Consider the following 55,624-nt stretch of genomic DNA (forward strand, 5'->3'; position numbering starts at 1 on the left):
CGGCGCGGCTACCGCGGGCGGGGCTTTGACGACACGGCCTAGAGAACCTGGCTGACCAGTTCGAGGTAGTCCGCGCCATCGAGGGTGCCCGCCAGCGGGTCGCCGGTGTGGCGGAGCTCGAACAGCCAGCCGGACTCGTACGGGTCGCGCACCACCAGTCCCGGGTCCTCGAAGAGCAGCTCGTTGCGCTCGCTGACCAGGCCGGCGGCCGGTGTGAACAGGTCGCCGAACCAGGTCCGGGTGGCCAGGAACCCGCACGGGGCCAGCAGGTGCAGCGCGCCGCCCAGTGGCGGCAGGCCCACCTCGACCAGGCCGGTCAGGCCCCCGGTCAGCACCTCGGTCAAGCCCACCCGCAGTGTGTCGCCCTGGAGTCGGACCCAGGTGTGGTCCCTGGTGAACCGGAGGGTCTGGTGGCCGACGAACATGAACCGTTTCTAGCCCTCCGCCGAGCCGCGGGTAAACCCGCCGAGGTCGTTTTTACTCGAACGAACACATCGATTCCGTACATTGTGGACAGACATTGGGCCAACCGGCCGCCGCCGTTCGCATGGCCGGCCGGTCATGCCTCCAGCGCCTGACGCCGGCGGCGCAGGAACTCACGTTCGGCGGAGTTGCCGGTCAGCTCGATCGCCCGCTGGTAGGCCGCGGCCGCCTCGCCGGTGCGGCCGAGGCGGCGGAGCAGGTCGGCGCGGATGGCGTGGCACAGGTGGTAGTTCGGCAGGTCCAGCCGGTCCACCTCGGCCAGCGCGGCGGCCGGGCCGTCGACCTCGGCGACGGCGACCGCGCGGTTGAGCGCGACCACCGGGGTCGGGGCGAAGGCGAGCAGCTGGTCGTAGAGGGTGCGGATGGCAGGCCAGTCGGTCGGCGGGGGATCGCCGTGCACCGCGTTGATCGCGGCCTGGATCTGGTACGGGCCGGGCTGGTTGCGGCGGACGCACGCCTCGACGATCGCCTGGCCCTCCCGGAGCATGCCGGCGTCCCAGCGGGAGCGGTCCTGCTCGGCCAGTGGCACCAGCTCGCCGTCCGGGCCGGTGCGGGCCGCCCGCCTGGACTCCACCAGCAGCATCAGCGCGAGCAGGCCCCAGGCCTCCGGCTCATCCGGCATCAGCGCCACCAGCACCCTGGCCAGCCGGATCGCCTCCGCGCCCAGCTCCGGCCGGTCCAGGCGCTCGCCCGCACTGGCGGTGTGCCCCTCGGTGAAGATCAGGTAGAGCACGGCCAGCACCGAGCGCAGCCGGTCCGGCAGGTCCGCCTCGGCGGGCACCCGGTACGGGATCCGGGCGTCCCTGATCTTGCCCTTGGCCCGCACCAGGCGTTGCGCCATGGTGGCCTCCGGCACCAGGAACGCCCGCGCGATCTCCACAGTGGACAGTCCGCCGAGCAGGCGCAGGGTGAGCGCGACCCTGGCCGAGGGGGACAGCGCGGGGTGGCAGCAGGTGAAGATCAGCCGCAGCCGCTCGTCCGGCACCGCCCCCGCCTCCTCCGTCTCCGCGGGCGCGCGCAGCAGCGCCGACTGCGCCTCGCGGGTGTCCCGGCCGGACTCGCGCCGGTGCCGGTCGATCGCCCGGTTGCGGGCGGTGGTGATGATCCAGCCGGCCGGGGCGGGCGGCAGGCCCTCGCGCGGCCAGCGCTCCAGCGCGGTGGCGAAGGCGTCCTGGACCGCCTCCTCGGCGAGGTCGATGTCACCGAGCAGGCGGACCAGCACCGCGACCGCGCGCCCGTACTCGGCGCGGAAGACTGACGCGACATCCATCAGGCGAGGTCCATCAGTCGTACATGGGCCGCACCTCGATGGGCAGCCCGATCGCCTCGGCCAGCCGCCGTCCCCAGTGCAGGGCGGCGTCCAGGTCCTCCACCTGGATCACGGTGAACCCGCCGATGTGCTCCTTGCCCTCGGTGAACGGGCCGTCGGTCATCAGCACCTCGTCCCCGTTCGCCCTGATCACGGTGGCCGTGCTGGGCGGGAACAGCCCGGCGGCGAAGACCCGCGCGCCCGAGGCGATCAGGTCCGCGTTCACCGCGTCCAGCCGCTTCACGATCGGGTCGAGGAACTCCGGCGGCGGGGTGGGGCCGTCCGGCTGGTAGATGCTGAGCAGGTACTGGGCCATGGTTCTCTCCTCCTCGGTTCGCTCTCTACACGAACACCGCGGCGCCGGATCGACACCACGGCGGGAGAAGTTCCCGGATTTTTTCTCAGCGGTCCCCGGCGGCGGTCTTGACCATGGCCACCATCAGCCGCACCGCGTCCAGGGTGACCAGGCCGCTGGTGCGCACCAGGGACTCCCAGGTCTGGAAGGACGCGGCGTGCCGGATCGCGCCGGAGACCACCTCGGCGCGCGCGGCATCGGGCTGGAACGGTGCGCTGAGCTGGTGCACCACGCCGTCCACATAGGACTCGTGCGCGGCGCCGGGCGGCCCGGCCAAGGTCGGGTAATACTCATAGAGTGCGGCCAGCGCGATGGACAGGCGGCGGTCCGGTCGGGAGATCCGTTGCCAGTCCGCCGGATCCGGCAGGGGCGTCTCGTCCATGGCCGCCGACCCTACCCCTGGGGTTTCGCCCGCTGCCAGGGGACTTCCAGGCCGTCGCGCACGGCGTTGAGCACGTGCTCGCGGAACTGCGCGGAGGCGGGCGGCAGCGTCCGCTCGGCCAGCCACATCAGGCCGATGTCCCTGGTCGCGGTGACGTCGGTGAGCCGCAGGTGCGGGGTGGCCGCCTCGCCGCCGGGCAGCGGCAGCACCGAGACGCCCAGTCCGGCCGCGACCAGGCCGCGCAGGGTCTCCACCTCCTCGCCCTCGAAGCCTGCCCTCGGGGTGAAACCGGCCTGGCGGCACAGCCGCTCGGTGGTGGCGCGCAGCGCGAAGCCGGGGCGGAGCAGGATGAAGGTCTCCTCGGCGAGCTCGGCCAGCCGGACCCTGGCCCGCCCGGCCAGCCGGTGTCCCGGCGGCACGGCCAGCAGCAGCGGCTCGGTGAGCAGCCGCTGCCAGCGCAGGTGCGGGTGACCGGGATCGTCACTGGTGACCGCCAGGTCGGCGGTGCCTGCCAGCAGCTCCTCGGCCAGCCCGGCCTCGCCGTGCTGGGTCAGCTCGAAGGCGATGTCCGGGAACCCGGCGCGGAAACGGCTCAGCAGCGGCGGCACCAGCCAGGTGCCCAGGGTGTGCAGGAAGGTCAGCGGCACCGTGCCGCGGGCCGGATCGGTCAGCTCGGCCACCGCGCGCAGGCCCTGGGCGTAGCGCTCCAGCGCCTCGGCCACGTGCGCCCGCAGCAGCCGCCCGGCCGGGGTGGGCCGCAGCGTCTTGCCGACCCGCTGGAACAGCGCGGCGCCCGCCTCCTGCTCCAGCCGGGCCAGCGCCCTGGACAGCGCGGGCTGGGTCAGGTGCGCCCGGCGCGCGGTCTCGGTGACGGTGGCCCCGTCGGCGACCTCCCGGAACCAGGCCAACGTCCGCAGATCCATGTGTCCAGAGTATCGATGGGCACGAGATCCGGCATTGGACGCATGGATCGATCAGGCGCAGGCTGGCAGTGCAGCCGGAGGGAGACACCATGACCAACGTGGCCGAGCAGCTCGTGCACATGCTGCGCGAGGCCGGGGTCCAGCGGATCTACGGCATCGTCGGGGACAGCCTCAACCCGATCGTGGACGCGGTGCGCCGCACCGAGGGCATCGAGTGGGTGCACGTGCGGCACGAGGAGACCGCCGCCTTCGCCGCCGCCGCGGAAGCCCAGCTGACCGGCCGGTTGGCGGTGTGCGCGGGCAGCAGCGGGCCGGGGAACCTGCACCTGATCAACGGCCTGTTCGACGCCCACCGCAGCGGCGCGCCGGTGCTGGCCATCGCCTCGCACATCCCGGCCGCGCAGATCGGCACCGGCTACTTCCAGGAGACCCACCCGGAGCAGCTGTTCACCGAGTGCAGCCACTACAGCGAGCTGGTCTCCCAGCCCGAGCAACTGCCCCGGCTGCTGCGCATCGCCATGCAGACCGCGCTGGGCCGTGGCGGGGTCTCCGTGCTGACCATCCCCGGCGACCTGGCCGACCGCAAGGCCGTCGCGCCCACCCCGCCGGTGACCAGGGTCCGGCCCTCGCCGGTGGTCCCGGCCGAGGAGACGGTGGACGAGCTGGCCGACCTGCTCACCAGCGCCGAGCGGGTGATGCTCTTCGTGGGCGCGGGCGCCCGGGGCGCGCATGCGGAGGTGATGGCGCTGGCCGGGAAGCTGAACGCGCCGGTCGGGCACTCCTTCGGCGGCAAGGAGTGGATCCAGTTCGACAACCCCTTCGACGTCGGCATGAGCGGCCTGCTCGGCTACGGCGCCTGCTTCGAGGCCATGCACTCCGCCGACCGGATCGTGTTGCTGGGCACCGACTTCCCCTACGACAACTTCCTGCCGCAGGCCCGCACCGTGCAGATCGACCACGACCTCACCCGCCTGGGCCGCCGCACCCCGCTGGAGCTGGCGGTGCACGGCAGCGTCAAGCAGACCCTGGCCGCCCTGCTGCCCAAGCTGACCCAGCGCCGCGACCGGTCCTATTTGGACAAGATGCTGCGCAAGCACGCCGACCGGCTGGAGAAGGTGGTCGAGGCCTACACCAGGGACATCGCCGAGCGCACCCCGATCCACCCGGAGTACGCCGCCGCGGTGCTGGACGAGGTGGCCGCCGGGGACACCGTGTTCACCATCGACACCGGCATGAACAACGTGTGGGCCGCCCGCTACCTGACCCCCAACGGCAGGCGGCGCATGATCGGCTCCTTCCGGCACGGCAGCATGGCCAACGCGCTGCCCCAGGCCATCGGCGCCCAGCTGGCCTACCCGGACCGCCAGGTGGTCGCCCTCTCCGGCGACGGCGGCCTGTCCATGCTGCTGGGCGACCTGCTCACCCTGTCCAGCGCGCGCATCCCGGTGAAGGTGGTGGTGTTCAACAACGCCAGCCTGGGCATGGTGAAACTGGAGATGCTGGTGGACGGCCTGCCCGATCACGGCACCGACCATCCGCAGGTCGACTTCGCCGCGCTGGCCAAGGCCGCCGGGCTGCACGCGGTGCGCGCGGAGAAGCCCGGTGAGATCCGGGCCGCCTTCCAGGAGGCCTTCGACCACCCCGGCCCGGCCCTGGTCGAGCTGGTCACCGACGCCAACGCGCTGTCCCTGCCGCCCAAGATCACCGGCGAGATGGTCCGCGGTTTCGCGCTGGCCGCGGGCAAGACGGTGCTCAACGGCGGTGTGGGCAAGATGGTCGAGCTGGCCCGCAGCAACCTGCGCAACATCCCGCGTCCCTAGGCCGGGTGCCGGGCGGTGTCTGGAGTGGACGGTGAACGTCCCGTGATCCCGGGTTTCCGCCTGGTGAACCGCTCGCGCCCGGCCCCCGCCAGGTCGTATAGTGCGCCCGGCCCCGAACGGGGTAGGCGCGCAAGGGGAGTCACGGCGTGGAGTGGGTTCGCACCGAGATCGACGGTGTGCCGGTGTTCTGGTCCGAACACGAGGGCGAGATCACCGCGGGCCTGGTCTTCCGGGTCGGCCACGCCGACGAGCGGCTGGCCCGGCGCGGCATCACGCACCTGGTGGAGCACCTCGCGCTGCACCAGGCCGGCCGCAGGCACGAGGAGTCCAACGGCACCGTCGACGCCACCCTGACCTCCTTCCTCACCCACGGCGGTCCGGCGCACGTGGTCGCCTTCTTCGCCGCGCTGTGCGCCGCGCTGCGCGAGCTGCCGGTGCACCGGATCGCCGCGGAGAACCAGCTGCTGCGCACCGAGGCCGACGGCCGCGGCCGGGACATCCAGGCCTCGCTGGCGATCTGGCGCTACGGCGCGGCCAGCTACGGGCTCAGTGGCTACGAGGAGTTCGGCGTCGGCGGGCACACCCCGGAGGAGGTGCTGGCCTGGGCGCGGCAGTGGTTCACCTCGGGCAACGCGGCGCTGTGGCTCATCGGCGGCCCACCGCCGCCGGGCCTGCGGCTGGAACTGCCGCCGGGCCCGCGGATCCCGCCGCCGGAGCCGACCAGCGCGCTGCGCCGCACCCCCGCCTACTTCACCGCCTCGATCAACGGGGTGGCCGCCAGCAGCGTGGTGGAACGTTCCACCGCGGCCACCGCCTACACCGACCTGTTGCAGCGCAGGCTCTTCGACACCCTGCGCACCGCCGAGGGGATCAGCTACAGCCAGACCGCGGCCTATGACCGGCGCGATGCCGACATGGCCGAGATCGTCGCCTTCGCCGACGGGCTGGCCTCCGTCCACTCGCGACTGGTGCGCGGGTTCACCGACGTGATCGACTGGCTGGCCGAGGTCCCGCCGCGGGACAGTGAGGTGGCCGAGCTGATCGAGCTGCGCCGGGCCCCGCTGCTGGACCCGCGGATCAGGGCCGGGCTGCCGGTGGGCGCCGCGCACGCCGAGCTCTTCGGCGCCGAGCCGCCCACCATCGCCTCGGTGGAAGCCGAGCTGGCCACCCTGTGCGCCGAGGACATCCAGGACGTGGGCATCTCGGTGCGGGACAACCTGTTGCTCATGGTCCCGGAGGGCCACCTGCCCGGTGACCGCTACGTGGCCGCCCCGCACGGCTCCACCGGCACCGTGCAGGGCGAGGTCCTGCTGCACATCGACTCCGCCCAGCCCGGCGAGCAGAAACCGTTCGGGCCGGGCAACCAGGGCAGGCCCCGGCTGTGCGTCGGCGAGGAGGGCGTGAGCCTGATCAACGGGCTGGAGTTCGTCACCGTCCGCTTCGCCGAGTGCGCGGCGATGCTGGCCTGGCCCGACGGCGCCCGGCACCTGATCGGCCTGGACGGCCTGCACCTGCGGGTGGAGCCGAGCCTGTGGAAGTACGGCGCGGCGCTGCCCGAGCTGATCGACCGGGGCGTCCCGCCCGAGGTGGTGGTGCCCCGGCCGCCGCGCGAAGAGCACGAGATACCCCGACCGGCCAAGAGCAGCTCCTGGAGCAGGCTCCGCGCCCGCCTCAAGCGTCACTGAACCCCTGCTCGCTCCTGGAGAAACCCTTGCCCAGCACGGTCATCCGCATTCTGCGCGCGCTGCGCGACCTCGGCATCAGCACCGACGCCGGCCGTCCCGACCCGGAGTTCAAGGCCGCCGAGAACGACCTCTACCGCGGCGACCTGGACGCCGCCTGGAAGCTTGTCGCGGCCACCACGGACCAGCACGAGCTCCGCGACATCCGGGTCGGCAAGATCAGCAAGATCTTGGTGCGGCACGTCGAGGAGCTGGGCAAGGTGGCCGCGGCCAACCCCGAGGACGCCGACCTCCAGCTGCTGCTGGGCGCCACCCGGATCAAGCACGCCTGGAAGGTGCGCACCGGGGCCACCGCCGACCAGGTCAGCCGCGAGCAGTTCGAGCAGTTCTGGTACCTCCTGGGCGGGGCCTACGATCCGCTGATGCGCGCCGCCGAGCTGCGGCCCGCGGACCCGGTGCCCTGGGACGAGCTCCAGTGGCGCGGACTGGGCCTGCAAGTCGACCGCGGCGAGCTGGACGAGGTGTGGCGGGAGCTGACCGACCGCGACCCGTACCACTACGGCGGGCACTACTCCCGCACCCAGGTGCTGTGCGCCAAGTGGCAGGGCAGTGACGCGGAGGTGCTGGAGTTCACCGCGGAGGTCGCCGAGCAGGCCCCGCCGGGAGTGCCGCTGGGCGCGCTGACCGTGGCCGCGCACCTGGAGGTCATGCTCAGCACCGAGGCCGAACCGCTGGCCTACTTCGGCCGGCCGGAGGTCGGCGCGCAGCTGGTCCGGGTCAGCGACGACTGGCTGGCCGGGCTGCGCCCGCACGACCGCAACATCGAGGCCCACCACCTGCTCGGCGCCGGGCTTTACCTTGCCGGGGAACGGGAACGGGCCCGCGACCACCTGTCCAGGGTGAGCGCGCGCAGCATCACCGACGGGCTGCCGTGGAGCTACCTCGGCTACCACTACGACAAGCTCGACTACCGCGCGATCCGCAAGTCCCTGGGCCTGAAGATGAAGGACGCGGGGTAGAGCCCGCTCCACCACGGGAACGGGGGCGTCCCGTCGTGTGCGGCAGGTCCCGAGCCGTCAGGGTTGTCCTGGACGGCGGAGGGACCGCCGCCACGGGAGGAACTTCGATGAGACTGCGCAGGACCACGACCGCCGCCCTGACCGCCGCGATCCTGCTGGCCTGCACCGGCCCGGCCACCGCGCTCGCCGAACCGGTGCTGGCCCAGGCGAACCCGGTGCAGCGAAGCCTTGATCACCTGGTCCGCGAGGGCAAGTTCCCCGCCGCGCTGGCCGCGGTGAGCGTGCACGGCCGCCAGCGGTCCTACGCGGCAGGCGTCCGGGACCGGGTCACCGGCGCGCCGGCGGTCAAGGACAGCCGGGTGCGGATCGGCAGCAACACCAAGACCTTCGTCGCGGTGGCCGTGCTGCAGCTGGTCGCCGAGGGCAAGGTGGAGCTGGACCTGCCGATCGAGCGCTACCTGCCGAACCTGGTGCGCGGCAAGGGCATCGACGGCAACCAGATCACCGTCCGGCAGCTGCTCCAGCACACCAGCGGCCTGCCCAACTACACCAAGCACATCGGCGTGACGCGCTTCCCGGAGTTCCGCGACCGCTACCGCGAGCCGCGGGAGCTGCTGGACATCGCGCTGAGCCACCCCGCCGACTTCGAGCCCGGCAAGAGCTGGAGCTACAGCAACACCGGCTACCTGCTGGCCGGCCTGCTGATCCAGCGGGTGACCGGCCGCCCGGTCGCCGAAGTGGTCACCAGCAAGGTGATCGACCGCGCCGGGCTGCGCGAGACCTACTGGCCGAGGGTCGGCGAGATGACCATTCGCGGACCGCACCCCAAGGGCTACGGGCTGACCGATGTGACCAAGCCGGACTCGCCGGTGCTGGACGTGACCGTGCAGGACACCGCCTGGGCCGGGGCCGCCGGTGAGCTGGTCGGCACGCCCAGCGACCTCAACCGGTTCTACGCCGCCCTGCTCGGCGGCAGGCTGCTGCCGCCCGCGCAGCTGGCCGAGATGCGCAAGACCGTGCCTGCCAAGGACTTCGTCCCCGGGGTGAGCTACGGCCTCGGCATCATGCGCACCGAGCTGAGCTGCGGCCGGGTGGCCTGGAGCCACGGCGGCGACATCCCGGGATACGAGACCCGCAACGGGTCCACTGAGGACGGTCGCGCGGTGTCCATCGCGGTGACCGCGCTGCCCGGCACCTTCGGCGACGCCGAGGCCTCGAGCAACCAGGTGCTGGCCGCGGTGGACACCGCGCTGTGCGCTAACTGACCGCCAGTCCGGCGGCCAGGCCGGTGATCAGGGCCGCCGAGGCCAGCGCGGTGGCCAGCCTGCCGCGCGGCCCGGTGAGCAGCCGGCCCAGCAGGCTGCCGCCGGTGGCCAGCACCAGCTGCCAGCTCGCCGAGGCGAGGAAGGCGGCCAGCACGAACACCGCCGCGGCCTGCGCGGTGGTGTTCGCCTGCGTCCGGCCCAGCACCAGCGCGGAGAAGTAGACCACGGTGGTGGGGTTGAGCACGGTGATACCCAGCAACAGCAGGAAAGCCCGTGCCGGACTGGGTGGCGAGTCCTCGGCGGCGGGGTCCAGACCGGCCCGGTAGCGGCGCACCGCGGTCCAGGCGGTGCGCAGCGCGAGCAGGACCAGGACGGCCACCGAGGCCCAGCGCAGGGGCTGCGCGATCGGCCGCAGCAGCTCGGTGAGGGCGGCGCCGCCGAGCACCGCGAGCAGGGCGTAGAGGCCGTCCGCCGCGGCGACCCCGAGCGCGGCGGCGGCGCCGGTGCGCGGGGTGGTGCGGGCGGCGAGGGCGACGAGGTAGGTCGCGACCGCGCCGACCGGCATGGCGATGCCGTAGCCGGCGAGCAGTCCGGCGACCAGCGCCTCGGTCATGACCGGACGGGGATCGGCCTCCGGTCGGGGCTGGGCTGCTGCTGCCGCGCGACCGGTCGGCCGGCGGGGCGGGTCAGCGGCATCGAGGTCGCGGTCATGGCAGGAGGGTGCGCCGCGGCGGGTGGCGGCGGCAACCGGTTTTCCACTCGCGCCCAACGCGATCGCCGAGCCCGGGCAGCCGGCGGCTCAGTCCTTGGCTTGAGAAGTGGGGCGCAGCAACAGGTTCAGCAGGAAGGCGACCACGGTGCCGGTGGCCACGCTGCTGGTCAGGAACAGCTGCGCCGAGGGCGGGAACTGGGTGTAGAAGGCGGGCTGCACGGTCGGCAGCAGGCCGATGCCCAGCGAGACCGCCACGATCACCAGGTTGCGGTTGTCCTGGAGGTCCACAGTGGACAGGATGCGGATGCCGACCATGGCCACGGTGGCCACCATGACCAGCGCCGCGCCGCCCAGCACCGGCTGTGGCACCACGGCCACGATCCGGCCCATGAACGGGAAGAAGCTGAGCACCAGCGCGATCGCGCCTGCCACCGCGGTGACGTAGCGGCTGCGCACCTTGGTCACGCTGACCATGCCGATGTTCTGCGCGTAGGTCACGTACATGAAGGACTGGAACACGCTGGCCAGCATGGTGATCAGCCCGTCGGCGCGCAGGCTGGCCGCCACGTCGGACGGGCCGACCGGCTTGTCCACCGCGGCGCCGATCGCCTGCACCTGTCCCGCGCACTCCACCATGATCACGATCTGGATGATGATCAGCGACAGGGTGGCGGCCAGGTCGAAGCTGGGCAGGCCGAAGTGGAACGGCTCCGGGAAACCGAGCACCGGTCCCTGGACCACCGCGCCCAGGTTCACCTGCCCCAGCGCGATCGCCACCGCGGTCCCGGCGAGCAGGCCGACCAGGAACGCCAGCTGCCGCAACCGGGGCAGGAACCGGTGCACCGCGACGATGACCAGCACCACCAGCAGCGCCAGCCCGATCGCGCCGGGACTGCCGAACCCGGGCGCGGCCGGACTGTGCCCGGCCACCATCCCGGCGGCCACCGGCACCAGCTGGATGCCGATCAGGGTGATCGCGGTGCCCATCACCACCGGCGGGAAGAACCGCAGCAGCCGGGCGAACAACGGCGCCGCCAGCGCCATGAACACTCCGGAGACCAGCAGCGACCCGTACATGGTGCGGATGTCGTGGCCCTGGGCGATCACCAGCATCGGCGCCACACTGGTGAACGCGGCGCCCAGCACCATGGGCATCCGCACGCCGACCTGCCACACCCCCAGCGACTGCAACAGCGTGCCCAGCCCGCACAACAGCAGGTCAGTGGCCACCAGGTAGACCAGATCCGCCGTGGACAGCCCCAGCCCGGCCGCCAGCACCACCGGCGCCGCCACCGCCCCCGCGTACAACACCAGCACGTGCTGCAACCCCAGCACCGCCAGCCGGCCGGCGCCGATCCGCTCATCCACCGGATGGGTGTTTGTCATGCCCTACCCATATCGCCAACGCCCGCCCCGCCCACACCCGGGGCCCCTTAAGCCGCCCGGCGCGGGTGCGGCCGCGGTTCACCCAGGAGCTGACATTCCTGTCACCCACGGGCGTGGCGCGCGGTTCAGTCCGATGTGGACGGTCGCGAGGCCACCCTAGGGTGACTCCCCGTAGTCATCATCGGGGAGGGGCGTTCATGGAGCAGTTGGGCACCGGCACGTTGTTGCGGCTGGCGGCGCAGATTCCGGCCGAGCGGGCGGTGGTCCGGCTCTTCGACGGGCTGGGGGACCTGGTGATGCGGCTGGAGCAGCCCCGGTGGCAGCTCGACCCGTATCCGCTCTACGAACGCATCCGCGCGCGCGGACCGCTCTACCGGGGACCGAGCGGGATGTGGGCGGTCACCTCCTTCGACCTCTGTAATCAGGTGTTGCGGGACCGGCGGTTCGGGATGCGGTCCGCCGACGGCCACTCCACCCTGCGGGGCGCGCAACGGCTGGTCAGCGGGGACTTCGCGTGGAGCTTCGTGGGCATGGACCCGCCCGACCACACCCGGTTGCGCAGGCTGGCCGCCCCGGCGTTCACCCCGCGGCGGGTGCGCGGCTACACCGGGCGGATCGAGCGGGTGGTCGGCGAGCTGCTGGACCGGATGGCCGGGCGGGAGCGCTTCGACCTGGTCAACGAGGTGGCCCAGCCGCTGTCCATCGCGGTGATCAGCGACCTGATGGGGGTGCCGGAGCCCGAACGGGCCGACTTCGCCGCCTACAGCGACATGATCAACCAGGGCGTGACCGGCGCGCCCAGCATCCGGCAGGCCAAGGACCTGCGGGTGGCCACCAACCACCTGCTCGACCTGTTCGGCCGGTTGCTGCGCGAACGCGGGCGCGAACCCCAGGACGACATCCTCAGTGCGATGGCGGTCGCGGCGGAGGGCTCGCAGCTGACCGCGCGGGACCTGCACGAGGTGGCGGTGCTGCTGCTGGCCGCCGGGTTCGACACCACCGCGAACCTGGTCGGCAACGGGGTGCACGCGATGCTGGCCAACCCCGGGCAGTGGACCCAGCTGCGCGAGCGGCCGGAACTGGCCGGGGCGGCGGTGGAGGAGACCCTGCGGTTCGAGCCGTCGGTGCAGTTCACCGTGCGGGTGGCGCACGCTGACCTCGAACTGTGCGGACAGCGCATCCAGGCGGGACAGGGCGTCATGCTGCTGCTGGCCGCGGGCAACCGCGACCCGGCGGTGTTCGCCGAACCGGGCCGGTTCGACCTCACCCGCACCGGCGGACCGGAGCACCTGGCCTTCGGCAGCGGCATCCACTACTGCATCGGCGCGGGCCTGGCCAGGCTGGAAGGCGAGATCCTGTTCCGCGAGCTGGCCAGGCGGATGCCGCTGCTGCGCCCGGCAGGGCAGGCGCGCTGGCGACCGATCCGCGAACTGCGCGGCCTGACCGCCTTCCCGGTGACCGCGACCGTCCCCGGCCAGCGCGGCGGCCCGCCCCGGTAAGCACCCCGGCCACGGCGCGGCTGGGCGTTGGCCGGGTCGAGTCCGGCTTGCTTGCCGCGGGCCTCGTGCGCTGGTCGAGCAAGTCCGGCTCGCTTGCCGCGGGCCTCGCGCGCTAGTCCAGCAAACCCGGCCCGCTACCCGGGGCCGGCGGCAGCCCGTCCGTGAGCGCGTCCCGGTCCCTGGCCGCGGCCTGCTCCAGCCACCGGCCGAGCAGCGCCGGCCAGTCCGCGGTCAGCGCCTCCTGCCTGCTCATCGTGTGCCGCCGCGCCAGCTCCGGCTCCCGGTCCGCGATCAGCGACACCACCAGGTCCCTGGACCCGGCGACGAAGGTCAGCTCGATCTCGCGCAGCCGTCCGTGGTACTTCTCCGGCGGCAGGAAGAACATCCGCTGGATGAAGTCCAGCTCCTGCACCGCCCCCGGCAACCGGCCGGCCACCACCTGGGTGTCGCGGAAGCTCAGGCCCAGCTCGCCCACCGCGTCCAGCACCCGGTCCTGCGCGTCCAGCGGCTGCACCAGCAGCGGCACCGGATCGGCCTGCGCGGGGGCGCCGGTGGTGTGCGCCTCGGCGCGCAGCTCGACCAGCACGCCCGGCAGCACCGCGGGGCCGACCGCGGTGACCGGGGTCTCCGCGGGCAGGGACAGCACGAACGGCACGGTCAGCTGCCCGAAGGCGGGCAGGTGGACCGCCTGGCCCAGCGCCATCCGGTGGAACTCGCCGGTGACCACCTGGCCCGGCGTCGCCACCTGGGTGGTGAGCACCAGCGCGACCTGGGTGAGCTGGACGTCGGCGCGGCCGCCGCGCAGGTGCACCGCGCCGCCGAGCACCTGGCCGGGCTCGACGTGCTGGGTCTGCGGCACGGTGGTCACGGTCGGGCCACCACCTCGGCCGAAGGCGCCGAGCATCTTGTTGAACACGGCGGAAAACTAACAGCCGCCCGCGACAGTCAGCCCCAGATCGCGGAAACCCACTCCGGGTGGTCGATGAACGGGTTGCGGTTGCGCTGGTAGGTCTCGTAGATCACCTGGTTGCGCCGCCGCTCGAAGGCATCCGGCGGGTCCTGGGCGTGCCAGTTCCGCAGCACCGACAGCCGCCCCTGGTACGGCTTGCTGCCGTTGTTCACGCTGTCGTTGAGCTCCAGGTCGGCGAAGCCGTCACCGCCCTGGTAGCGGACCGCCATGTAGAACAGCATCCGCGCCACATCGCCCTTGACCGCGTCCCTGGGCTCCCAGGAGTCGGCGTCGGTGAGGTTGCCGGGCGCCTCGGCGGCGGGGGAGCCGCCCTGGTCGAAGTCCTTGTTGCCGCGGTCGGCGTTGACCGAGACGTCCTCGGGACGCAGGTGGTGCAGGTCGGTGCCGGGACCGGTGGCGGTGCCGAAGTCCCCGTGCGACTTGGCCCAGACGTGCTCGCGGTTCCAGTTGTCCGCCCCGCCGCCGTTGCCGCTCTTGCTCTGCGAGCGCCCGGAGTACAGCAGCACCACGTTGGCGGTGTTGGCCGGGTCCTCGTCGGTGGCCTTGAGCGCGTCCCACACCTGGTCGTAGCCGAGCTTCTGCTGGGTCTTGATGATCGTGTGCAGGGCGGTCTTGAGCGCGGGGCCGGTGTGGCCGGCCGCGGTCTTGTAGTAGTCGTCGGCACCGCCGCCACCGCTGGTGCTGGTCGGCTGCGCCCCCGCGAAGGCGAAGCCGGTCGGCGAGGTGAGTCCGGGGTGGGCGAAGTAGGCGCCCAGCGGACCGGTCACCTCGATCTGCCTGCCCAGCAGGCCGGGGTTGCTCTTCAGGCCCCACGCCGCGCGGAAAGCCGTGGGGACCTGCACGTAGAGCATCTGGCCGGTGCCGGTCTGGCCCGCGGTGTCGGCCAGGGCCAGGGCGTAGTCGCTGGGGAAGTCCGCCCGCACCACGGTGCTGCTCGCGGTGGGCTGGCCGGCCACGTAGCCGCGCACGGTGGCGACCGTGCCCTGCTGGGTGCCGATGGCCTGGGCCACGCTGATCGGGACCGCGCCGGTGGCGGCGGGCGGGTGCGCGATGAGTCCGGCGGCCACCGCGACGGTGGCGGCCAGCAGGGCAAGCGGATGCCAGGGTCGCACGATCGTGTCCTCTCCCCAGGAGCGGCGCCGCAGGGTGACGCCGCTGCCGAGAATCACACGGCCAGAACACTTTCGGGTGAACTCCATGCGAAGGCTCAATCTCGACATTCGGATATTGCCGACAAATCCCCCAATCCTCGGCCCGGTGGTGCGGGCCTGCGGCTTTGCTGGCAAGGTCACGGCGCGCACACCGGCGCGTGGACGTGGAGGAGACGAGCGGATGAGCGGCGCCGAACGGGTCACGGTCCCGGCCCGGATGGACAGCCCGGTGCGGCCCCAGCACCCCCGCGGCAAGGTGACCCGCTGGCTGCTGGCCAACCGGGTCGCGCCGGTGGGCCCGGAGTCCGACGCGGCGCACGCCAAGCCGCAGGCCTGGTGGAAGGTCATGTGCCTGACCGGTGTGGACTACTTCTCCACGCTGTCCTACCTGCCCGGCATCGCGGTGCTCTCCGCGGGCTGGCTGTCCCCGCTGGCCACGCTGGTGATCGTCGCGCTCACCCTGCTCGGCATGCTGCCGATGTACCGGCGGGTGGCCAAGGAGAGCCCGCACGGCCAGGGCTCGGTGGCCATGCTGGAGGACCTGCTGCCGTTCTGGCGCGGCAAGATCTTCGTGCTGGTGCTGCTCGGTTTTGTGGTGACCTCCTGGATCGTCACCATCACGCTGTCCTCCGCCGATGCCACCGTGCACGTGCTGGAGAACCCCTACCTCACCGAGGCCCTGCACGGCCTGGCGGTGCCGATCACCATCGGGCTGCTGCTGATCCTCGGCTTCGTCTTCCTGCTCGGCTTCAGCGAGGCCGTCGGCGTGGCCATCCCGCTGGTCGGGGTGTTCCTGCTGCTCAACGCGATCGTCTGCGTGGCTGGCCTGTACGACGTGTTCACCCACCCCGAGGTGCTGGACCGCTGGTTCGACGCGCTGACCTCCGGCGCGGGCGGCTTCGGCGGGATCATCGGCCCGGCGCTGATCGCCTTCCCCTCGCTGGTGCTGGGGCTCTCCGGGTTCGAGACCGGGGTCAGCATGATGCCGCTGGTGGCCGCGGACGGCAAGGACGAGCGGGCGCGGCTGGCCGACCGGATCCGCAACACCCGCAAGCTGCTCACCGCAGCCGCGCTGATCATGTCGGTGTACCTGGTGGCCACCAGCCTGATCACCACCGTGCTCATCCCGCACGAGGCGTTCAAGCCCGGCGGCCCGGCCAACGGCCGCGCCATGGCCTACCTGGCGCACCAGGAGCTGGGGGAGCTCTTCGGCACCGCCTACGACATCAGCAGCATCCTGATCCTGTGGTTCGCCGGCGCCTCGGCGATGGCCGGCCTGATCAACATCGTGCCGCGCTACCTGCCCGCCTACGGCATGGCGCCGGAGTGGGGCCGCGCGGTGCGGCCGGTGGTGCTGGTCTACACCGCGATCAGCATCGTGATCACCATCGCGTTCAACGCCGATGTCAACAAGCAGGCGGGCGCCTACGCCACCGGGATCCTGGCCATGATGGTCTCCGGCGCGGTCGCGGTGGCCATCTCGGCCTGGCGGCACCGGCAGAAGCGGGCCGCGGCCGGGTTCACCGTGCTCACCCTGGTGCTGCTCTACGCCCTGGCGGAGAACGTGATCGACAAGCCGGACGGCATCGCCATCTCCGGCCTGTTCATCGCCGGGATCATCGTGGTCTCGCTGGTCTCCCGGGTGTCGCGGACCACCGAGCTGCGGGTGGAGCACATCGAGTTCGACGAGCGGGCCAGGGAGTTCGTCGCCGACTCGATCGCCCACGACGGCCAGCTCAACATCATCGCCAACCGGCGCCAGGGCGGCGACGACGCCGAGTACTCGGCCAAGGAGCTCGAACAGCGCGGCCTCAACCCGCTGCCCGGCGCCGCCGATGTGATCTTCCTGGAGATCGACGTGGTGGACCCCTCGGACTTCAGCGACGTGCTGCGGGTGCGCGGGGTGGACATCGACGGCCACCGGGTGCTGCGGGTGGACAGCCCGGCCGCGCCGAACGCGATCGCGGCGATCCTGCTCGCGCTGCGTGATGCCACCGGCGTGCTGCCGCACTGCCACTTCGAGTGGAGCGAGGGCAGTCCGCTGGGTCACCTGTTCCGCTACCTGATCCTGGGTCGCGGCGACACCCCGCCGGTGGTGCGCGAGATCCTGCGCACCGCTGAGCAGGACGCCGGGCGGCGGCCGGTCATCCACGTCGGCGGCTGAGCGCGACTCAGCCGGGGGACTGAGTCCGGCACGCGGCCGCCCGACGTCGGACCCTTGCCGGACAAGCCTTGCCACGCCGAGGATGTGGCCCATGGGGATGAACCGCCGCCTCGGCGCGGCACTGCTGTCCGGAGTTGTGCTCGCCGTGTCCGGCATCGTCCCGGCAGCGGCCGCACCGGCGCTGACCCGGGCCGAGCCGGTCGCGCTGCTGGCCGGTCAGGGTGCCGGTGATGTCAACCAGACCCGGGACCGCTTCGCCGTGCACGCCACCGATCTGGGCATCATGTGGCGGGATGGCCAGGGTCGCACCGCGATCATGTTCGGTGACACCTACGGCGCGGGGTGGGGCGGCAACGGGGCCGGGCCGGAGACCGCGGACTGGCGGTTCAACGTGCTGGCCCACGCCACCGACACCAACCTGGCCGACGGCCTGCGCATCGACTCGATGGTCACCGACCGGCCGGGGCACGCCGCCGAGCTGCTGCACCGCGACCCCTCGGTCGCCGAGGTCACCGTGATCCCGACCGCCGGGGTCAGCGTGGGCACCCGCGATGTCGTGCACTACATGTCCATCCGCGGCTGGAACCCGTGGACCACGAACTACGCCGGGCTGGCCTACTCCGACGACGGCGGCCGCACCTGGGTCAAGGACCCGGCGCTGCGCTGGCCCAACTCCGGTGGCGCGGCCCGCTTCCAGCTGGGCGCCTTCGTCAAGGACGGCGGCTACGTCTACCTCTTCGGCACCCCGCAGGGCCGGTTCGGCGCGGCGCACCTGGCCAGGGTGCCGGAGCAGCGGATCCTGGAACTGGGCGCCTACGAGTACTGGACCGCCTCGGGCTGGCAGCGCGACGCTGACGGCGCGGTGCCGGTCTTCGGCGGCCAGGTCGGCGAGTTGTCGGTGCAGTACAACACGGTGCTGCGGCGCTGGGTCGCGCTGACCCTGGACGAGAGCAGGGCGGCGATCGTGCTGCGCACCGCGCCCGCGCCCACCGGCCCGTGGACCGGCGGCCGGGTGGTGGTGCGCGGCACCGACTTCCCCGCGCTCTACGGCGCGTACCTGCACCCGGACAGCGCGCACAGCAATCAGATCTACTTCGCCATGTCCCAGTGGAACCCCTACCACGTGAAGCTGATGCGGCTGCGTCTCGACCAGTCGCTGCCGGAGCCGAACCTGTTGTCCGACGGCGGTTTTGAGGACCGTCCGGTGAACGCGGGCACCGGTCCGTGGGCGGTCACCGGCAAGGGCGGCATCGACTACGGCAAGGGCCTGGCGCACACCGGGGCGAACAACGCGTGGGTGCGGGAGAGCAGCGGGTGGAACGCGGTCACCCAGCAGCTGGCGGTGCGGCCGGGGCAGCGGTACCGGCTCTCCGGCTGGGTGCGCACCTCGGCGACCAACACCGACGGCTACTTCGGCGTCCGGCGGGCCGCGGGCGTGCTGGCCGAGCGCAAGTTCGGCCACCTCGGCGAGTACACGAAGCTGACCGTGGAGTTCACCGCCGACACCAGCGAGCTCGAGGTCTTCGGCGGCGCGTGGGCCCTGGACGGCAAGGACACCTGGGTGCAGCTGGACGACGTGCTGCTGGAACCGGTCTAACCGGCGATCAGCTCCTCCAGCCGACGGCGGGTCTCGGCGGCGTCCGGGTGGCCGGGGGCCAGCTCGTCCGGGTCCGGCAGCACGGCGGACAGGCCCCAGACCCGGCCGCGGGCCCAGGTCGCCTCATCCACGCCCAGCGCGGCGCGGAAGGTGACGCGGGAGTCGGCGTCCAGGAACGACCAGGCCGGGATCAGGTCCACCGCGGGGTCGCCGACGGCCAGCGTGCCGAAGTCGATCACCGCGGACAGCCTGCCGTCCTTGGCGAGCAGGTTGCGCGGGTCCGGGTCGCCGTGCACCCACACCGGCGGCCGGTCCCACACCGGGGCGTCCAGCCCGTCTTGCCAGACCCGGGTGAGCGCGGCGGTGTCGGCCAGCCCGCGCAGGGCCCCGATCCTGGCGCGCAGGCGCTCGGCGGTGATGGGGGAATCGCGCGGATCGGCCACCGCGCAGCCGCGGAAGCCGTTGCTCCACTCCGGCGGCGGCCCGTCGGTGGCGTCGATCCGTTGCAGGGCAAGGAGAAACCCGGCCAGGTCGCGGGCGGCCTGGTGCCGGTCCAGCGCGGAGTGCGACAGGGTCTCGCCGTCCAGCCAGCGGTAGACCGACCACGGGAACGGGTAGTCCGCGGTCGGCTCACCCTGGGCGAGGGGTTGCGGCACGGGCAGCGGCAGGTGCGGGGCGAGCACCGGCAGCCAGCGCTGTTCGCGGTGCACCTGGCCCACCCAGCGGTCGAAGCGGGGCAGTCGCACCAGCAGGTCCGCGCCCAGCCGCAGGGTCGCGTTGTCCACCCCGGGCGCGGGCACCGGGGTGACCGGCAGATCGGCCCAGTGCGGGAACTGCGCGGCGATGAGCCCGCGCACCAGTGCGGCGTCGATGGTCACGGGTTCGCTGTGCACGACGGTGATCACACCGGGAAAACCCTTCGGGCGTCCACCGGATTTCCGGCAGCATGATCGGCATGTCCGGCTACCGCCAGGTGCTCGCGCTGCCGCACGTCGGGCGGCTGCTGGCCTCCGCGCTGCTGTCCAGGCTGGCGGGGGAGATGCTCTCGCTGGCGCTGGTCCTGCACATCTTGGCAGTGTCAAGTTCGCCGGTGCTGGCCGGTTTTGTGCTGTTCGCGGCCTGGGCGCCCGGCGTGCTGCTCAGCCCGCTGGCCGGGGCGGTGCTGGACTGCTTCGGCTCGGTGCGCGCCATCGGCGCCGACCAGCTGGCCAGCGCGCTGCTGATCGGCGCGATCGCCGCGGTGGCCACCGGCCCTGACGACGCGCTGCCGCTGGTGCTGCTGGCCCTGCTGTTCTCGCTGACCTCCCCGCTGGGCCTGGCCGGGATCCGCACCCTGATGCCCCGCCTGGTCCCGGACACCGCGCTGGAGCGGGCGAACGCGCTGGACTCCGGCGCCTACAACCTGGTCGAGGTCGCCGGCCCGGTGCTGGCAGGTGGCCTGTTCGCGGTGGCCGGTGGCCAGCTCACCCTGACCGTGATCGCCGGGCTGTACGCGGCGGCCTTCCTGCTGCTGCTCACCCTGCCCGCCGACGCGGGCCGGGCCGAACCGGTCGCCACCACCAGCGGGCTGCTCGCCTCGGCCTGGGCCGGGGTCCGCTACGTGCTGACCAACCCGTTGCTGCGCAACCTCATCCTCTGCTACGCGCCCTACCAGCTGGCCTGGGGCGTGCTCACCGTCGCGGTGCCGGTGCTCGCCCCGGACACCGCCGGCCTGCTCTGGGGCCTGGCCGGCGTCACCGGCATCCTGGGCGCCCTGCTCGCCGGCCACCGCCTCACCGCGGGCCGGGAACGCCTGGCCATCGCCGCGGGCATCCTGGCCTCCGCGCTGGCCGCCGCCCCGCTGATGGCCTACGGCGGCACCCCCGGCCTGGTCACCGGCCTGCTGCTGCTCGGCTTCGCCGCGGGCCCGGTCAACGTCGGCCTGCTCACCCTGCGCCAGCGCCGCAGCGACCCGGCCTGGCTGGGCCGGGTGCTGGCGGTCTCGATCAGCCTCAACCTCATCGGCCACCCGGTCGGCTCGGCCCTCGGCGGTGTCCTCACCGCGGTCTCGCCCGCGCTGGCCTGCACGGTGGCCGGGCTCGCCGCGGCGCTGGGCGCGCTGCTGGCCTGGCTGCTGCTGCCCCGTGACTAGGGCTGCTGGCCGGTGGCGGCGAGCACGATCTCGCGGATGTTGACGCCCTGGGGTTGTTGGTAGGCATAGAGAATCGCCTCGGCCACCGACTCCGGCGCCAGCATGCCGCTGGCCTTGGTGAACTCCCGGTAGCCCGCCTTGATCGACTCGCTGCTGGTGTGCGAGAGCAGCTCGGTGTCCACCGCGCCCGGCGCGATGGTGACCACCCGGACCCCGTGCGGGGCGAGCTCCTCGCGCAGGTTCTCCGACATCGCGTGCACCGCGAACTTGGTGCCCACGTAGGCGGTGTGGTCGGGGAAGGTCTTGCGGCCGGCCACCGAGCCGAGGTTGACGATGGTGCCGCGGCCGCGCTCGACCATGCCGGGCAGCACCGCGCGGATGGCGCCGAGCAGGCCCGTGACGTTGACCTCGAACATCCGCTCCCACTCGGCCGCGGGCTGGTCGGCCAGCTTGCCGAGCAGCATCACCCCGGCGTTGTTGACGATCGCGTCCACCGGGCCGTGCAGCGCCTCCGCCTCCCGGACGGCCTCGGCGACCGCGGCCGGGTCGGTGACGTCGGCCTGGCGGCACAGCGTCTCCGGCAGGCCCAGCGCGGTGAGGCGGTCGAGGCGACGGGCGAGCAGCAGCAGCGGGTGGCCGTGCGCGGAGAGCAGGCGGGCGGTGGCCGCGCCGATGCCGGAGCTGGCGCCGGTGATCACGATGAGTGGCTTGGACATGGCCCCAGCACAGCACCGCGCGCCGGGCACGCGCGTGGGCGAGTTCGTCCCTGGGTCTGGCAGACCTACCGACGACCTGCGGTGATCCACCTAGACTGCCGGGTATGTCCGCCGAACTCCGTGAGTTCCTGCGCACCCGCCGCGCCCGGCTCAGCCCGGCCGAGGCCGGACTGCCGCCGCACCTGGGCACGCGCCGGGTGCCGGGGCTGCGCCGGGAGGAGGTCGCCTGGCTGGCCGGGATGAGCGTGGACTACTACGTCCGCCTGGAACAGGGCCGCAACCCGAACATCTCCACCGAGGTGCTGGACGCGGTGGCCCGCGCGCTGCGGCTGGACCGCACCGAACGCGCCCAGCTCTACGACCTGGTCCGCTGCCGCAGTGGCCGTCCGCAACCGGCGCAGCGGGTCAACCCGGCCCTGGCGCGGGTGCTCGGCGCGCTGACCGGACCGGCGATGATCCTCGGCCACCGGCTCGACGTGCTGGCCATCAACCCGCTGGGCGCGCTGCTCTACACCGACTTCGCCGAACGCCCGGCCGGTGAGCGCAACCTGGTCCGGCACGTGTTCACCGATCCGGCCGCCCGCGAGCGGATCGGCGACTGGACCGGCGCCGCGCGCGCCACGGTGGGCGCGCTGCGCCGCTACGGCGGCTGCTGGCCGGGTGACGAGCTGCTCGCCGAGCTGGTCGAGGAGATGTCGTCGCTGGACGCGGACTTCCGGCGCTGGTGGGCCGCGCACGACGTGCTCGCCTACACCCACGGCGACAAGGTCTACCGGCTGCCCGGGCTGGGCGAGCTCACCCTGCACTTCGCCGCGCTGATCCTGCCCGACGACCCGGACCAGACCCTCTACGCCTACACCGCCGAACCCGGCTCGCCCACCGAGGCCGCGCTGCGCCGGACCGGGCTCACGAGTCCCGGAACCGCGCCGAGTGGCTCTCCTGCGCCATCCGCCGCAGCAGCGACACCAGCACATCGCCCAGCAGGGTGATCACCACCGCGGACTCCAGCACCTCGTCCTGGCTGCCCCGGTGGTCCAGGAAACCCACGTCCAGCGCGGCCAGCCGGCCGGCCAGCTCGGCGTAGTCGGTCAGGCTGCTCAGCAGCTCGGTGTGGCCCAGCTCGGTCAGCGTGCCCAGCAGCCCGGCCAGCGCGACCCTGGACGGGTTGTTCTCGCTGACCTGCCAGCCAAGGCGCGCCAGCAGCTCCTCCACCGGCCCGGTCGCCGGCGGGATCTCGCCCGGCCGTTCGGTGACCGCGTAGTGCACCTGGCCCAGCGCGTTGAACAGGTCGTTCTCCGGGTCGTCCACCGCGCTCAGCACCTGCTTGGCGGTGGCGATCGGCAGCCGGCCCAGCTCCACCAGCGCGCGCACCAGCCGCAGCCGCCGCAGGTGTTCCTCGGCGTAGTGCACCTGGTTGTACCCGGCCCGCTCGCCGTAGGGCAGCAGTCCTTCGCGTTGGTAGTACTTGATCGTCGGCACCGGGATCCCGGTCTGCCTGCTGAGGTCGCCGATGCGCACGCAGCCTCCTGGTTGATACTTCGGCTATCGATAGCTAGTGTATCGATAGCGCGCGGTCACAGAGACAGTAGTTCTCGCCTGGAGGTCCGAATGTTCCGCACCGCCCTGCCCTTAGCCCGCCAATGGCATCGACCGTTGATGCTGGCCACCGCCCTGATGGCGGTCAGCACGCTGGCCTCGCTGGCCGGTCTGGTCTTCGACGACCGGCTGCTGGGCGGCCAGCCGATCTGGGCCAAACCGCTCAAGTTCTCGGTGTCCCTGCTGCTCTACCTGCCCACCTGGGCCTGGCTGCTCTCCCTGCAGCGCGTCCCCCGCCGCTGGACCTGGTGGACCGCCACCGCCATCGCGGTGCTGACCACCCTGGAAGTGGTGCTCATCGTCCTCCAGGTCATCCGCGGCCAGGCCAGCCACTTCAACCAGGCCACCCCGTTCGACGACGGGCTGTTCCAGCTGATGGGGGCCATGATCACGGTGGTCTGGGTGCTGAACATGGCCCAGGGCGTGGTGCTGCTGCGCGACCGGCTGCCGGACCGGCCGATGGCCTGGGCGATCCGCGGCGGCATCGTGCTCGGCTCGATCGGCATCGGCCTGGCCTTCCTGATGACCGGGCCGACCCCCGACCAGCTGCACGCGTTGCAGCAGAACCTGCCGGTGGAGATGCGTGGCGCGCACAGCGTGGGCGTGCCCGACGGCGGCCCTGGCATGCCGCTGACCGGGTGGAGCCTGACCGGCGGCGACCTGCGCATCCCGCACTTCATCGGCATCCACGCCATGCAGGCCCTGCCGCTGCTCGCCCTGCTGCTGACCGGTGCCGCCGCGCGCAGGCCGCGGCTGGCCGATCCCGGCGTCCGCGCCCGGCTGGTGCTGCTGGGCACCGGGGTCTACGCGGGGCTTCTCGGGCTGGTGACCTGGCAGGCGCTGCGCGGTCAGTCCATCGCCGCGCCGGATGCCTGGACCCTGCTGGCTCTCGGCGCGCTGGTCCTGGCGACCGGGCTGCTGGCCGGCCGCATCCTGCGCCGGACCCCGGACCCGGTGGCCGAACCGGTTCCGCTCGGCTGAGGCGCGGCGGCCGGGTCAGGTGATGATGCCGGCCCGCAGGGCCAGGGTGACCAGCAGTGCGCGGTCACCCGAGCCCAGTCGCCTGCCGATACGCCACAGGTGGGTGTCCACGGTGCGCGCGGACAGGCCCAGCTCGGCCGCGATCTCCTTGTTGGAGTGGCCGTCGGCGACCAGGCGCAGCACGTCGATCTCCCGGTTGGACAGCTCCCACACCGGGTCCGGCACCGGTGGCGTGCGGCCGGGGCGTAGCAGGTAGCCCTGCGCGCCCGCCTGGTAAGCCGCGGCCACCGCCCACGGTTCCTCGACCGAGACCACCACCAGCACCTGCGGCCAGCCGCGGGACTTCAGCTCGCGCACCAGCCGGACGCCCTCGGCGCCCGGCCCGGCGAGCTCGACCACGGCCAGCGCGCACGGTCCGGCCAGCGCGGCGAACTCCAGCGCGGCGGCCTCGGAGGCGGCCTGGTGCACCGAGGCGACCCGAAGGTCGGTCAGGCGCGGCGCCATGGTGCGGCGTAACGACGGTTCGCCGACCAGCAACACGGTCGACCCCGCCAGTTCCATGAGACGAGTGGTATCGCTGACCCCCAGCGTGTTCACCCGGTCATCGATACCGCAGGAGTCGACGCTGTGTGCGTGGAACGGGACAGAGCCACTCCAACGAGTGGTGCTCGCCCGGGTTACCCAGGTGAGTTCTGGGTGCGGTAGGTGAGACTGACGTCGGTGGCGGCGCGGTCGGCCACCACCACGGTGCCGTCGCCGACCATGATTGCCCGGTCGTCGACCAGGGGTTCGCCCGCCGCGTCCCGGCTGAGGCGGCGGCTCAGCAAGGCCGGGCTGCCGGCCGGTCGGTCGAGCAGCTCGGCCTCGCGCGCGGTCAGCGCGACCGCCTGCAACCGCTCCTGCGCGCTGACCACGGGACGGCCCGCCCGGCCGAGCAGCCGGTAGAGGGAGTGCTCGCGCAGCTCGTCCACCGCCAGCCGCTCGCCCCACCGTTCGGCCAGGTAGGAGGTCTGCAACAGCAGCGGCACCACCGGTGCGTCCGGCTCGGGGCTGGCGCTGCGCAGCCGCTCCACGGCCAGCACCCGCTCGCCAGGGGCCAGACCCAGGCGCGCGGACACCTCCTCCGGCGCGGTCACCAGCTCGGTGGCCAGCACCCTCGTGCGCAGCTCCAGGCCCTGGGCGGTCAGCTCCTCGGACAGGCTGCGCAGCCCGGCCAGGTGATAGGCGAAACCGGGCTGGCGGACGAAGGTGCCGGTGCCGGGCCTGGCCTCGACCAGGCCGTCGTCCTGGAGCGCGCGCAGGGCCTGCCGGACGGTCATCAGGGTGACCGCGAAGCGGTCGGCGAGCTGGCGCTGCGGGGGCAGCGCGGCCCCTGGCTGGTGCGTGCCGTCGGTGATTTCCGCGGCTAGCGCACGGTAGATGGCCAGGTATTTCGGCACCCGGTGGTCATAGCCGGTGGTCCGCTCGGTCACGGGGGGAGTGTAATCCACGCACTAGAGTGCTAGAGTTCTATAACTGTGACGACTGACAAGCTGATGGGGCAGCCCGACGCCACCGGTCGCTTCGGCGACTTCGGTGGGCGGTTCCTGCCGGAAGCGCTGGTCCCGGCCTGCCGGGAGGTGGAGGCGGCGTTCCTGGACGCCTGGCACGACCCGGCCTTCGTCGCCGAGTACCACCGCCTGCTGGCCACCTACGTCGGCAGGCCGACCCCGCTGACCGAGTGCGTGCGGCTGGGCGAGCGGCTGGGCATCCGGCTGCTGCTCAAGCGCGAGGACCTGGCGCACACCGGCTCACACAAGATCAACAATGTGCTGGGCCAGGCGCTGCTGGCCAAGCGGATGGGCCGCACCAAGCTGATCGCGGAGACCGGCGCAGGCTCGCACGGGGTGGCCACCGCCACCGCGGCCGCGCTGCTCGGCCTGGCCTGCACCGTCCACATGGGACACACCGACATGCGGCGGCAGGAGCTCAACGTCTTCCGGATGGAGCTGCTGGGCGCCGAGGTGGTGCCGGCCGGGGTGCCCGGCACCGCGGGCACGCTGAAGGAGGCCACCAACGCCGCGCTGCGCGCCTGGGTCAGCGAGACCGAGACCGCGCACTACTGCCTCGGCTCGGTGCTCGGCCCGCACCCGTACCCCTACCTGGTGCGCGAGTTCCAGCGGGTGATCGGCGAGGAGGCCCGCGCCCAGGCCGCCGAACTGCTGCCCAGTGGCCTGCCGGATGTGGTGGTGGCCTGTGTCGGCGGCGGGTCCAACGCCGCGGGCACCTTCGCCGGGTTCGTCGACACCACCGCCGAGCTGATCGGCGTGGAGGCCGCGGGCGGGGCCGGGGTCAGCGGCGGCACGCCCGGCATCCTGCACGGCTTCCGCTCGCACTTCCTCCAGGACGGCGTGCAGATCGCCGAGGCGCACTCCATCTCCGCGGGCCTGGACTACCCGGGCGTCGGCCCCGAGCACATGCACCTGGCCGCGCAGGGCCGGGCCCGCTACCCCACGGTCACCGACGCCGAGGCGCTGGCCGCGGTCCGCGCGCTGGCCGCCACCGAGGGCATCCTGCCCGCGCTGGAGTCCGCGCACGCGCTGGCCTGGATCCAGCGCGCGGCCGGCACTCCAGAGCTGCCAACGGGTTCCACCGTGCTGCTGACCCTCTCCGGGCGCGGCGACAAGGACGTCCACCAGATCAGGGAGAACCTCTCATGCTGACCCTCCACAGTGGACGCAAGCTGCTGATCCCCTACCTCATGGGCGGGATGACCCCGGACTGGCTGGACCACCTGCGCGCGCTGGCCGCCGCGGGCGCCGACGCCATCGAGATCGGCCTGCCGTTCTCCGACCCGATGGTCGACGGCCCGGTGGTGCAGGAGGCCGCCGCCGCGGCACTGGCCCGGGGCGCCACCCCGGAGACCGTGCTCGCCGAACTGTCCACAGTGGACATCGGCGTGCCGCTGGTCGCGATGACCTACGCCAACGTGGCACTGGGCCTGCCCGACTTCCCGGCCCGGCTGGCCGCGGCAGGCATCAGCGGCGTCATCGTCTCCGACCTGCCACTGGAGGAGAGCGCAGCCTTCCGCGCGGCCGCCGAGCGGGCCGGGGTCAGCGTGGTGCCGATCGCCGCCCCGGCCTGCCCGGAGGAGCGCCTGGCCGAGATCTGCGCCGCCGCCAGGGGCTTCGTCTACGCGATGACCGCCATGCGCACCACCGGCGTGCGCGCCGAGCTGGCCGCGGTCGCCACCGAGACCGTGGCCCGGATCCGCGGGCACGCCACCCTCCCGGTGGTGGCCGGCTTCGGCATCGGCACCCCGGAGCTCGCGGCCGCGGTCTGCGCCGAGGCCGATGGCGTGGCGGTCGGCTCCGCGCTGGTCCGCCTGCTTCTGGACGGCGGCACCGGCGCGGAGCTGGCCGACCGGCTGGGCGGGTTCCGGACGGCGCTGGACCAGCTCGCCCCGGCCGACTGACCGAGCTCCGCCGCTACGCTCGGGGCGTGCACCTGCTGATCGTGGACGACGAGGAGGCCGTGCGGGACTCGCTGTCCCGGACACTGCGCTTCGAGGGCTACACCGTCTCGCTGGCCGCCGACGGGGCCGAGGCGCTGGCGCGGATCCGCGCGGAGAAGTTCGACGGCGTGCTCCTGGACGTGATGATGCCGGTGCGCAACGGACTGGACACCTGCCGGGAGCTGCGCGCCGAGGGCAACTTCGTGCCGGTGCTGATGCTCACCGCGCGGGACGAGGTCGCCGACCGGGTGGCCGGGCTGGACGCGGGCGCCGACGACTACCTGGTCAAGCCGTTCGCGTTGCAGGAGCTGCTGGCCAGGGTGCGGGCCATGCTGCGCCGGGCCGGGCAGGGCGCGGGGCCGGACGCGCCGCCGCCGAGCGCGGGGGAGACCCTGGTCTTCGCCGACCTGCGGCTGGACCCGGGGACCAGGGAGGTGAGCCGGAACGGGCGGCAGCTGCGGCTGACCCGCACCGAGTTCGCCATCCTGGAGACCTTCCTGCGGCACCCCCGGCTGGTGCTCACCCGGACCCTGGTCTTCGAGCAGGTCTGGGGCTTCGACTTCGGCGCGGCCTCCAACGGGCTGGACGTCTACGTCGGCTACCTGCGCCGCAAGCTGGAGGCCGGGGGCGAGCCGCGGCTGCTGCACACCGTGCGCGGGGTCGGCTACGTGCTGCGCGAGGAACCGCTGTGAAACGCCTGCGGGCCCGCCTGGACGCCTGGCGGTGGCAGGAGCTCTCGCTGCGCGGGCGGCTGATCGTGCTGGTCGCCGGGGCGGTGGCGGTGGCGGTGGCCGCGGTGTCGCTGGGCTCCTGGCTGCTGGTGAAGGCCAAGCTGGACCTCAACTTCGACCAGCAGCTGCGCTCCTACGCCCAGCTCGCCGCCAGCGCCGCCTCGCCGGCGGATGCCCTGGAGCGGCTCTACGACGCCGACCGGCCGGACCGGGACGGCGACCGGCGGTTCCGGCCCGAGCGCGGGGACATGTTCGTGCAGTTCCTCGACGCCGACGGCTCCGCGCGGATCGACGGCCGGGACCGGACGGTGCCGCTGAGCCCGGCCGCGGTCAAGGTCGCCACCGGGGCCGCCCCAGACTTCAGCGAGGACCGCGAGCTCGACGACGAGCGCTACCGGATGCTCACCGTGTCCCGGCCCGGCGGCGGCGCGGTGCAGGTCGGCAAGGACATCCACGGACTCCAGGAAACCTTGGGAGACCTGGGTTTCTGGCACATCCTGGTGTGCCTGGCCGGGGTCGCGGTGGCCGCCGGGGTCGGGCTGGTGGTGGCGCGCACCGCGCTGCGGCCGGTGGAGACGCTCACCGCGGGCGCCGAGCGGGTGGCCCGCACCCAGGACCTGGACCAGGGCATCTCGGTGCAGGGCTCGGGGGAGATCGCCCGGCTGGCCGAGGCGTTCAACGCGATGCTGGTCGCGCTGGCGGTCTCCAGGGACGCCCAGCGCCGTCTGGTCGAGGACGCCGGGCACGAGCTGCGCACCCCGCTGACCAGTCTGCGCAACAACATCGAGCTGCTGGTGCACGCCGGGCGGCAGACCGACCCGGCCAGGGTGCTGCCCGCCGAGGACCGGGACCGGCTGCTCGCCGACCTGGAGACCCAGGCCGGGGAGCTGACCACGCTGGTCGGCGAGCTGGTCGAGCTGGCCAAGACCGACCGCTCCGCCGAGGAGCCGCACCGGCTGGACCTGGCCGAGGTGGTCGAGGCCGCGGTGGACCGGGTCCGGCCGAGGGCGGCCAACCTGCGCTTCCAGGCCGAGCTGCGGCACGCCAACGTCCTGGGCAGGCCGAGGGCGCTGCAACGCGCGGTGCTGAACCTGCTGGACAACGCGGCCAAGTGGAGCCCGCCCGGCGGGCTGGTCACGGTGACCATGACCGGGCTCGGCGACCGGGTGCGGATCGCGGTGCAGGACGAGGGGCCGGGCATCCCGGAGGCCGACCTGCCGCACGTCTTCCAGCGGTTCTACCGGGCCGAGGAGGCCCGCGCCCGGCCCGGCTCCGGCCTCGGCCTGGCCATCGTGGACCAGATCGCCACCCTGCACGGCGGCCAGGTGGCGGCCGGGCGCGGCGAGCGGGGCGGCGCGCTGGTGTCCATCACCCTGCCGGTCGCCGACTCTTAACGAACCCGGGGCGATCTCTCATCGTCCTTTCATGATCGTCGCGAACGCTCGCGGACGTGACCACGACCAGCAGGGCGACCATCCGACCGGCGCCGCCCCCGGTGGCCTTCGTGCTGCTCGGCGTGGCCGGCCTGCTGATCGGCTACCTGGGCTTCGCCTACACCGTCCAGGTCGACCCGCTGTGGGACCCGGTCAGCGACTACCTCTTCCACGCCGCGCCGCTGTTCCTGGCCGCGGTGCTGTGCATCCTCATCGGCGGCGGGCTGATCGTTAGCCGGTTGCCGCAAGACCGGCCCGCTTCTGTCCTTTTTGGACTTTGGGCGGGTGGACTTCTTTCGGTGGCGGCCTTTCCGGGCAACGTGAGCAGCACGGTGTCCACTGTGTCCGGTGAGCTGCACCGCTTCGGCGGCGCGGTGTTCATGAGCTGCCTGCCGGTGGCCGCGCTGCGCATCGCGCACGTGCTCAGCACCACCGGACGGCGGGTGCTCGCGTTGCGCCGGGTGCGCTGGGCGGCGGTGGCCAGCCTGCTCACCGCGGCCAGTTTTGGCCTGGCGCAACTGTTCCCGGTGCTGCCGCAGGGCCTGTTGCAGCGGGTCGCGCTGGTGGCGCACGTGCTGCTGCTGCTCGCACTGGCCCCGCTGATGCGGAGCGCGTCCCGGTGAACACCATCCCGCTGGCCATCGCGCTGGCCCTGCTGGCGGCCTGCCTGTTCGCCGCCGCGGTCGCCCGCCAGCACGCCGCGGTGCGCGCGCACGACCACGGCGGCGCGCTCACCCTGCGCGGCCTGGGCAGCACGGTCCGCTCCCGCGGCTGGCTCACCGGCACCGGCTTCGCGGTGCTCGGCAGTGGCCTGCACGTGCTCGCGCTGTCCCTGGCGCCCATGGTGATCGTGCAGCCACTCGGCGTGCTCAGCCTGGTGCTGACCGTGCTGCTCACCGCCCGCGCCCGGCGCAGGCCGGTCGCGCGGCCGGTGCGGCTGGCCGTGCTCGCGGTGTGCGCCGGGGTGTTCGGCTTCGTCGCGCTCGCCGTCTCGCCCGCGGTGGCCACCTCGGTGGCGGTGCCGGGCGCGGTGCACCTGGCCGCTTTGGCCGCGGTGGCCGTGGCCGCCCTCGGCTTGCGGGCCGGTGGCCGGGCCAGGTGCGCGGTGCTGGCCGCCTCCGCCGCTGTCCTTTTTGGACTCGGCTCGGTGCTGACCAAGTCCGCCACCGGCCAGCTGTTCACCGCCCAGCCGCAGCTCGGCGGGCTGCTCATCGCCGCGGAAGCCGGGCTGCTGCTGGCCTTCGGTGGCTGGGTGATGCACCAGGCCTACGCCGCGGGGCCGACCGCGGTGGTGGTCGGCGCGGTCACCGTGCTGGACCCGCTCACCGCGGTCAGCACCGGCCTGCTGTTCTACGGCGAGGCCGCCTACCTCACCCCCGCCACCGCCCTGGGGCAGGCCGCGCTCGCGCTGCTGGCCGTGGGCGGCGTGGTGGTGCTGGCGAAATCCGTGCCGGACCAACGAGAGCTCACCGAGGAGCCAGCGATGCCGCGACGCCGTGCGCACACCGGATCCGGACTGCGGATCGTGCTGGGCGCGGACACCTTCCCGCCCGATGTCAACGGCGCGGCCAACTTCGCCGGTCGCCTCGCGCACGGCCTGGCCGCCCGCGGCCATGAGGTGCACGTGATCTGCCCCGCGCCCGGCGGCAAGGCGGGCACCGTGCGCGCGGGCGGGATCACCCTGCACCACCTGCCCGCGCGGCGCACCCCGTTCCACCCGGACTTCCGGATCAGCCTGCCCTGGCAGGCCAGCCGCGCGGTGCCGGACCTGCTGGCCGGGCTGGACCCCGACCTCGTGCACGTGCAGTCGCACTTCCCGGTCGGCCGCGCCGTGCTGCGCGCGGCCACCGCCCGGAACATCCCGGCCGTGGCCACCAACCACTTCATGCCGGAGAACCTGTTCGGCTACGTCAAGATCCCCGCCGCGCTGCGCCGCGGCCTGGCCGGGCTCGCTTGGCGGGACCTGGTCCGGGTCTACCAGGAGGCCGCCGTGGTCACCGCGCCCACTCCGCGCGCGGTGGAGCTGTTACACGCCAACCACCTGCCCGGCCAGGCCCGCGCGATCTCCTGCGGCATCGACATCGACCACTACGCCGCCCCGCGTCCGGTGAAGTCCACTTTGGACGGTTGCGCGGTGTTGTTCGTGGGCCGCCTGGACGCGGAGAAGAACGTGCCCGAGCTGCTGCGTGCCCTGGCCCGGGTGCCCGGCCTGCGCGCCGAGCTGGTCGGCGACGGCTCCTGCCGGGCCCGCCTGGAGAAGCTGGCCGCCGAGCTGGGCGTGACCGGCCGGGTGCGCTTCCACGGCGTGGTCTCCGACGCCGACCTGGTGCGGGCCTACCGCCGCGCCGACGTCTTCTGCATGCCCGGCACCGCGGAGTTGCAGAGCCTGGCCACCATGGAGGCCATGTCCGCCGGACTGCCGGTGGTGGCCGCCGACGCGATGGCCCTGCCGCACCTGGTGCGCCCCGGCGACAACGGGTTCCTCTACCCGCCGGGCGACCTGGACGCCCTCGCCGCGCACCTGGCCGCGCTGGCCGCCGATCCGGAGCTGCGGGCGCGGCTGGGCGCGGCCAGCACGCGGCTGATCGCCCGGCACGCGCTGACCGCGACCCTGGCGGCCTTCGAGGGCGTCTACACCGAGCTGGTCACCGTGCCCGCACCGGTGTTCTCCGGCATTCCCGCGTAATCGGGCAGCTCGACGCCGTTGATCGCGCGGCCGAGCAGCTCGGCGAACCATTCGCCGGTGAAGTCGGGGAGCGGTCCGGCCTCCGGCCCGGGGAGGTCGCGGGTGCGGGCGTTCAACCGGCCGATCTCCTGGTTGGCCTCGACGAACGGGCGCATCCGCGCCTCGTAGCGGGCGAACCCGGCCTCAGGGTCCCAGCCGGCCGCGGCCAGCTCACCGGCCAGCAGGTAGGCGCCGACCAGGGCCAGCCCGGTGCCCTGCCCGGACAGCGGCGAGGAGCAGAACGCGGCGTCCCCGAGCAGCCCCACCCGGCCGCTCGACCAGCGGTCCAGCACCACCTGGGCGACCTGGTCGAGGTAGAAGTCCGGGGTGTCGTCCAGGTGCGCGAGGATGTCCGGGGTCAACCAGCCCAGGCCCGCCATCCGCTCGCGCAGCAGGGCTTTCTGGGCCGCGACGTCACGGTGGTCGACCTCGACGCCGGGCGCGGCGAAGTAGCACATGGCCATCGCCCGGGTGGCGTCCTGGATGGGGCGCAGCAGGACGGAGCGCCCGGACTCCTGGTCCTGGTGCTCGAGCAGCCAGCGGTCCAGCCCGAACTCGTTGGGCACGCTGAAGAAGGCCAGCACATGCCCGAGGTGGCGGAGGAACCGCTGGTGCGGCCCGAAGACCAGCTCCCGCAGCCCCGAGTACGGCCCGTCGGCCCCGACCACCAGGTCGAAGCGCCGCCGGTCGCCGCCCGCGAAGACCACGTCGACCCCGTCCGCGTCCTGTTCGAGCCCGGCGATCCGGTCGCCGTAGACGTACTCCACGCCGTCGCGGGTGTCCTCGTAGAGCACCCGGGACAGGTCCCCGCGCAGGATCTCGATGTCCGCGATGAACCCGTCGCCACCGTCGTCCTCGGCCCGGAAGGTCTCCAGCACCTGCCCGTCCGCGTCCACGTGGTGCGCGCCGGCGGTGTCGGTGCACGCCGCGCGCACCGCCACGTCCAGCCCCATGCGCGCGATGACCTCCCTGGCGACCCCGCGCGCGTCCACCGCCTGCCCGCCCGGACGCAGCCCGGGAGCCCGCTCCACCACGGTGACCTCGGCCCCCCGCCTGCGCAGCCAGTGGGCCAGCGCGGGTCCCGCGATGCTCGCCCCCGCCACCAGCACCCTGGGACCGCTCACGACGCTCATCATTGCCTCCCTGTTCTTCCAGTCCAGCCGTACTGACCACCGAGCCGCGCGAAACTCATCGGTGCGACGCACTGTCGGTTGCCTCGAGTACGGTCTCCGCGTGGTCTGGCGGGTACGCCGACCACCGACAACGGCTGGATCAACTGGGGGATTCATGCGCGTGACCGCGCTCTGCCTTGCCCGGGGAGTTCCAGCGCCTGGAGACGCCGCCGGGCGCGGACTACGCGCGGCCGCACTCGGTCAACGCCGCCGGTGACGTGGTCGCCGCGGTCAAGGGGCAGCTCGTCCGCTGGCCGGCGGGCGGCGCGGCGCACGAGGTGCTCGCCCCGCCGGTGCCGGGCGAGGTCGCCGACCCGTACCTCGACGACGAGGGCCGGATCGCCTTCACCCTCTACACCGGGGGCCGCGCCACCATCCAGCTGCGCCACCCCGACGGCCGCTTCCAGGAGCTGCTGCCGCCGGAGCCGACCGGCGGCATGCTGGCCGTGCAGCTGCACGCGGGCCGGGTGGCCGGGCACCTCGGGCTCAGCAGCACCGTGGTCTGGGGTGTGGACGGCGCGGTGCGGCAGCGGATCAACGAGGAGCCGCGCGCGATCGACGGCGCCGGGCGGGTGCTGACCGCGGGCAACGGGGCCGGTCAGGCCCGGCTGTGGCAGGACGGCGCGCTGGTCTCGGAACTGCCGTGGCAGTACCGGGCGGACACCCAGAACGCGCTGCTCGAGGACGGTTCGGTGGTCGGCGCGATGCGGGCAGGCGCAAGCAAGTACTACCCGGCGCGCCTGCGCTGCCAGTGACACCCCCGGCCGCGCCCGGCCTCAGCTCGGGCGCGGCTTGCCCCGGTCGGTGAACAGCCGGGCCAGCGTGCTGGTCAGGTGCCGCACCGGCAGCGTGGTGTGCTCCAGCCTGCGCACCGCGGCCAGCAGCTGGGCCAGGCCGTCCTCGTGCGCCAGGCAGGTGCGCAGGATGTTCTGCACCTCCTGCCTGGCGCGGGTGTCGCGGTGCACCGAGGAGCTGATCGCCGGGTCCAGGGAGTCCAGCAGGCGCTGGCGGCTGTACGGGAACCGGCACAGCGGCACCGCCAGCAGCGCGTCGGTGGCCAGCGCCAGCACGTGGTGGTCCACAGTGGACACCGCTGGTCCGGTGCTCGGCCCGCCCGCGGTCGGCTGCCGTGGGCGGTGCAGGATCCAGGCCAGCAGGTCGGCGTCGCCCACCGGGACCCTGGCCGGGCGGAACAGCGCGCCGGGGATGCGGGTGGTGCTCTGGTAGAGCGTGTCGGAGATGATCAGGGCCAGGTCGGCGCGGTCGGTGCGCAGGGTCTCGTGCAGGGCCGGGGTGTCGGCCATGCCGAAGGCGTGCCGCACGGCCGGGCTGGTCACGCCCCGGTCGTCCACCCGCACCGGACCGGCGTGCATGGCCACCCGCAGCCGCACCCGCTCCACCGGCGGCAGGGTGGCGTTGACCGCGCGCAGCTCGGTGGACAGGTTGTCCGGCGCCATCGCCACCAGCTGCTCTCTGGAGACCTGCGGCGGCAGCAACAGCAGCACCCCGTCGCCGCAGCTCTCCGTGGCGCAGTCCGCCCACGGGATGTGGCTGCGGGTCACCGCCTTCTTCAGCGCCTCGTACATCCGGTGCCACAACGTGATCCGCTCGTGCCCAGAACTGTCCACAGTGGACGTCAAGTGCACCGCCAGCATCACCCTCGGCAGCACCACGCTGACCCGGCTGCTCAGCATGTCGGCCAGTCCGGACAGCAGCGCCTTGGTGCGCTGGGTGTCCGGGTGGTCCTCGCCGCGCACCCGCAGCTGCGCGTGCAGCACCTCCTGGTAGGTCGCCCGCGCCTGGACCAGTTTGCCCTGCTGGGTCAGCACCACGGCCAGGTTGCTGCGACTGTCCACAGTGTCCGGATGGTCCGCGCCGAGCACCCGGACCTGGTCGGCCAGCAGCTCGGTGTAGGCGGCCTCCGCCTCGGCCGCCTTTCCCCGCTGGGCCAGCACGTTGGCCAGGTTGTTGCGGCTGGCCAGGGTGTCCGGGTGGTCCGCGCCGAGCACCCTGGGCAGGTCGGCGAGCAGCCGGGTGTAGGTGTGCTCGGCCTCGGCGAGCTTTTCCTGCTGGGCCAGCACATTGGCCAGGTTGTTGCGGCTGGCCAGGGTGTCCGGGTGTTCCGGGCCGAGCAGCACGCACCGCCGGTGGGCCACCCGGCGGAACACCTCGGCCGCCTCGCTGAGCTTCCCGCCGTCCCGCAGCGCGTCCGCCTGGTCCTGCAACACGTTGGCCAGGTTGGACAGCACCGCCAGCGCGTCGTCGGAGTCCAGCCGGGTGCCCTCGGCGGCCCGGCGCAGGATCTCCTCGGCCTCGGTCAGGTCCGCCGGATCGGCCAGCCTGCTGTGCCGGGCGCGCAGCGCCGCGCCCAGGTTGGACATCCGCCGCAACCGGCCGGGGTGCTCCGGCGAGGCGGCCGCGCCTGCCTGGCGCAGCACCGCGATCGCCTCGTCCAGGGAGTCCAGGTCGCCGGTGCGCTCGTAGTGCAGCCGCAGCGCGGCGCCCAGGTTGGCCAGCAGCGCGGAGCGGTCCCGGTCGTCGTCGGGGGCCGCGCGCAGGGCCTGGCGCTGGCGGCGCACCGCGGCTCGCAGGTCCCGCTCGTCGAAGGTGTGCTCGTGCCGCTGCCGCAACGCGTTGCCCAGGTTGGACAGCTGCCCGCTGAGGTCGCGGTCCCGCGCGCCGAGCAGGCCGACCACCCTGGTCAGCGTGTCGATGGCCCGGTCAAGCACCGCCAGCTCGCGGGTCACCTCGTACTCGACCTGCAGCGAGTTGCTCAGCAGCGACAGCCAGGCCACCGCGTGCGCTGGATCGTCCACAGTGGACTCCGAGAGGGCGAGGGCCAGCCGGGCCGCCTCGCGCACCGCGGTCAGCGCGGCCACCCTGGACCCGGTGCGGGCCTGGTGGCCGCCCAGCCGCAGCAGCGCCACGGCCAGCGCGGCCCGCGCCTGGACCGGATCGGTTTCCGCGCACTGCCGCAGCTCCCGCACCCTGGCGGCCAGCCGGGACTCCTGTTCGGCCGGATCACTCATCGCTGGCTCCTCGGTCGATCTCGGGCGGCGGGTTGAGCAGGAACTCCCGCGCCGGCGCGGGATCGTGGAACTCCCAGCTCTCCGAACGGGTGCCGTCCCGCGCGGTGGAGCGGGTGTAGCGGAGCAGGCTGGGTCGCTGCGGCGCGGGCGGCGGCACCACGACCGGCCCGGCGGGCTCCTGGCCGCAGAACCGCTCGACCAGCCGCTGGTAGGCATCGCGGGCCGCGCCGAACCGGCCGCCCTCGCCGTCGAGCTCGCGCAGCATCCGCACGATGTAGCGGGCCTGGCTGCCGCGGATGGCGGCCTGGCCGCCGCCGGTGACCGCCACGTGCGTGCACAGCAGGTCGTGCAGCTCCTTGTCCGGGTCGAAGCCCTGGGCCAGGTAGCTGTCGTAGGCGTCCAGGGCCTGGGCCAGCGGGCCGTCGCCGGTCAGCCGGGCGCGCAGCTCGGCCACCTGCGCCCGCAGGGTCTTCCCCGGCGTGGTCGCGGCCAGTTCGGCGAGCACCGCCAGCTCCGCTTCCTCGGCCCCGCCGATGATCTGCGCGCGCAGCGCCAGGCTGTTCTCCGGCCGGTCCAGCGTGGTGGGCCGCCGCGGGTACCGGTCGTACTCCACCAGCACCACCGCCTGGAAGCCCTTGCCGATCGGCTCCACACCCAGCTGGTTCACCAACGGGCCGTCCAGCGCGGGCACCATGATCTGCGAGCCGCCGTGGCAGGCCGCGTTGGCCAGCAGCCGCACGTGGTCCCGGGGCGCGTCCGGCAGGAACGGCAGCACGGTGGGGGAGTTGGCGGGCACGCACACGATGTCGGTGTGCGGCACGGTCGCGTTGCTCTCCCACAGCAGGTAGTCCTTGCCCACCGCGACCGCCAGCCGCACCTGCCGCCCGCGCAGGGTCAGCTCGACCACCTCCGCCCCCCGGCCCGCGGTGGCGTTCTCCCTGTCGGCCAGGGAGAGCTTGGTGACCAGGTGCACGGTGCCGTCGTGGATGAGCACGGAGACGTTGCGGTGCACCAGTTGTTCGTCGCTCCAGCCCGCGCCGGCCAGCGCGGCCAGGTCGGCGGCCTCGGCGGTGTTGCGCACAAAACCCAGCCCCGCCACCACGACCCGGCCCGCGGAGAACTCGCGCAGGGTGTCCAGGCAGCCCAGCGGCACCAGGTACTCGGGGAAGACCACCACGTCGGCGGACTGCCGGTCCAGGAAGGCCATCAGCTCGACCAGGCAGGCCCTGGTCGCGGTGGTGGACAGCTCCTGGATGCCGTCGTAGACCGCGGGTTGCGCACTGCTGAACAGCTGCGCCGCGGACAGCTCACCCGGTCCCTGCTCGGCCTCGTACAACGGTTCGGCGGGCAGCCACAGGCTTTCCGGGGTGCGCGCGTGCGGCAGCCCGTCCAGCTGCACCACGCACAACCGGAGCCTGCGGTCAGTCCCGGGGTTCGACATGGGCGCCCTCCCAGAGCTCCGCGGCCAGGGTTTCGGCGAAGGGGTCGGGCTGGGCGGCGACCAGCACCGCCACGGCAGGGGAGATCAGGGACAACCAGACGCTCAGACTCATCGCCCACCTCAGCGACGTCGGTGCGGGACATCCGGCTGTCGGGCGACGGCCACCAGGCGTTACGCACAGTGACTAACCCGTGACCCAGATCTCGGGTCGTGACTGTCGCGACAGGACTGCGACACCGCCGGGACCGGGTGGGGAAACGCGAGGGCTTGTCTCGGGGCATGACCAACGCACCTCCCGCACCGTCCACAGTGGACGACCGCTCCGGCGCACCGGCCACCCGCCCGCACATCCCTGAGCTCGACGGCCTGCGCGGCCTGGCCATCGCCGGGGTGCTGCTCTTCCACGCCGGTCACCTCAGCGGCGGGTTCCTCGGCGTGGACCTGTTCTTCGTGCTCTCCGGCTACCTCATCACCGACCTGCTGCTCCGCGACCGCCAGCTGTCCCTGCCCCGGTTCTGGGGCCGCCGGATCCGCCGCCTGTGGCCCGCGCTGGCGGTGTTGCTGGTCGGCGTCACCCTGCTCACCTGGGCTTTCGGCACCCCCGACCAGCTGCGCGGCGCGCTCGCGGACGGGCCGTGGACCCAGCTCAACCTGGCCAACTGGCACCTGCTGGCCGAGTCGGCCGGGTACTGGGACCGGTTCGGGCCGGGGCGGGTGTTCGGGCACCTGTGGAGCATCGCGGTGGAGGAGCAGTTCTACCTGCTGTGGCCGCTGGTGGTGCTCGCGCTGCGCCGGGAACGGGCGGTGGCACTGGCCGCGGGGCTGGGTTCGGTGCTGTCACTGGGCCTCATGGTGCTGCTGGCCGAACCGGACCGGGTGTACACCGGGACCGACACCAGGGCGTTCTCGTTGCTGCTGGGCGCGCTGGTGGCGGTGCCGGCGGTGCGTCGGTGGGTGCTGCGCCGGGTGCCCTCGTGGGTGGTGCTGCCGCTGCTGGCCGGGCTGGCGGTGAGCTGGCTGCTGGTGGACGGGGAGCACTCGCCGATCCTGTTCCAGGGCGGGCTGTTCGCGCACGCGGCGGCCGCGGCGCTGCTGATCGTGCTGGCCCCGGGGTCGGTGCTGGCCCGCGGCCTGGCCTGGCGGCCACTGCGCGGGCTGGGACTCATCTCCTACAGCCTCTACCTGTGGCACTGGCCGGTGTTCCTGTTGCTGGGCAAGGAGCAGACCGGCCTGGACGGCTGGGCGTGGACGCTGCTGGTCTGCGCGGTCTCCCTGGCACTGGCGGTGCTGTCGAAGGTGTTCGTGGAGGACCCGGTCCGGTTCCGCGCGAGCTGGGCCCGTGGCCACACCGGACTGGTGGCCTTCGCGGCCAGCATGGCGGTGGTCGCGCTGACCTGGATCGCGGTGCCCAGGCCCGCCGCGGCGGTGATCGACACCGGTGCGCTCGGCGGCGGTGGCGCGGTCTCGGCCAACGGCCCCAAGGCATCCAGGGTGTTGTTCATGGGCGACTCGATCGCGGTCGGACTCGCGCTGCCACTGGCGGCGGCGACCAAGGCCAGCGGCCTGACCCTGAAGTCGGTGGCCGCCGCGGGCGGTGGTGGCGTGGTCGGTCCGCTGGCCGAGATGACCTGGGCCGAACTGCCCGGCACGATCGCGGAGTTCCGGCCGGACGTGCTCATCTACCAGGTGACCACCTACGACTGGGGCAGCGCCGCCGAGCAGCGCGCCGGGTACGAGCGGCTGGTCAAGGCGGCCGGGCAGGCGAAGGTGCTGTTCGTGACCATGCCGCCGATCAAGCCGGATGAGTTCTACGCCGCACACCTGGACGAGCTGGCCCGCACCGCCACGGTGCTGCGCGAGGTCGCCGCCGGTGGCCGGGCCGAGGTGCTGGACGCCGGCCAGGTCTGGGGCGCGACCTACCAGCGGGACCGCGAGGGCAAGGTCGAGCGCAGCACCGACGGCATCCACGCCTGCCCGGCAGGCGCGGCCCGCTTCACCGCCTGGCTGCTCGACGCCCTGGCCGCCAGGTTCTCCGGCGTCACCAAGGTCTCCCCGGAAACCTGGGCCAACACGGGCTGGTCCGCCGACCAGCACTTCAAGGGCTGCTAAGCCGGACACGTGCGCGGGCCGAGCGGATCGGCGCCGGGCAGGGTGAGCTGCAACCGCACCCTGGTCGTCGCCGATCCGCCGCCCTGCACGTGCACGCCCAGGGCGGTGCAGACGATCTGGTCGATGCCGCGGTCGGTCAGCTCGGCCCGGGACAGCGGCAGGACCAGGGTGATCAGGCCGGGTTCGGTGGTGGCGCTGACCAGGGTGTTGCCGGTCTTGGCGATCTCGGAGTGCAGTCCGCGCTCGTCGCCGGGGCCGGTGAGCAGCAGCGCGATGGCCTCGCCGATGGAGCCCAGGCGGTCGGTGTCGCGTTCGGTGCGGCGGAGCTCGCCCTTGCTGTCGACGAAGTACAGCGTCACGGTGGGGGAGACCCCGGTCGGCGCCTCGCCGCCATCCTCCACAGTGGACGGTGGGATGCCGCAGCCCGCGGTCAGCGTCAGCAGCGCGGCCAGCGCGAGCCGCCTCATGAAGCCGCCCTCGGCAGCACGAGGACGAAGCGGGCGCCACCGGCCGGATCGTTGCCCGCGGTGAGGTCGCCGCCGTGCAGGCGGGCGTTGGCCAGCGCGATGGACAGGCCAAGGCCGCTGCCGCCGGAGCGGGCCGGGTCGGCCTTGTAGAACCGGTCGAACACCTGGGGCAGCACGGATTCCGGCAGGCCGGGGCCCCGGTCGCTGACCTCGATCTCGATCCGTTCGGCGGTGGCGCGCAGCCGCACGGTCACCGGGGGCGCGCCGTGCCGCAGCGCGTTGCCGACCAGGTTGGCCACGATCACGTCCAGCCGCCGCGGATCCAGCCGCGCCACCACTTCCGGCAGGTCCGTCACCACCTGGTCCAGCCAGCCGCGGACGCGCAGGCAGTCCCGGATCGCCCCGTCCACCTCGACCTCCTCGATCCGCAGCCGCGCCATGCCGGCGTCGAACCGGGAGACCTCCATCAGCTCCTCGACCAGCCGCACCAGCCGCTGGGTGGCCGCCACCGCCAGCTCCGCCGACTCCCGTTCCACCGGGTCGAGCTTGCCGCTGCCCGCCTGGAGCAGCTCGCTCACCGCGGCCAGGGTGCTCAGCGGGGTGCGCAGCTCGTGCGAGACGTCGGCGACGAACCGGCGCGCGTCGGCCTCCAGCCGCCGCAGCTCGGCCACGGTGCGCTGCAACGCCTCGGCCATCTCGTTGACCGTGACGGACAGCTCGGCCAGCTCGTCCTTGCCGCGCACCGGAAGCCGCGCGCCGAGCTCGCCGACGGCCAGCGTGCGCGCGGTGTCGCGGACCCGGCGCACCGGCCCCAGCACCCCGCCCGCGGCCAGCAGCGCGAGCAGCACCGCCAGCGGCAGGGCGATCGCGCTGGTGCGCGCGGCGGCCATGGTCAGCTCGTCCAGCTGGGCCTGGGTGCCTGCCAGGTCGCGCACCGCGTAGACCTCGATGCCCGAGGGCCTGCGCTGCCCGTCCACTGCGGTGATCATCACCGGAGTGCCGATGAGCAGCCGCGGCCCGTCCGCCTCGATCCGCTGCCACACCAGGCGTTGCCGCTCCCGCACCGCCCCACGCAGCGCCTCGGCCGCCCGCTCCGCGCCGCCGCCCGAGCTGCTGTCCACATAGGACACCAGCGTCTGCTCGCCGACCGCCGCGCGCAGCCGGTCCAGCGCGGCCGCGTCCGGCGGGAAGGTCAGCTCCCTGGCCACCGCGGCGATCCGCGCGGTCAGCTCCCCGGTCAGCCGCTGCCGCGCCTCGCTGAGCAGCGCCGACCGCGCCGAACCCGCGCCCGCCCAGGCCGCCGCCACCGCGCCCAGTGCGGTGACCAGCACAAACGCCAGCACCAGCCGGGTGCGCAGCCCGTACGGCCAGCGCACCCTCATCGCGCGCCGAACCGGTAGCCGAAGCCCCGCGCGGTCAGCACGTGCTCGGGCTCGCGCGGCGAGCGCTCGATCTTGGCCCGCAGCCGCTGCACGCAGTTGTCCACCAGCCGCGAGTCGCCGAGGTAGTCGTGCTCCCACACCAGTTCCAGCAGCTGCTGGCGGCTGAACACCCGGCCCGGCGCGCGAGCCAGGGTGAGCAGCAGCCGGAACTCCGTCGGGGTCAGCGCCACCGGCTCCCCGGCCAGCGACACGGTGGCCGCGGCCGGGTCGATGCTCAGCTCGCCGTGGGTGAGCACCCCGTCCGGCGTGATCCCGCTGCGCCGCAGCACCGCCCGGATCCGCGCGTCCAGCACGGTCGGCTGCGCCGGTTTCACCACGTAGTCGTCGGCCCCGGCCTCCAGTCCGCGCACCACGTCGAAGTCGTCGCCGCGCGCGGTCAGCATGATCACCGGCACCGTGCCGGCGCCGCGGATCCGCCTGCACACCTCGAAGCCGTCCACCCCGGGCAGCATGACGTCGAGCACCACCACGTCCGGCGGGGCCGCGGCCAGCTCGCGCAGCCCGGTCTCACCGTCCTCGGCGGTGCGCACCTGGTGGCCGTGCCGGTCCAGCGCGAGCTGAAGCCCACGGCGCACCAGCGGATCGTCCTCGATGAGCAGAATCGCGACCACCCGGCCAGTATGCGGCGGCGACCCGATCCTGGCCGGTCACGCCGGGCGGCTGCGACACAACTACGACTTTGTCGTCACGATTATTTCAGTGTCGAGCGAAATTAATCCCTCCGGACAAGAAAAAAGCCAACCAGCCGGGAAACAGGACCTCAGTCGACGCAGAACTCGTTGCCCTCGATGTCCTGCATCACGATGCACGACTCGTTCTCCTCATCGGCGGGCAGCAGCCGCAGGCGCACCGCGCCGAGCGCGACCAGCCGGGCGCACTCCGCCTCCAGCACGGCCAGGCGCTCCGCACCCACCAGCCCGGTGCCGGACCGCACGCACAGGTGCACCCGGTTCTTGACCACCTTGCCCTCGGGCACTCGCTGGAAGTACAGCCGAGGACCGACACCCGTGGGGTCGGTGCAGACGGCCGAGCTCTGCCCCTCCGGCGACGGCGGCGGCGTGACGTATCCCAGCACCTCGGACCAGAACTGGGCGAGGCGCTCAGGTTCCGCGCAGTCGAAGGTGACCTGGAACTGTTTCACCGATGCCATGGGGCCACCATAGTTGTGGGGCATGCCCTGGCCTGACCGGGGCTCAGTCCGCCTTCTCCGCCGCGCCGAGCAGCTGCCGGATCCGGGTGGTGGCCGCGGCGAAAGCGGGCAGCGCCATGGTCTCCGCGTAGTCGCGCTGGGCGGGCAGCTCGATCGGGATGGTCTCGGCGATCCGGCCGGGGCGGGCGGTGAGCACGACCACCCGGTTGGCCAGGTAGGCGGACTCGGCGATGGAGTGGGTGACCAGCAGCACCGTGGTGCCGGTCTCCCGCCAGATCCGGTGCAGCTCCACGTTGAGCTGCTCGCGGGTGAGCGCGTCCAGCGCGCCGAAGGGCTCGTCCATCAGCAGCACCTGGGGCCGGTGCAGCAGCGCCCGGCACAGTGCCACCCGCTGCTGCATGCCGCCGGAGAGCTCGTGCGGCAGCGCGTCGGCGAAGCCGGACAGGCCGGTCAGCTCGATCAGCTCGTCGGCGCGTTTCCTGGCCTCGGCGGCGGGCATGCCGCGCATCTCCGCCTGTAGCAGGATGTTGCGGCGGGCCGAGCGCCAGTCCAGCAGGGCGGCGCGCTGGAAGACGTAGCCGATGTCGTGGCGGGGTCCGCGCACCTGTTCGCCGAGCAGGTGCACCGCGCCCGCGGAGGGTTTGAGCAGTCCGGCCACCAGTTTCAGCAGGGTGGACTTGCCGCAGCCGGACGGGCCGACCAGGGCGAGGAACTCGCCGGGCGCCACGTCCAGGGACACCCCGTCCACGGCGGTCACGCTCTGGCGGCGGGCCCGGAAGCGCACCGCGACCGAGTCCAGCCGGACCGCGTGGCTGGTGCCGGTCGTGATCACCCGGCTCATCCCTTCGGCGCCAGGTGCTGGGCCCAGTAGGTGCTCGGTTCCTTCGCCGCGGCGAGGATTCCGGTGCGCGCGAACAGTTCGATGGTGGCCCGCCAGTCGGCCTCGGTGTTCACCCCGGGGGCCTGGCCGCGGGTGCCCGCGGTGTGCAGCAGCGCGCGGGTGGCGGTGAACTGGTCGAGCACCACCGCGGGCGGGGGCAGCTGGGCGGAGGCGTCCTTTATCGCCTCCACCGCGGCGGCCGGGTTCTTCTCCGCTTCCGCCCAAGCTTCGGTGGTGGCCGCGACCATCCGCTTGACCAGGTCGGGGTCCTTATCCAGCAGGGCGGTGGAGGTGAGCAGGCCGTCGCTGTAGTAGGTGAGGCCGAAGTCAGCGAAACGCAGCTGGGACACCGGTTTGCCGGCCTTGTCCTGGATGATCGGGCCCTGGTCGTTGGCGTAGCCGACCAGTGCGTCGGCCCGGCCCGCGATCACCGCGGCGATCTTGCCCGCCGGGTCGATGTTCTGCACCTGCACATCGCCCTCGGCCAGGCCGTTCTGCTTGAGGAAGGCGCCGAAGGTCTTGGACAGCGCGTCACCCGCGGTCACCGCGACGGTTTTTCCTTTGAGGTCAGCGGGTTTGCTGATGCCCTTGTCCCCGAAGAACTGCACGGCGGCCGGGGTGGTCTGCAAGTAGACGCCCAGGCTTTTCACCGGGACGCCGGAGTCCACCGCGGCGAGCAGGGAGGAGGTGTCGGCCCAGCCGAACTCGGTCTGGCCGCCGCCGACGGCCTGCACGGTCTTGCCGGAGCCCTGGCCCGCCTGGATCTTGAGGTTGATCCCGTGCTTGCTGAAGATGCCCTGTTTCACGCCGTGGTAGAAGGGCGCGTGCTCGCCGTAGGGATACCAGTTGAGCGTCAGGGTGACCTGCTTGCCCTGCTCGGCAGGCGCGCCGCCGCACCCAACGACGGCCAGCAGCAGCGCGGCGAGCAGGACGGGGACGGAGCTGCGCATGGCTGGCCCTCCTAGAGAGTGGTCACGGGGTCGGCGCGGCGGCTGACGTGCCAGGGCAGCAGCAGCCGTTCGGCCAGTTCCAGCAGCGCGAACAGCGCCACGCCGATCAGCGACATCAGGATCAGCCCGGCGAACAGCATTGGCGTGTCGAGGTTTCCGTTGGCCTGCAGGATCACGTAGCCCAGGCCCTCGTTCGCGCCGACGAACTCGCCGACCACCGCGCCGGTCACCGCCAGCGTCACCGCGACCTTCAGCCCGGCGAACAGCTGCGGCAGCGCGGCCGGGAAGCGGATCTTGACGAAGGTCTTCAGCGGCCCGCCGCCCATGGTGGCGGCCAGGTCCAGGGTGTCCGCGCCGACCGACTTGAGCCCGGTGACCATGGAGATCACCACCGGGAAGAACGCGATCAGCACCGCCACCAGCACCTTGGGCGCCAGCCCGAAACCCAGCCACACCACGAACAGCGGCGCGACCGCGATCTTGGGGATCACCTGGGCGAAGACCAGGATGGGGTAGAGCGTCTTCTCCAGCGCGGGGGAGTAGACCATGATCACCGCGGCCAGCACGCCGAGCACCGCGGCGATCAGGAAGCCCAGCACGGTCTCGTAGCCGGTGACCCAGGTGTGCTCGCTGAGGTAGCCCCACTTGGCGGCGAACACCGACAGCGTCGCGCCGGGGGAGGGGATCAGGTAGGGCGCGACCAGGCCGGTGGCGGTGACCAGCTGCCAGCAGGCCAGTGCCGCGGCCAGCAGCGCGATCGGCCGCCAGGAGCGTTCGGCGGCCAGCCGCCAGCGGCTGACTCCCGGTGCGCGGTCGGTCATCTCCGGTCTCCGTCCCCATGCGGAAAGCGCTTTCCGATTCGCGTGGGTCAGTACGCTAGAGGCGGAGGGGGGCACGGTCAAGGGAAACTCGGCTGTCGATGATCGCCGCGGCCCCTAGAGTTGGCACCCGTGACCAGCCCCAGCCCGCGCCGACGTGCGGAGATGTTCGTCGACGAAGACCGAGACCCCCGGCTGACCGCCCCCACCACCGGTGCCGAGCGCGCGGTGCTGCTGGGCATTCTCCACGGCCAGCGCACCACCCTGGAGCTCAAGTGCGCGGGCCTGGACGCCGAGCTGGCGGCCAGGTCGGTGCCGCCGTCCACGTTGTCCCTGCTCGGGCTGGTCCGGCACCTGGCCGAGGTCGAGCGCCGCTGGTTCCGCGTGGTGCTGGCCGGTCAGGACGCGCCGCCGCGCTACGTCACCCCGGAGCATCCGGACGCCGAGTTCGACCAGGCCAGCGCCGACCCGGCGGTGGTCGCCGAGGCCTGGGCGGCCTGGCGCGCGGAGGTCGCCTTCGCCGAGCGGTTCACCGCCGAGGCGCCCAGCCTGGACGTCGAGGGCGTGGACGACTGGCGCGGCACGGTCTCGCTGCGCTGGGTGCTGATCCACCTGGTCGAGGAGTACGCCCGCCACAACGGACACGCCGACCTGCTCCGCGAGTGCATCGATGGGGCGATCGGGGTATGAAACGGAGCAGCGCCGTGCGGATCGACCCAGCCAACACCGAGCAGCTCAAGGCCTGGGACGGCGGCCAGGGCGAGTTCTGGACCCGCCGCGCCGAGCGCTTCGACGCCGGCGTGGCCCGCTACCACGGCCAGTTCCTCGCCGCGGCCGCGATCGAGCCGGGCTCCCGCGTGCTGGACGTCGGCTGCGGCGCGGGCCAGGCCACCAGGGACGCCGCCCGCCTCGCCCATCGGGGCAGCGCGCTCGGCGTCGACCTGTCCACGCCGCTGCTCGCCCTGGCCCGCGAACTGGCCGAGCGCGAGGGCCTGGCCAACGCGACCTTCGACCAGGTCGACGCCCAGTCCCACCCGTTCACCCCCGGCGGCTTCGACCGGGTGATCAGCCGCCACGGCGCGATGTTCTTCGGCGACGCCCCCGCCGCCTTCGCCAACCTCGCCCGCGCCCTGCGCCCCGGCGGCGAACTCACCCTGCTGACCTGGCAGCCCCTGGCCGCCAACGAGTGGATGCGCGCCTTCCGCACCGCCTTCGCCAACGGCGTCCCGCCCGAGGTGCGGCCACCCAGCGCGGGTGGGCTGACCGATCCGGACCTGACCAGGGACCTGCTGACCACGGCCGGGTTCACCGAGGTGCGCATCGAGCCGCTGAGCGAGTCGATGTGGTTCGGGGCCGATGTGGAGGACGCGCTGGAGTTCATCACCGAGCAGTTCGGCTGGATGATGGCCGACCAGGACGCCGACACCCAGGCCAGGATCGTGGCCGGGGTGCGCGCGGACATGGCCGAGCACCTGGCCGAGGACGGCGTCCGCTACGGCTCGGCCGCGTGGCTGATCCAGGCGAGGCGTTAGTCACGGCGCACGGTGACGATCTCCGGATGCTGCCCGGACAGGCTGATCGGCAACCGGTCCAGCAGCTGAAATCCGGCGCGGGGGAGCGCATTCGCGGGCAACAGCAGGACGGCTCGCCCACCGGGACGCAGAACTCGGCGCAGTTCGCGCCAGAAGTGCTGCGGCCGGCGGGCGAGCACCCCGGTCGGCGGGACCTGGCGGTCCCATGGCGGGTTGCACAGCACCAGGTCGATGGAGCCGTCCGCGACCGGCAATCGCCCGGCATCCGCGACGCCCCAACCGATTCCCGCGCCAATTCCGCTGCCCAACCCCGGCCCGACCCCCGCGCCGGTCCTGCCGCCGACCCCCGGGCCGAGCCCCGCCCCGATCCTGCCGCCAACCCCCGGGTCGATTCCCGCGCCGGTCCCGCTGCCGATCCCCGGGTCGATCCCCGCGCCGCCGCTGCCCAACCCCGCCGCGGCCCCGTTGACCCGCGCCGCCGCCACCGCCCCGGCATCCCGGTCCAGCCCCAGCACCACCTCCGCCCCGCCCAGCGCCGCCTCCACCGCCAACGTCCCGGCCCCGCAACACGGATCCAGCACCCGCCCGCCCCCGCCCAGCCGCGCCATCGCCGCCGCCACCGGCGGATGCAAGCTCCCGGCCCGGGTCACCCGCCGATACCCGCGGCGGTGCAACGGCCGCTCGCCGATCCGCAACGCCACCAGCGCCCGATCACCCTCCACAGTCACTCGCCAGGACAACCCGCCATCCGGTGGCGCCACCCCGCCCCGCCTGCTCCAGTACGGCAACCCCAGCGCCGAGGCCACCGGACGCCCCACCGCGTCCTCCAGGTCGTACCGGTTGTAGTTGCGCCGCCCCAAAAACGACGCCGACACGTCCACCCCGCCCGTGAAGTCCTTGCCACCACAGCGTTTCCGAGCCATCAGCAGCTCCGCCAACGGCATCCGCGCCGCCGCCTCGGCCAGCACGGGCAGGTCCGCGCGTGCCGGACCAACACCGCGCACCGAGATCCCGTGCAGCAGCACGTCATCGGCGCACCGCAAGCCCAGCACCGCGGGGGTCGGCTGCGCGCGGAACCACACCTCGCGATGTCCTTGAAACTCCACGGGGCCGAGCGGCCGGACCTCCTCGGCCACCACCTGCTCAAGACCCCGTACCGTCCGCGCCACCAGGCGCGCGGCCGTCACGTGTGGACGACTGCGCCTGGACGCGGTGAAACCCGAGAGATCATTCGATCTGCTCCCACGTCGCGACCCGGGACGGCGGTGTGCCGCCCCGCATCACCAGCGATGGGGAATCCGCTGCCCGCCGGTGGCCGGGTCAGCGTCGGGTGAACATCATGGCGGGCATGCTAACAGTGGTTGACCTTGACCGGAACGGGTTATTCCTCAGCCATGCCAAGCACAGTCGCCGCGGTGACCTTCGACTGCAGGGACCTGGACCGGCTCATCGAGTTCTGGTCAGCGGTACTGGGCTATCGCCTGGTGGACCGAGGTTTCAGCCTCGACGGCACCGAGTACGCGCAGATCAAGGGCGATACCGGCCCGCCGCTGATGTTCGAGCAGGTGCCCAAGGGCGGTCGCCGGCCGGAGAAGAACCCGGTGCACCTGGACCTGGACCCGCCGCCCGGCGAGCACGCCGCCGAGGTGGAGCGGATCATCGGGCTGGGCGCGCGCCGGGCCGAGGTCGGACTGGACCCCCGGCTGCCCTGGGTGGTGCTGCTGGATCCGGAGGACAACGAGTTCTGCGTGATCGACCACGACCGGAACGAACCTACCGTGAACGGCTGAACAGCCTGCCCGACAGGTCCACACCGGTGACCGCGCCGCTGGCGTCGCGGGAGAAGTAGCCGCGCTGCCCCTGCAGGCCGCCCTCGGTGATGACGTACTCCTCCCCGTCGCCGGGCAGGAAGCCGAAGGCGGCAGGCGGGTAGTCCGGCGGCATGTCGGCGGAGGCCTGGCGGATCTCCGGTTTGATGGTCACCGCCATGATCAGCTTGCCGCCCTCGGCGCTGATGTCGAGGTTCATCGCGTCGATCTCGTAGCGGCCGACCACCTCCGCGGCCCTGGCCGCCTCGAACGGGACCGGCTCCGGGTCCCGCTGCACCAGGCCGAGGTGGCGTTCCAGCGCCCACCGCAGCACGGCCTGGTTGAAGCGGTTGCCGTCCGGGCCCGCGTTGGCCAGCGAGACCACCGCGAAGTCCCGGTCCGGCGCGATCAGCAGCTCGCTGAACTGGCCGTTGCCGGAGCCGCCGTGCCCGATGGTGCGCACCCCGTCGACCTCGCGCAGGAACCAGCCGATGCCGACGCCGTCGCCGAGCGTGCTGGCGCGTAGCGCGGCGGTCTGCTCGCGCATGCCGCGCACCGCCTCGGCAGGCAGCACCCCGGCGCCGTCGGCGAGCTGGAACCGGGCCCAGCTCAGCAGGTCGCGTACCGAGGAGATCAGGCCGCCGCCGGGGTTGTTGGCGCTGGTGCCCGCCCGCCAGGCCTTCCACGGCCGCGCGGCCGACAGCGTGCCGTCCTCGTCCCGGTTGTGGCCGACGGCGAAGGGCCGGATGAGCACCTCGTCCAGGTCGAAGAAGGTGTTCGACAGCCCGGCGGGGGCGAGCACCAGCTCGGTCACCGCCTGCTCGAAGGACTGGCCGGTGAGGTGTTCGAGGACCCGTCCGGCCAGGTTGTACCCGGCCTGGCTGTAGGAGGCCCTGGTCCCCGGCGGCGCGATCTGCCGGAGCTCGGCCAGCTTGGCCACGAACCCCGGCAGGGTCTCATCCGCCTCGGCCCCGACCAGCTGCCAGTCCAGGCCCGAGGTGTGGTTGAGCAGCTGGAACACGGTGATCTCGGCTTCGGCCCGCGCATCGGCGAGCCGGAGCTCCGGCAGGTAACGGCGCACCGGCGCGTGCAGGTCCAGTTTGCCCTCGGCGGCCAGGCGCACCAGCGCGGTGGCGGTGAACGGCTTGGTCAGCGAGGCCAGGTGGAACAGGGTCCGGTCGGTCACCGGTACCGGGTTGTCCGCGCTGGTCACGCCGTGCGCGACGGTGGTCTCCGCGCCGTCGGCCAGCACGCCGACGGCGACGCCGGGGATGCCGAGCTCCGCGGCCTTGGCCGCGACGAAGTCGGCGAGTTCGGATGTCATGAGTGCCCCTCAGGTAGTTGAACTAAGTGCAAGTCGGACCCTAGCCGTACTCTTGAACAAAGTGCAAGTAAGCTGTGTGGCATGCCGAGGGACACGCTGACCGCGGACCAGATCGTCAAGGCCGCCATTGAGCTGCTGGACGAGGAGGGCCTGGACGGCCTCAACATGCGCACGCTGGGCCAGCGGCTGAACTCCGCGGCCACCGCCGTGTACTGGCACATCAAGACCAAGGACGACCTGGTCCGGCTGGCAGGCGACGCGATCTGGGCCGAGGTCGAGCTGCCCGACCTGGCCAGCACCGACTGGCGCGGCGCGGCCACCGCGATGGCCACCAGCCTGCACGCCATGCTCACCCGGCACCCGTGGCTGAGCCAGGCCTTCGGCAGCCACCTGCTCTACGGACCCGGCAAGGCCCGCCACGACGACCACTGCCTGGCCGTCTACGAGCTGGCCGGCTTCGACCCGGTCCAGGCGGACCAGGCCGCGGCCACGGTGCTGATCTTCGTGCTGGGCAGCTCGCTGGGCACCGCCGCGCAGGTCTCACTGACCCGGCGGCTCAGCCGCGGCGGCAAGGACGCCGAGGCCGCGATCGGCGAGACGGTGGCCAAGGCGCGCGAGATCGGCAAGGAGTTCCCCCGGCTGCGCGGGCGCCTGGACAGCCACTCCGCCAGCCCCGAGGGCTACGCCGCGGCCCCGGAGCGCACCTTCGAGTTCGGCCTGGCCGCCATCCTGGACGGCTTCGCCGCCCAGCTCGCCGCCAGGGCTCAGTGACCCCTGGCCAGCACCTGCAACCGGTGGTAAGCGCCGTTGAAGGTGTTCTGGTCCAACGGTTTGCTGGTGTACTGCCAGAACGTGTAGAACGGCCAGGCGTGCGGTAGCGGCCCGACCGCGCTGGCGTAGCGGGCCACCCACAGCGGGTTGGTGCCGCTGAGGTTGAGCCGGTTGCCGGTGCAGGTGGCCCACCAGTTGGTGCTGGTGTAGACGGTGGGCCAGCGGCCGGTGCGGCGGTGGTAGGTGTCGCTGAAGTCCTTGATCCAGCGGGACATCGCGTCCTGGCTCAGCCCGTAGCAGATCTGGCCGTACGGGTTGTACTCGATGTCCAGCGCGCCGGGCAGGGTGTGGTCGTCGTTGCGCCAGCCGCCGCCGTTGTCGACGAAGTAGTTCGCCTGGGCGGCGCCGCTGGAGCGGTCCGGCAGGGCGAAGTGGTAGGCGCCGCGGATCATGCCGACCCCGCGGGAGCCGTCGTACTGACCGCGGTAGTAGGGGTTGCGGAAGCCGGTGCCCTCGGTGGCCTTGACGTAGACGAACCGCTTGCCCTGCCGCCACCAGTGCCCCCAGTCCACCTCCCGCTGGTGGCCGCTGACGTCCATCCCGGCCACCGAGGCCTCCAGGGACACCTCGACCCTGGGCTGGTCCTCGGCGACGCCTTCGTGCAGGCGGATCTGTGAGCCCATCGGCGTGTCACCGTCCACTGCGGACTGTGCCGTCGCCGGTGCCGGCGCGAGCAGGGCGGCCAGCGCCGTCGCGAGGACGGCCAGGCAGTGACGTGCGAACATGGTGGCCTCCTGTTCGGCGAATCCTGTCCCTGCCGCAGATAGCCAGCGGTGACGCGTTCACGCCTCACCGGCGCGGGATTCATCCGAATCAGCGTCACCTGCTCGGCTGGTCTGGATGGCACGGGACCGGGAATCCGTGGATCAGCTTGGCAGACAAGGGGGTTCCGGCGATGGCTGTGCGTTACGAACGGGATCGGCACCACTGGGGGCTGCTGGCCGCGCTGGCCCTGGGCGTGGTGCTGGCCGTGCTGGCCATGGTGGTGGGCGCCTTCGGGGTGTTGCATCCGGTGGCCACAGTGGACGGTGTCGCGGAGGGTGAGCTGCTGCGCGGCGGCGAGCTGCACGACCGGGTGGTCACCTTCACCCCGCGTAACCCGAGCGCGGTGCGTGAGATGGAGGTCCTGGTGGACGGCCAGCCGGTGTCCGCCCGCCGCGGCGAGGGCACGGTCTCGGTGCTGCTGCGCGGGCTCTCCCACGGTGAGCACGAGGTCACCGCCCGGCTGCCCGGCCTGCTCTTCGGCGCGTCGGTGGCCCGCAAGTTCACCGTGGACGAGCGCGCCCCGGTACTGGCCGTGGACCGCCCGTCCCGGCCCGACGAACACGGCAGGGTGACCCTGCGCGGCACCGCGCGCGAGGCCGACCAGCTGCTGGTGCACGGGGCCAGGGTCGCGCTGCCGGCCGACGGTTCCTTCAGCGTCACCCTGGACCGTCCACCCGGGACGGTCGAGGTGACCGCGGTCGACCAGGCGGGTCACGTCACCGTGGAGCGGGTCCGCACCGCCACGCACCCCGGGATGCGCGCGGTGCACCTGACCGCGCACGCCTGGACCGCCCCCGGGCTGCGCGAACCCGTGCTGGACCTGCTGCGGGCCAAGCGGATCGACACCGTGCAGCTGGACATCAAGGACGAGAGCGGCCTGGTCGGCTACGCCACCGAGGTCGCCACGGCCAAGCGGATCGGCGCGGTCCGCGGCGGCTACGACGCCCGCGCCGCCCTGCGCCAGCTGCACGAGCTGGGCGCCAGGGTGGTCGGCCGCCTGGTCGCCTTCCGCGATCCGATCCTGGGCGCGGCGGCCTGGCGGGCGGGCCACCACGAGCAGCTGGTGCAGCGCGCCGACGGCGGCCCGTGGACCGGCGGCTACGGCCCCTACGCCTTCACCAACCCGGCCCACCCCGAGGTCCGCCGCTACAACATCGAGCTGGCCGCCGAGGCCGCCGGACTGGGCTTCGACGACATCCTCTTCGACTACGTCCGCCGCCCCGACGGCCCGCTCAAGGGAATGCGCTTCCCCGGCGCCACCGGCGACCCCACCGGCCACGTCACCAGCTTCGTGGCCGAGGCCGCGGGCGCGATCCGGGCCAAGGGCGGCGCGATCGGGGTGTCGGTGTTCGGCATCGCCGCCCGCCACCCGGAGCAGGTCGCCCAGGACATCCCGGCGATGGCCAAGCACGTCGACTACGTCGCGCCGATGGTCTACCCCTCGCACTGGGGCCGCGGCGAGTACGGCGTGGGCCACCCGGAGGCCGAGCCCTACGAGATCGTCAAGCGGTCGGTGGCCGACTTCCGGAGCGTGCTGGAGGGGTCGGCGGCGAGCGTGATCCCGTGGTTGCAGGACTTCTCGCTGAAGGTGAAGTACGGACCGGGGGAGGTGCGGGCGCAGATCAGCGGGGCCAAGGACGCGGGGGCCGGGTCGTTCCTGCTGTGGAACGCCGGCTGTCGGTACCAGGCGGAAGGGCTCGGGTAACGAAGTCGGCGCCGCCCGCGACGAGGAGGTGCACAGTCCGTCCAGGGGAGGAACGGCGAGTGAGCCTCAAGACGTGGTGGCAGACGCGCAAACGCAAGTGGCCGTGGGTGGCCGGGGCGGTCCTGCTGGCGCTGGTGATCATCGGCAGCCTGGCGGGCAGCCCGCCGCCGCCAGTGCCGCCCGGTGGGCCGGTGTCGGTGGTGCCGGTGGCGGAAAGCCCGGCCGGGGCGGTGGTGCCGCCCGGGGTGGTGGGCAAGACACCCAAGGAAGCCAAGGCCGAGCTGGCGGCGCTGGGGTTCCGGGACGTGGCGGTGGAGTCGGTGGACGGGCGGGCGGTGCTGGCCGAGTCGAACTGGCGGGTGGTGTCGGTGACCGGCGCGGGCCTGGCCACGGCGCTGACCACCCGGCTGGTGCTGCGGGTGGAGAAGCCCCAGCCCACGACCAGCAGCCAGCCCCCGCCACCGCCGACCAGCCGTCGTCCCGAGCCCACCGTGGAGCCGCCGCCGGAGCCCGAGCCGACCAAGCAGACCAAACCGGCTGCCCACTACAAGAACTGCACCGAGGCCAAGAAGGCGGGCGCGGCCCCGCTGCACCGCGGTGACCCCGGCTACGGACGGCACCTGGACCGCGACGGTGACGGGGTCGCCTGCGAGCGGTGATCGGCCACTCGGGTTGACTCGGGGGCATGCGGCGGACAGCGATCACGGCCGGCCAGGGAGCGGGAGCTGGGCATCAACCCGTGGGAGGACAGGGTGACGCCGGTGGCCTCGGTGTCCTTGCGGAGTTCATGCACCACGCCTTCGCCGGGTACTGGGCGCGGCACGCCACCCGGTTCACCAACGACCTGCTCGAACCGCCGCCCTCGCACGTGATGTCCATTTTGGACACCGCCCGGCGCGTTCCCCAGGTGGCGCACCGCTTCGCGCAGCTGTTCGCCAACCCGGAGGACTGCACCGGCCGGCTCGCCGACGAGACCGCCGCCATAGCCTGCCTCGCCTCGGTCAGCCAGACCGGTTGACCCGGGTTCCGTTGCGCCACACCGCCGCGATGCCGCGCAGCGCGGTGATGTCCCCGGTCGGGTCGCCGTCGACCAGCACCAGGTCGGCGCGCAGGCCGGGGCTGATCCGGCCGCGGTCGCGCAGCCCGAAGTGCCGGGCCGGGGCCGAGGTGGCCGCGGTGAGCGCGGCGATCGGGGTGAGCCCGGCCCGCACCAGTAGCTCCAGCTCGATCAGCAGGCCGATCGCGTTGGGCAGGCCGGGATTGGCCCCGTCGGTACCGGCCAGGATCGGCACGCCCGCCTTGGCCAGGGCCCGGATGTTGTGCGCCACGGCGGCCAGATCCGGCTTGTCACCGGGGAAGTCCGGCGGGAAGTGCTCGTCGGCGAACCTGCGCTGGGCCACCGACAGGTACGGCGCCACCCGCGGATCGGCGAAGCACCTCCGGTAGCCGGGCTCGTCGAGCAGCGCGTGGTAGATGGACAGCGTGCTGGTCACGAACGCGCCCGACCGGCGGGCCAGCCACAGCTCCTCCCCGGTCAGCGCGCGGTCGTTGGGCGTGTGGATCAGCCCGTCGACCCCCGCGCCGAGCAGCCAGCGGGTGTCCTCGCACCGGGACACGTGCGCCAGGGCGAGCACGCCGCGCTGGTGCGCGCGCCGGATGATGGCCTGACCCTGCGCAG

54 protein-coding genes and 1 pseudogene (1 of these 55 cut by a window edge) are annotated in these 55,624 nt (G+C 73.1%); 25 read left to right on the forward strand and 30 right to left on the reverse strand.

Going from position 1 to position 55,624, the window contains the following annotated elements:
* Positions 1–38 precede the first annotated feature (38 nt).
* From M8C13_RS13440 to M8C13_RS13460, 5 genes are all read right to left on the reverse strand, one after another.
* A complete protein-coding gene (locus tag M8C13_RS13440) occupies positions 39–425 on the reverse strand; it encodes a glycine cleavage system protein H (protein ID WP_252480890.1) in 387 nt (128 codons plus the stop codon).
* A 134-nt stretch (positions 426–559) separates the two neighbouring features.
* Positions 560–1,753, reverse strand: coding sequence for an RNA polymerase sigma factor (locus M8C13_RS13445; protein ID WP_252480891.1), 1,194 nt, complete (start codon positions 1,751–1,753; stop codon positions 560–562).
* Positions 1,754–1,766: 13 nt separating this feature from the next.
* Positions 1,767–2,108: a YciI family protein gene (locus M8C13_RS13450; RefSeq protein ID WP_252480892.1), complete on the reverse strand. Its 342-nt coding sequence runs from the start codon at positions 2,106–2,108 to the stop codon at positions 1,767–1,769.
* An 85-nt stretch (positions 2,109–2,193) separates the two neighbouring features.
* Positions 2,194–2,529 (reverse strand): hypothetical protein, encoded by a 336-nt coding sequence (locus M8C13_RS13455; protein WP_252480893.1) that lies wholly within the window; start codon positions 2,527–2,529, stop codon positions 2,194–2,196.
* Positions 2,530–2,540: 11 nt separating this feature from the next.
* The gene (locus M8C13_RS13460) at positions 2,541–3,452 is read right to left on the reverse strand and encodes a LysR family transcriptional regulator (protein WP_252480894.1); all 912 of its coding nucleotides are present in this window, start codon (positions 3,450–3,452) and stop codon (positions 2,541–2,543) included.
* Positions 3,453–3,541: 89 nt separating this feature from the next.
* Between M8C13_RS13460 and M8C13_RS13465 the strand changes: the two genes are divergently transcribed.
* From M8C13_RS13465 to M8C13_RS13480, 4 genes are all read left to right on the forward strand, one after another.
* Complete coding sequence (locus M8C13_RS13465; RefSeq protein ID WP_252480895.1) at positions 3,542–5,272, forward strand: pyruvate dehydrogenase; 1,731 nt, start codon at positions 3,542–3,544, stop codon at positions 5,270–5,272.
* Positions 5,273–5,418: 146 nt separating this feature from the next.
* Entirely contained in the window at positions 5,419–6,957 is a 1,539-nt protein-coding gene (locus M8C13_RS13470) for a hypothetical protein (protein ID WP_252480896.1), read from the forward strand.
* A gap of 26 nt (positions 6,958–6,983) precedes the next feature.
* Positions 6,984–7,973: a hypothetical protein gene (locus M8C13_RS13475; protein ID WP_252480897.1), complete on the forward strand. Its 990-nt coding sequence runs from the start codon at positions 6,984–6,986 to the stop codon at positions 7,971–7,973.
* Positions 7,974–8,080: 107 nt separating this feature from the next.
* Positions 8,081–9,238: a serine hydrolase gene (locus tag M8C13_RS13480; RefSeq protein ID WP_252480898.1), complete on the forward strand. Its 1,158-nt coding sequence runs from the start codon at positions 8,081–8,083 to the stop codon at positions 9,236–9,238.
* On the opposite strand, the gene M8C13_RS13485 is transcribed toward M8C13_RS13480, so the two are convergent.
* Complete coding sequence (locus M8C13_RS13485) at positions 9,231–9,851, reverse strand: LysE family transporter (protein ID WP_252480899.1); 621 nt, start codon at positions 9,849–9,851, stop codon at positions 9,231–9,233. The two genes, M8C13_RS13480 and M8C13_RS13485, sit on opposite strands and share 8 nt — an antisense overlap.
* Positions 9,852–10,037: 186 nt before the next feature.
* Complete coding sequence (locus tag M8C13_RS13490) at positions 10,038–11,336, reverse strand: nucleobase:cation symporter-2 family protein (protein WP_252480900.1); 1,299 nt, start codon at positions 11,334–11,336, stop codon at positions 10,038–10,040.
* Positions 11,337–11,533: 197 nt separating this feature from the next.
* Between M8C13_RS13490 and M8C13_RS13495 the strand changes: the two genes are divergently transcribed.
* Positions 11,534–12,835 (forward strand): cytochrome P450, encoded by a 1,302-nt coding sequence (locus tag M8C13_RS13495; RefSeq protein ID WP_252480901.1) that lies wholly within the window; start codon positions 11,534–11,536, stop codon positions 12,833–12,835.
* Between the two features lie 112 nt (positions 12,836–12,947).
* On the opposite strand, the gene M8C13_RS13500 is transcribed toward M8C13_RS13495, so the two are convergent.
* The 3 genes and pseudogenes from M8C13_RS13500 to M8C13_RS13510 all read right to left on the reverse strand — a co-directional run.
* A complete protein-coding gene (locus tag M8C13_RS13500) occupies positions 12,948–13,751 on the reverse strand; it encodes a sporulation protein (RefSeq protein WP_252480902.1) in 804 nt (267 codons plus the stop codon).
* Between the two features lie 29 nt (positions 13,752–13,780).
* Positions 13,781–14,560, reverse strand: a complete 780-nt coding sequence (locus tag M8C13_RS13505) for an endonuclease I family protein (RefSeq protein ID WP_374213073.1) — start codon at positions 14,558–14,560, stop codon at positions 13,781–13,783.
* A gap of 6 nt (positions 14,561–14,566) precedes the next feature.
* A pseudogene (locus tag M8C13_RS13510) lies at positions 14,567–15,025 on the reverse strand (DUF6359 domain-containing protein); the annotation flags it as partial.
* Positions 15,026–15,137: 112 nt separating this feature from the next.
* Here M8C13_RS13510 and M8C13_RS13515 point away from each other — a divergent pair.
* Complete coding sequence (locus M8C13_RS13515) at positions 15,138–17,120, forward strand: amino acid transporter (protein ID WP_252480903.1); 1,983 nt, start codon at positions 15,138–15,140, stop codon at positions 17,118–17,120.
* A gap of 91 nt (positions 17,121–17,211) precedes the next feature.
* On the forward strand, positions 17,212–18,717 hold the full coding sequence (locus tag M8C13_RS45410; protein WP_308202797.1) for a DUF4185 domain-containing protein: 1,506 nt from the start codon (positions 17,212–17,214) through the stop codon (positions 18,715–18,717).
* On the opposite strand, the gene M8C13_RS13530 is transcribed toward M8C13_RS45410, so the two are convergent.
* Complete coding sequence (locus M8C13_RS13530; protein ID WP_252480904.1) at positions 18,714–19,622, reverse strand: phosphotransferase; 909 nt, start codon at positions 19,620–19,622, stop codon at positions 18,714–18,716. The two genes, M8C13_RS45410 and M8C13_RS13530, sit on opposite strands and share 4 nt — an antisense overlap.
* Before the next feature lie 50 nt (positions 19,623–19,672).
* On the opposite strand from M8C13_RS13530, the gene M8C13_RS13535 reads away from it, so the two are divergent.
* Complete coding sequence (locus M8C13_RS13535) at positions 19,673–20,848, forward strand: MFS transporter (RefSeq protein ID WP_252480905.1); 1,176 nt, start codon at positions 19,673–19,675, stop codon at positions 20,846–20,848.
* On the opposite strand, the gene M8C13_RS13540 is transcribed toward M8C13_RS13535, so the two are convergent.
* On the reverse strand, positions 20,845–21,564 hold the full coding sequence (locus tag M8C13_RS13540; protein ID WP_252480906.1) for an SDR family oxidoreductase: 720 nt from the start codon (positions 21,562–21,564) through the stop codon (positions 20,845–20,847). The genes M8C13_RS13535 and M8C13_RS13540 overlap by 4 nt on opposite strands.
* 104 nt (positions 21,565–21,668) lie before the next feature.
* Here M8C13_RS13540 and M8C13_RS13545 point away from each other — a divergent pair, with 104 nt between their 5' ends.
* A complete protein-coding gene (locus M8C13_RS13545) occupies positions 21,669–22,553 on the forward strand; it encodes a helix-turn-helix transcriptional regulator (protein WP_252480907.1) in 885 nt (294 codons plus the stop codon).
* Here M8C13_RS13545 and M8C13_RS13550 read toward each other — a convergent pair.
* Entirely contained in the window at positions 22,471–23,082 is a 612-nt protein-coding gene (locus M8C13_RS13550) for a MerR family transcriptional regulator (RefSeq protein WP_252480908.1), read from the reverse strand. The two genes, M8C13_RS13545 and M8C13_RS13550, sit on opposite strands and share 83 nt — an antisense overlap.
* A 138-nt stretch (positions 23,083–23,220) precedes the next feature.
* Between M8C13_RS13550 and M8C13_RS13555 the strand changes: the two genes are divergently transcribed.
* Entirely contained in the window at positions 23,221–24,141 is a 921-nt protein-coding gene (locus tag M8C13_RS13555; protein WP_252480909.1) for a hypothetical protein, read from the forward strand.
* A gap of 15 nt (positions 24,142–24,156) precedes the next feature.
* Here the strand turns inward: M8C13_RS13555 and M8C13_RS13560 are convergent, their stop codons facing one another.
* Complete coding sequence (locus tag M8C13_RS13560; protein WP_252480910.1) at positions 24,157–24,702, reverse strand: LuxR C-terminal-related transcriptional regulator; 546 nt, start codon at positions 24,700–24,702, stop codon at positions 24,157–24,159.
* 116 nt (positions 24,703–24,818) lie between these two features.
* Positions 24,819–25,613, reverse strand: coding sequence for a GntR family transcriptional regulator (locus M8C13_RS13565; RefSeq protein WP_252480911.1), 795 nt, complete (start codon positions 25,611–25,613; stop codon positions 24,819–24,821).
* Positions 25,614–25,676: 63 nt separating this feature from the next.
* Between M8C13_RS13565 and trpB the strand changes: the two genes are divergently transcribed.
* From trpB to M8C13_RS13595, 6 genes are read left to right on the forward strand one after another with little or no spacing between them, the layout of a single operon-like run.
* The gene (trpB, locus tag M8C13_RS13570; RefSeq protein WP_252481079.1) at positions 25,677–26,843 is read left to right on the forward strand and encodes a tryptophan synthase subunit beta; all 1,167 of its coding nucleotides are present in this window, start codon (positions 25,677–25,679) and stop codon (positions 26,841–26,843) included.
* Positions 26,837–27,595: a tryptophan synthase subunit alpha gene (trpA, locus tag M8C13_RS13575; protein ID WP_252480912.1), complete on the forward strand. Its 759-nt coding sequence runs from the start codon at positions 26,837–26,839 to the stop codon at positions 27,593–27,595. Before trpB ends, trpA begins: the two co-directional genes overlap by 7 nt.
* 26 nt (positions 27,596–27,621) lie before the next feature.
* Complete coding sequence (locus M8C13_RS13580; RefSeq protein ID WP_252480913.1) at positions 27,622–28,326, forward strand: response regulator transcription factor; 705 nt, start codon at positions 27,622–27,624, stop codon at positions 28,324–28,326.
* Positions 28,323–29,759: an ATP-binding protein gene (locus M8C13_RS13585; protein WP_252480914.1), complete on the forward strand. Its 1,437-nt coding sequence runs from the start codon at positions 28,323–28,325 to the stop codon at positions 29,757–29,759. Before M8C13_RS13580 ends, M8C13_RS13585 begins: the two co-directional genes overlap by 4 nt.
* 56 nt (positions 29,760–29,815) lie before the next feature.
* Positions 29,816–30,421: a DUF998 domain-containing protein gene (locus tag M8C13_RS13590; RefSeq protein WP_252480915.1), complete on the forward strand. Its 606-nt coding sequence runs from the start codon at positions 29,816–29,818 to the stop codon at positions 30,419–30,421.
* The gene (locus M8C13_RS13595; RefSeq protein ID WP_252480916.1) at positions 30,418–32,484 is read left to right on the forward strand and encodes a glycosyltransferase; all 2,067 of its coding nucleotides are present in this window, start codon (positions 30,418–30,420) and stop codon (positions 32,482–32,484) included. Before M8C13_RS13590 ends, M8C13_RS13595 begins: the two co-directional genes overlap by 4 nt.
* Here M8C13_RS13595 and M8C13_RS13600 read toward each other — a convergent pair.
* Positions 32,430–33,656 (reverse strand): FAD-dependent monooxygenase, encoded by a 1,227-nt coding sequence (locus tag M8C13_RS13600; RefSeq protein WP_252480917.1) that lies wholly within the window; start codon positions 33,654–33,656, stop codon positions 32,430–32,432. The genes M8C13_RS13595 and M8C13_RS13600 overlap by 55 nt on opposite strands.
* Before the next feature lie 176 nt (positions 33,657–33,832).
* Between M8C13_RS13600 and M8C13_RS13605 the strand changes: the two genes are divergently transcribed.
* A complete protein-coding gene (locus M8C13_RS13605; protein ID WP_252480918.1) occupies positions 33,833–34,450 on the forward strand; it encodes a hypothetical protein in 618 nt (205 codons plus the stop codon).
* A gap of 21 nt (positions 34,451–34,471) precedes the next feature.
* Here M8C13_RS13605 and M8C13_RS13610 read toward each other — a convergent pair whose 3' ends face one another.
* The 3 genes from M8C13_RS13610 to M8C13_RS44490 are packed head-to-tail and all read right to left on the reverse strand — an operon-like array spanning position 34,472 to position 38,277.
* Positions 34,472–36,724 carry a tetratricopeptide repeat protein gene (locus tag M8C13_RS13610; protein ID WP_252480919.1) on the reverse strand — a complete coding sequence of 751 codons (2,253 nt, stop codon included), beginning with the start codon at positions 36,722–36,724 and terminating at the stop codon, positions 34,472–34,474.
* On the reverse strand, positions 36,717–38,165 hold the full coding sequence (locus M8C13_RS13615) for a hypothetical protein (protein ID WP_252480920.1): 1,449 nt from the start codon (positions 38,163–38,165) through the stop codon (positions 36,717–36,719). The genes M8C13_RS13610 and M8C13_RS13615 overlap by 8 nt, the downstream gene beginning before the upstream one ends.
* Entirely contained in the window at positions 38,146–38,277 is a 132-nt protein-coding gene (locus tag M8C13_RS44490) for a hypothetical protein (RefSeq protein WP_256509016.1), read from the reverse strand. Before M8C13_RS44490 ends, M8C13_RS13615 begins: the two co-directional genes overlap by 20 nt.
* 167 nt (positions 38,278–38,444) lie before the next feature.
* Here M8C13_RS44490 and M8C13_RS13620 point away from each other — a divergent pair, with 167 nt between their 5' ends.
* Complete coding sequence (locus tag M8C13_RS13620; protein ID WP_252480921.1) at positions 38,445–40,274, forward strand: acyltransferase family protein; 1,830 nt, start codon at positions 38,445–38,447, stop codon at positions 40,272–40,274.
* Here M8C13_RS13620 and M8C13_RS13625 read toward each other — a convergent pair.
* The 7 genes from M8C13_RS13625 to M8C13_RS13655 all read right to left on the reverse strand — a co-directional run bounded on the left by M8C13_RS13625 (position 40,271) and on the right by M8C13_RS13655 (position 45,984).
* Entirely contained in the window at positions 40,271–40,741 is a 471-nt protein-coding gene (locus tag M8C13_RS13625; protein ID WP_252480922.1) for a GerMN domain-containing protein, read from the reverse strand. The two genes, M8C13_RS13620 and M8C13_RS13625, sit on opposite strands and share 4 nt — an antisense overlap.
* Complete coding sequence (locus tag M8C13_RS13630) at positions 40,738–42,123, reverse strand: HAMP domain-containing sensor histidine kinase (RefSeq protein WP_252480923.1); 1,386 nt, start codon at positions 42,121–42,123, stop codon at positions 40,738–40,740. The genes M8C13_RS13625 and M8C13_RS13630 overlap by 4 nt, the downstream gene beginning before the upstream one ends.
* The gene (locus tag M8C13_RS13635; RefSeq protein ID WP_252480924.1) at positions 42,120–42,794 is read right to left on the reverse strand and encodes a response regulator transcription factor; all 675 of its coding nucleotides are present in this window, start codon (positions 42,792–42,794) and stop codon (positions 42,120–42,122) included. The genes M8C13_RS13630 and M8C13_RS13635 overlap by 4 nt, the downstream gene beginning before the upstream one ends.
* Before the next feature lie 149 nt (positions 42,795–42,943).
* Positions 42,944–43,333 carry a VOC family protein gene (locus M8C13_RS13640; protein ID WP_252480925.1) on the reverse strand — a complete coding sequence of 130 codons (390 nt, stop codon included), beginning with the start codon at positions 43,331–43,333 and terminating at the stop codon, positions 42,944–42,946.
* A gap of 43 nt (positions 43,334–43,376) precedes the next feature.
* Positions 43,377–44,174 carry an ABC transporter ATP-binding protein gene (locus M8C13_RS13645; protein WP_252480926.1) on the reverse strand — a complete coding sequence of 266 codons (798 nt, stop codon included), beginning with the start codon at positions 44,172–44,174 and terminating at the stop codon, positions 43,377–43,379.
* Positions 44,171–45,163, reverse strand: a complete 993-nt coding sequence (locus M8C13_RS13650; protein WP_252480927.1) for an ABC transporter substrate-binding protein — start codon at positions 45,161–45,163, stop codon at positions 44,171–44,173. The genes M8C13_RS13645 and M8C13_RS13650 overlap by 4 nt, the downstream gene beginning before the upstream one ends.
* Positions 45,164–45,174: 11 nt before the next feature.
* Complete coding sequence (locus M8C13_RS13655) at positions 45,175–45,984, reverse strand: ABC transporter permease (RefSeq protein ID WP_252480928.1); 810 nt, start codon at positions 45,982–45,984, stop codon at positions 45,175–45,177.
* A gap of 129 nt (positions 45,985–46,113) precedes the next feature.
* On the opposite strand from M8C13_RS13655, the gene M8C13_RS13660 reads away from it, so the two are divergent.
* Positions 46,114–46,671 carry a DinB family protein gene (locus M8C13_RS13660; protein ID WP_252480929.1) on the forward strand — a complete coding sequence of 186 codons (558 nt, stop codon included), beginning with the start codon at positions 46,114–46,116 and terminating at the stop codon, positions 46,669–46,671.
* Positions 46,672–46,685: 14 nt separating this feature from the next.
* A complete protein-coding gene (locus M8C13_RS13665) occupies positions 46,686–47,513 on the forward strand; it encodes a class I SAM-dependent methyltransferase (protein WP_308202798.1) in 828 nt (275 codons plus the stop codon).
* Here M8C13_RS13665 and M8C13_RS13670 read toward each other — a convergent pair.
* Entirely contained in the window at positions 47,510–48,700 is a 1,191-nt protein-coding gene (locus M8C13_RS13670; protein WP_252480931.1) for a methyltransferase domain-containing protein, read from the reverse strand. The two genes, M8C13_RS13665 and M8C13_RS13670, sit on opposite strands and share 4 nt — an antisense overlap.
* 207 nt (positions 48,701–48,907) lie before the next feature.
* Between M8C13_RS13670 and M8C13_RS13675 the strand changes: the two genes are divergently transcribed.
* Positions 48,908–49,303, forward strand: coding sequence for a VOC family protein (locus M8C13_RS13675; RefSeq protein ID WP_252480932.1), 396 nt, complete (start codon positions 48,908–48,910; stop codon positions 49,301–49,303).
* On the opposite strand, the gene M8C13_RS13680 is transcribed toward M8C13_RS13675, so the two are convergent.
* Positions 49,287–50,645: a serine hydrolase gene (locus M8C13_RS13680; RefSeq protein ID WP_252480933.1), complete on the reverse strand. Its 1,359-nt coding sequence runs from the start codon at positions 50,643–50,645 to the stop codon at positions 49,287–49,289. The genes M8C13_RS13675 and M8C13_RS13680 overlap by 17 nt on opposite strands.
* Before the next feature lie 81 nt (positions 50,646–50,726).
* On the opposite strand from M8C13_RS13680, the gene M8C13_RS13685 reads away from it, so the two are divergent.
* On the forward strand, positions 50,727–51,416 hold the full coding sequence (locus M8C13_RS13685; protein ID WP_252480934.1) for a TetR/AcrR family transcriptional regulator: 690 nt from the start codon (positions 50,727–50,729) through the stop codon (positions 51,414–51,416).
* Here M8C13_RS13685 and M8C13_RS13690 read toward each other — a convergent pair.
* Complete coding sequence (locus tag M8C13_RS13690) at positions 51,410–52,201, reverse strand: lysozyme (RefSeq protein ID WP_252480935.1); 792 nt, start codon at positions 52,199–52,201, stop codon at positions 51,410–51,412. The two genes, M8C13_RS13685 and M8C13_RS13690, sit on opposite strands and share 7 nt — an antisense overlap.
* 170 nt (positions 52,202–52,371) lie before the next feature.
* Here M8C13_RS13690 and M8C13_RS13695 point away from each other — a divergent pair, with 170 nt between their 5' ends.
* From M8C13_RS13695 to M8C13_RS13705, 3 genes are all read left to right on the forward strand, one after another.
* Entirely contained in the window at positions 52,372–53,946 is a 1,575-nt protein-coding gene (locus tag M8C13_RS13695) for a putative glycoside hydrolase (protein ID WP_252480936.1), read from the forward strand.
* Between the two features lie 59 nt (positions 53,947–54,005).
* The gene (locus M8C13_RS45415) at positions 54,006–54,605 is read left to right on the forward strand and encodes an excalibur calcium-binding domain-containing protein (protein ID WP_252480937.1); all 600 of its coding nucleotides are present in this window, start codon (positions 54,006–54,008) and stop codon (positions 54,603–54,605) included.
* 80 nt (positions 54,606–54,685) lie between these two features.
* A complete protein-coding gene (locus tag M8C13_RS13705) occupies positions 54,686–54,964 on the forward strand; it encodes a hypothetical protein (protein ID WP_252480938.1) in 279 nt (92 codons plus the stop codon).
* On the opposite strand, the gene M8C13_RS13710 is transcribed toward M8C13_RS13705, so the two are convergent.
* Positions 54,948–55,624 carry the 3' portion of an amidohydrolase family protein gene (locus M8C13_RS13710; RefSeq protein WP_252480939.1) on the reverse strand. Its footprint extends 610 nt past the window's final position, so the window shows 677 of its 1,287 coding nt (coding positions 611–1,287); the start codon falls outside the window, past its right edge — the gene reads right to left on this strand; the stop codon is at positions 54,948–54,950. The genes M8C13_RS13705 and M8C13_RS13710 overlap by 17 nt on opposite strands.

Source organism: Crossiella sp. SN42 (assembly GCF_023897065.1).
Taxonomy (GTDB): Bacteria; Actinomycetota; Actinomycetes; order Mycobacteriales; family Pseudonocardiaceae; genus Crossiella.

Excerpts from the sequence above, each read along its gene's own strand:
- M8C13_RS13440 (WP_252480890.1), bottom strand. The coding sequence starts at position 425 with ATGTTCGTCGGCCACCAGACCCTCCGGTTCACCAGGGACCACACCTGG.
- M8C13_RS13445 (WP_252480891.1), bottom strand. The coding sequence starts at position 1,753 with ATGGATGTCGCGTCAGTCTTCCGCGCCGAGTACGGGCGCGCGGTCGCG.
- M8C13_RS13450 (WP_252480892.1), bottom strand. The coding sequence starts at position 2,108 with ATGGCCCAGTACCTGCTCAGCATCTACCAGCCGGACGGCCCCACCCCG.
- M8C13_RS13455 (WP_252480893.1), bottom strand. The coding sequence starts at position 2,529 with ATGGACGAGACGCCCCTGCCGGATCCGGCGGACTGGCAACGGATCTCC.
- M8C13_RS13460 (WP_252480894.1), bottom strand. The coding sequence starts at position 3,452 with ATGGATCTGCGGACGTTGGCCTGGTTCCGGGAGGTCGCCGACGGGGCC.
- M8C13_RS13465 (WP_252480895.1), top strand. The coding sequence starts at position 3,542 with ATGACCAACGTGGCCGAGCAGCTCGTGCACATGCTGCGCGAGGCCGGG.
- M8C13_RS13480 (WP_252480898.1), top strand. The coding sequence starts at position 8,081 with ATGAGACTGCGCAGGACCACGACCGCCGCCCTGACCGCCGCGATCCTG.
- M8C13_RS13485 (WP_252480899.1), bottom strand. The coding sequence starts at position 9,851 with ATGACCGAGGCGCTGGTCGCCGGACTGCTCGCCGGCTACGGCATCGCC.
- M8C13_RS13490 (WP_252480900.1), bottom strand. The coding sequence starts at position 11,336 with ATGACAAACACCCATCCGGTGGATGAGCGGATCGGCGCCGGCCGGCTG.
- M8C13_RS13495 (WP_252480901.1), top strand. The coding sequence starts at position 11,534 with ATGGAGCAGTTGGGCACCGGCACGTTGTTGCGGCTGGCGGCGCAGATT.
- M8C13_RS13515 (WP_252480903.1), top strand. The coding sequence starts at position 15,138 with ATGAGCGGCGCCGAACGGGTCACGGTCCCGGCCCGGATGGACAGCCCG.
- M8C13_RS45410 (WP_308202797.1), top strand. The coding sequence starts at position 17,212 with ATGGGGATGAACCGCCGCCTCGGCGCGGCACTGCTGTCCGGAGTTGTG.
- M8C13_RS13535 (WP_252480905.1), top strand. The coding sequence starts at position 19,673 with ATGTCCGGCTACCGCCAGGTGCTCGCGCTGCCGCACGTCGGGCGGCTG.
- M8C13_RS13540 (WP_252480906.1), bottom strand. The coding sequence starts at position 21,564 with ATGTCCAAGCCACTCATCGTGATCACCGGCGCCAGCTCCGGCATCGGC.
- M8C13_RS13545 (WP_252480907.1), top strand. The coding sequence starts at position 21,669 with ATGTCCGCCGAACTCCGTGAGTTCCTGCGCACCCGCCGCGCCCGGCTC.
- M8C13_RS13555 (WP_252480909.1), top strand. The coding sequence starts at position 23,221 with ATGCTGGCCACCGCCCTGATGGCGGTCAGCACGCTGGCCTCGCTGGCC.
- M8C13_RS13560 (WP_252480910.1), bottom strand. The coding sequence starts at position 24,702 with ATGGAACTGGCGGGGTCGACCGTGTTGCTGGTCGGCGAACCGTCGTTA.
- trpB (WP_252481079.1), top strand. The coding sequence starts at position 25,677 with ATGGGGCAGCCCGACGCCACCGGTCGCTTCGGCGACTTCGGTGGGCGG.
- trpA (WP_252480912.1), top strand. The coding sequence starts at position 26,837 with ATGCTGACCCTCCACAGTGGACGCAAGCTGCTGATCCCCTACCTCATG.
- M8C13_RS13600 (WP_252480917.1), bottom strand. The coding sequence starts at position 33,656 with ATGAGCGTCGTGAGCGGTCCCAGGGTGCTGGTGGCGGGGGCGAGCATC.
- M8C13_RS13610 (WP_252480919.1), bottom strand. The coding sequence starts at position 36,724 with ATGAGTGATCCGGCCGAACAGGAGTCCCGGCTGGCCGCCAGGGTGCGG.
- M8C13_RS13615 (WP_252480920.1), bottom strand. The coding sequence starts at position 38,165 with ATGTCGAACCCCGGGACTGACCGCAGGCTCCGGTTGTGCGTGGTGCAG.
- M8C13_RS44490 (WP_256509016.1), bottom strand. The coding sequence starts at position 38,277 with ATGAGTCTGAGCGTCTGGTTGTCCCTGATCTCCCCTGCCGTGGCGGTG.
- M8C13_RS13620 (WP_252480921.1), top strand. The coding sequence starts at position 38,445 with ATGACCAACGCACCTCCCGCACCGTCCACAGTGGACGACCGCTCCGGC.
- M8C13_RS13625 (WP_252480922.1), bottom strand. The coding sequence starts at position 40,741 with ATGAGGCGGCTCGCGCTGGCCGCGCTGCTGACGCTGACCGCGGGCTGC.
- M8C13_RS13630 (WP_252480923.1), bottom strand. The coding sequence starts at position 42,123 with ATGAGGGTGCGCTGGCCGTACGGGCTGCGCACCCGGCTGGTGCTGGCG.
- M8C13_RS13640 (WP_252480925.1), bottom strand. The coding sequence starts at position 43,333 with ATGGCATCGGTGAAACAGTTCCAGGTCACCTTCGACTGCGCGGAACCT.
- M8C13_RS13645 (WP_252480926.1), bottom strand. The coding sequence starts at position 44,174 with ATGAGCCGGGTGATCACGACCGGCACCAGCCACGCGGTCCGGCTGGAC.
- M8C13_RS13650 (WP_252480927.1), bottom strand. The coding sequence starts at position 45,163 with ATGCGCAGCTCCGTCCCCGTCCTGCTCGCCGCGCTGCTGCTGGCCGTC.
- M8C13_RS13655 (WP_252480928.1), bottom strand. The coding sequence starts at position 45,984 with ATGACCGACCGCGCACCGGGAGTCAGCCGCTGGCGGCTGGCCGCCGAA.
- M8C13_RS13675 (WP_252480932.1), top strand. The coding sequence starts at position 48,908 with ATGCCAAGCACAGTCGCCGCGGTGACCTTCGACTGCAGGGACCTGGAC.
- M8C13_RS13680 (WP_252480933.1), bottom strand. The coding sequence starts at position 50,645 with ATGACATCCGAACTCGCCGACTTCGTCGCGGCCAAGGCCGCGGAGCTC.
- M8C13_RS13685 (WP_252480934.1), top strand. The coding sequence starts at position 50,727 with ATGCCGAGGGACACGCTGACCGCGGACCAGATCGTCAAGGCCGCCATT.
- M8C13_RS13690 (WP_252480935.1), bottom strand. The coding sequence starts at position 52,201 with ATGTTCGCACGTCACTGCCTGGCCGTCCTCGCGACGGCGCTGGCCGCC.
- M8C13_RS13695 (WP_252480936.1), top strand. The coding sequence starts at position 52,372 with ATGGCTGTGCGTTACGAACGGGATCGGCACCACTGGGGGCTGCTGGCC.